Annotated in this window: 51 protein-coding genes (2 of these 51 running past the window's edge); 21 read left to right on the forward strand and 30 right to left on the reverse strand. The window is 52.9% G+C overall.

Annotated elements, in window-relative coordinates; translation table 11 throughout:
• Both Q4E93_RS07990 and ligD (Q4E93_RS07995) read right to left on the reverse strand, forming a co-directional pair.
• Nucleotides 1–2,899 carry the 5' portion of a SusC/RagA family TonB-linked outer membrane protein gene (locus Q4E93_RS07990; RefSeq protein WP_303584091.1) on the reverse strand. It extends 182 nt beyond the left edge of the window, so only the first 2,899 of its 3,081 coding nucleotides appear in the window; it begins with the start codon at nt 2,897–2,899; the stop codon falls past the left edge of the window.
• Nucleotides 2,900–3,089: 190 nt separating this feature from the next.
• Nucleotides 3,090–5,033, reverse strand: coding sequence for a DNA ligase D (ligD, locus tag Q4E93_RS07995; RefSeq protein WP_303584093.1), 1,944 nt, complete (start codon nt 5,031–5,033; stop codon nt 3,090–3,092).
• Between the two features lie 108 nt (nt 5,034–5,141).
• On the opposite strand from ligD (Q4E93_RS07995), the gene Q4E93_RS08000 reads away from it, so the two are divergent.
• Nucleotides 5,142–6,254, forward strand: a complete 1,113-nt coding sequence (locus Q4E93_RS08000; protein ID WP_303584095.1) for a mechanosensitive ion channel family protein — start codon at nt 5,142–5,144, stop codon at nt 6,252–6,254.
• Here Q4E93_RS08000 and Q4E93_RS08005 read toward each other — a convergent pair.
• The 5 genes from Q4E93_RS08005 to Q4E93_RS08025 all read right to left on the reverse strand — a co-directional run bounded on the left by Q4E93_RS08005 (nt 6,249) and on the right by Q4E93_RS08025 (nt 13,655).
• Nucleotides 6,249–6,695, reverse strand: coding sequence for a hypothetical protein (locus tag Q4E93_RS08005; RefSeq protein WP_303584097.1), 447 nt, complete (start codon nt 6,693–6,695; stop codon nt 6,249–6,251). The two genes, Q4E93_RS08000 and Q4E93_RS08005, sit on opposite strands and share 6 nt — an antisense overlap.
• Before the next feature lie 54 nt (nt 6,696–6,749).
• Entirely contained in the window at nt 6,750–9,395 is a 2,646-nt protein-coding gene (locus Q4E93_RS08010; RefSeq protein WP_303584099.1) for an ABC transporter permease, read from the reverse strand.
• Between the two features lie 340 nt (nt 9,396–9,735).
• A complete protein-coding gene (gene uxaC / locus Q4E93_RS08015; protein ID WP_303584101.1) occupies nt 9,736–11,166 on the reverse strand; it encodes a glucuronate isomerase in 1,431 nt (476 codons plus the stop codon).
• Nucleotides 11,167–11,281: 115 nt separating this feature from the next.
• Nucleotides 11,282–12,337, reverse strand: coding sequence for a Gfo/Idh/MocA family oxidoreductase (locus tag Q4E93_RS08020; RefSeq protein ID WP_303584103.1), 1,056 nt, complete (start codon nt 12,335–12,337; stop codon nt 11,282–11,284).
• Nucleotides 12,338–12,566: 229 nt separating this feature from the next.
• Nucleotides 12,567–13,655 carry an XdhC family protein gene (locus Q4E93_RS08025; protein ID WP_303584105.1) on the reverse strand — a complete coding sequence of 363 codons (1,089 nt, stop codon included), beginning with the start codon at nt 13,653–13,655 and terminating at the stop codon, nt 12,567–12,569.
• A gap of 64 nt (nt 13,656–13,719) precedes the next feature.
• Between Q4E93_RS08025 and Q4E93_RS08030 the strand changes: the two genes are divergently transcribed.
• The 3 genes from Q4E93_RS08030 (at nt 13,720) to glgX (ending at nt 17,608) form a co-directional block, all read left to right on the forward strand.
• On the forward strand, nt 13,720–13,971 hold the full coding sequence (locus Q4E93_RS08030) for a hypothetical protein (RefSeq protein ID WP_303584107.1): 252 nt from the start codon (nt 13,720–13,722) through the stop codon (nt 13,969–13,971).
• Nucleotides 13,972–14,216: 245 nt separating this feature from the next.
• Nucleotides 14,217–15,362: a sensor histidine kinase gene (locus Q4E93_RS08035; protein WP_303584109.1), complete on the forward strand. Its 1,146-nt coding sequence runs from the start codon at nt 14,217–14,219 to the stop codon at nt 15,360–15,362.
• 113 nt (nt 15,363–15,475) lie between these two features.
• Nucleotides 15,476–17,608, forward strand: a complete 2,133-nt coding sequence (glgX, locus tag Q4E93_RS08040; RefSeq protein WP_303584110.1) for a glycogen debranching protein GlgX — start codon at nt 15,476–15,478, stop codon at nt 17,606–17,608.
• Here the strand turns inward: glgX and treZ are convergent.
• Genes treZ through Q4E93_RS08060 form a run of 4 tightly spaced genes read right to left on the reverse strand, consistent with a single transcriptional unit; the run spans nt 17,539 to nt 21,954 of the window.
• Nucleotides 17,539–19,374, reverse strand: a complete 1,836-nt coding sequence (gene treZ / locus Q4E93_RS08045; protein WP_303584111.1) for a malto-oligosyltrehalose trehalohydrolase — start codon at nt 19,372–19,374, stop codon at nt 17,539–17,541. The two genes, glgX and treZ, sit on opposite strands and share 70 nt — an antisense overlap.
• A complete protein-coding gene (locus tag Q4E93_RS08050) occupies nt 19,365–20,981 on the reverse strand; it encodes an alpha-amylase family glycosyl hydrolase (RefSeq protein ID WP_303584112.1) in 1,617 nt (538 codons plus the stop codon). The genes treZ and Q4E93_RS08050 overlap by 10 nt, the downstream gene beginning before the upstream one ends.
• 20 nt (nt 20,982–21,001) lie before the next feature.
• Complete coding sequence (locus tag Q4E93_RS08055) at nt 21,002–21,220, reverse strand: hypothetical protein (protein ID WP_303584114.1); 219 nt, start codon at nt 21,218–21,220, stop codon at nt 21,002–21,004.
• 17 nt (nt 21,221–21,237) lie between these two features.
• Nucleotides 21,238–21,954: a hypothetical protein gene (locus Q4E93_RS08060; protein ID WP_303584116.1), complete on the reverse strand. Its 717-nt coding sequence runs from the start codon at nt 21,952–21,954 to the stop codon at nt 21,238–21,240.
• 123 nt (nt 21,955–22,077) lie between these two features.
• On the opposite strand from Q4E93_RS08060, the gene Q4E93_RS08065 reads away from it, so the two are divergent.
• From Q4E93_RS08065 to Q4E93_RS08085, 5 genes are all read left to right on the forward strand, one after another.
• On the forward strand, nt 22,078–22,974 hold the full coding sequence (locus Q4E93_RS08065; protein ID WP_303584118.1) for a KGG domain-containing protein: 897 nt from the start codon (nt 22,078–22,080) through the stop codon (nt 22,972–22,974).
• 90 nt (nt 22,975–23,064) lie between these two features.
• The gene (locus Q4E93_RS08070) at nt 23,065–23,937 is read left to right on the forward strand and encodes a ferritin-like domain-containing protein (protein WP_303584119.1); all 873 of its coding nucleotides are present in this window, start codon (nt 23,065–23,067) and stop codon (nt 23,935–23,937) included.
• Between the two features lie 5 nt (nt 23,938–23,942).
• Complete coding sequence (locus tag Q4E93_RS08075) at nt 23,943–24,299, forward strand: DUF3175 domain-containing protein (RefSeq protein WP_303584120.1); 357 nt, start codon at nt 23,943–23,945, stop codon at nt 24,297–24,299.
• On the forward strand, nt 24,296–25,150 hold the full coding sequence (locus Q4E93_RS08080) for an SDR family oxidoreductase (RefSeq protein ID WP_303584121.1): 855 nt from the start codon (nt 24,296–24,298) through the stop codon (nt 25,148–25,150). The genes Q4E93_RS08075 and Q4E93_RS08080 overlap by 4 nt, the downstream gene beginning before the upstream one ends.
• Before the next feature lie 12 nt (nt 25,151–25,162).
• Complete coding sequence (locus Q4E93_RS08085) at nt 25,163–25,507, forward strand: four-helix bundle copper-binding protein (RefSeq protein ID WP_303584122.1); 345 nt, start codon at nt 25,163–25,165, stop codon at nt 25,505–25,507.
• A gap of 10 nt (nt 25,508–25,517) precedes the next feature.
• Here the strand turns inward: Q4E93_RS08085 and Q4E93_RS08090 are convergent, their stop codons facing one another.
• Nucleotides 25,518–26,621 (reverse strand): class I SAM-dependent methyltransferase, encoded by a 1,104-nt coding sequence (locus Q4E93_RS08090; protein WP_303584123.1) that lies wholly within the window; start codon nt 26,619–26,621, stop codon nt 25,518–25,520.
• 74 nt (nt 26,622–26,695) lie between these two features.
• Here Q4E93_RS08090 and tkt point away from each other — a divergent pair, with 74 nt between their 5' ends.
• Nucleotides 26,696–28,717 carry a transketolase gene (gene tkt, locus Q4E93_RS08095; RefSeq protein WP_303584124.1) on the forward strand — a complete coding sequence of 674 codons (2,022 nt, stop codon included), beginning with the start codon at nt 26,696–26,698 and terminating at the stop codon, nt 28,715–28,717.
• On the opposite strand, the gene Q4E93_RS08100 is transcribed toward tkt, so the two are convergent.
• The 3 genes from Q4E93_RS08100 to Q4E93_RS08110 all read right to left on the reverse strand — a co-directional run bounded on the left by Q4E93_RS08100 (nt 28,706) and on the right by Q4E93_RS08110 (nt 30,827).
• Nucleotides 28,706–29,122, reverse strand: coding sequence for an SET domain-containing protein (locus tag Q4E93_RS08100; protein ID WP_303584125.1), 417 nt, complete (start codon nt 29,120–29,122; stop codon nt 28,706–28,708). The two genes, tkt and Q4E93_RS08100, sit on opposite strands and share 12 nt — an antisense overlap.
• 75 nt (nt 29,123–29,197) lie before the next feature.
• Nucleotides 29,198–30,421: a sensor histidine kinase gene (locus Q4E93_RS08105; protein WP_303584126.1), complete on the reverse strand. Its 1,224-nt coding sequence runs from the start codon at nt 30,419–30,421 to the stop codon at nt 29,198–29,200.
• A complete protein-coding gene (locus Q4E93_RS08110; RefSeq protein ID WP_303584127.1) occupies nt 30,414–30,827 on the reverse strand; it encodes a response regulator in 414 nt (137 codons plus the stop codon). Before Q4E93_RS08110 ends, Q4E93_RS08105 begins: the two co-directional genes overlap by 8 nt.
• 118 nt (nt 30,828–30,945) lie before the next feature.
• On the opposite strand from Q4E93_RS08110, the gene ligD (Q4E93_RS08115) reads away from it, so the two are divergent.
• Entirely contained in the window at nt 30,946–33,591 is a 2,646-nt protein-coding gene (gene ligD / locus Q4E93_RS08115) for a DNA ligase D (RefSeq protein WP_303584129.1), read from the forward strand.
• Here the strand turns inward: ligD (Q4E93_RS08115) and Q4E93_RS08120 are convergent.
• Both Q4E93_RS08120 and Q4E93_RS08125 read right to left on the reverse strand, forming a co-directional pair.
• Nucleotides 33,566–34,468, reverse strand: coding sequence for a cation diffusion facilitator family transporter (locus Q4E93_RS08120; RefSeq protein ID WP_303584131.1), 903 nt, complete (start codon nt 34,466–34,468; stop codon nt 33,566–33,568). The two genes, ligD (Q4E93_RS08115) and Q4E93_RS08120, sit on opposite strands and share 26 nt — an antisense overlap.
• A 39-nt stretch (nt 34,469–34,507) precedes the next feature.
• Nucleotides 34,508–34,996 (reverse strand): DUF421 domain-containing protein, encoded by a 489-nt coding sequence (locus Q4E93_RS08125; protein WP_303584133.1) that lies wholly within the window; start codon nt 34,994–34,996, stop codon nt 34,508–34,510.
• Between the two features lie 73 nt (nt 34,997–35,069).
• Between Q4E93_RS08125 and Q4E93_RS08130 the strand changes: the two genes are divergently transcribed.
• Nucleotides 35,070–35,549 carry an inorganic diphosphatase gene (locus tag Q4E93_RS08130; protein WP_303584134.1) on the forward strand — a complete coding sequence of 160 codons (480 nt, stop codon included), beginning with the start codon at nt 35,070–35,072 and terminating at the stop codon, nt 35,547–35,549.
• A gap of 11 nt (nt 35,550–35,560) precedes the next feature.
• The gene (locus Q4E93_RS08135; RefSeq protein WP_303584136.1) at nt 35,561–35,845 is read left to right on the forward strand and encodes a DUF6496 domain-containing protein; all 285 of its coding nucleotides are present in this window, start codon (nt 35,561–35,563) and stop codon (nt 35,843–35,845) included.
• A gap of 52 nt (nt 35,846–35,897) precedes the next feature.
• Here Q4E93_RS08135 and Q4E93_RS08140 read toward each other — a convergent pair whose 3' ends face one another.
• Nucleotides 35,898–37,595, reverse strand: coding sequence for an HAD-IIB family hydrolase (locus tag Q4E93_RS08140; RefSeq protein ID WP_303584137.1), 1,698 nt, complete (start codon nt 37,593–37,595; stop codon nt 35,898–35,900).
• Between the two features lie 336 nt (nt 37,596–37,931).
• On the opposite strand from Q4E93_RS08140, the gene Q4E93_RS08145 reads away from it, so the two are divergent.
• From Q4E93_RS08145 to Q4E93_RS08155, 3 genes are read left to right on the forward strand one after another with little or no spacing between them, the layout of a single operon-like run.
• On the forward strand, nt 37,932–39,359 hold the full coding sequence (locus tag Q4E93_RS08145) for a FecR family protein (protein WP_303584139.1): 1,428 nt from the start codon (nt 37,932–37,934) through the stop codon (nt 39,357–39,359).
• 13 nt (nt 39,360–39,372) lie between these two features.
• A complete protein-coding gene (locus Q4E93_RS08150) occupies nt 39,373–42,873 on the forward strand; it encodes a SusC/RagA family TonB-linked outer membrane protein (protein ID WP_303584141.1) in 3,501 nt (1,166 codons plus the stop codon).
• 9 nt (nt 42,874–42,882) lie between these two features.
• Entirely contained in the window at nt 42,883–44,256 is a 1,374-nt protein-coding gene (locus tag Q4E93_RS08155; protein WP_303584143.1) for a RagB/SusD family nutrient uptake outer membrane protein, read from the forward strand.
• Nucleotide 44,257: 1 nt separating this feature from the next.
• Here the strand turns inward: Q4E93_RS08155 and Q4E93_RS08160 are convergent, their stop codons facing one another.
• The 3 genes from Q4E93_RS08160 to Q4E93_RS08170 are packed head-to-tail and all read right to left on the reverse strand — an operon-like array spanning nt 44,258 to nt 45,402.
• Nucleotides 44,258–44,557, reverse strand: a complete 300-nt coding sequence (locus Q4E93_RS08160) for a hypothetical protein (protein ID WP_303584145.1) — start codon at nt 44,555–44,557, stop codon at nt 44,258–44,260.
• Nucleotides 44,547–44,981, reverse strand: a complete 435-nt coding sequence (locus Q4E93_RS08165) for a MauE/DoxX family redox-associated membrane protein (RefSeq protein ID WP_303584147.1) — start codon at nt 44,979–44,981, stop codon at nt 44,547–44,549. The genes Q4E93_RS08160 and Q4E93_RS08165 overlap by 11 nt, the downstream gene beginning before the upstream one ends.
• Nucleotides 44,982–44,997: 16 nt before the next feature.
• On the reverse strand, nt 44,998–45,402 hold the full coding sequence (locus tag Q4E93_RS08170) for a helix-turn-helix domain-containing protein (RefSeq protein ID WP_303584149.1): 405 nt from the start codon (nt 45,400–45,402) through the stop codon (nt 44,998–45,000).
• Nucleotides 45,403–45,688: 286 nt separating this feature from the next.
• Here Q4E93_RS08170 and Q4E93_RS08175 point away from each other — a divergent pair, with 286 nt between their 5' ends.
• The 4 genes from Q4E93_RS08175 to Q4E93_RS08190 are packed head-to-tail and all read left to right on the forward strand — an operon-like array spanning nt 45,689 to nt 48,815.
• A complete protein-coding gene (locus tag Q4E93_RS08175; RefSeq protein WP_303584151.1) occupies nt 45,689–46,021 on the forward strand; it encodes an ArsR/SmtB family transcription factor in 333 nt (110 codons plus the stop codon).
• Between the two features lie 53 nt (nt 46,022–46,074).
• The gene (locus Q4E93_RS08180; RefSeq protein ID WP_303584153.1) at nt 46,075–46,917 is read left to right on the forward strand and encodes an arsenite methyltransferase; all 843 of its coding nucleotides are present in this window, start codon (nt 46,075–46,077) and stop codon (nt 46,915–46,917) included.
• A 15-nt stretch (nt 46,918–46,932) separates the two neighbouring features.
• Nucleotides 46,933–48,006, forward strand: coding sequence for an ACR3 family arsenite efflux transporter (gene arsB, locus Q4E93_RS08185; RefSeq protein ID WP_303584154.1), 1,074 nt, complete (start codon nt 46,933–46,935; stop codon nt 48,004–48,006).
• Between the two features lie 35 nt (nt 48,007–48,041).
• Nucleotides 48,042–48,815 (forward strand): metallophosphoesterase family protein, encoded by a 774-nt coding sequence (locus Q4E93_RS08190; protein ID WP_303584155.1) that lies wholly within the window; start codon nt 48,042–48,044, stop codon nt 48,813–48,815.
• Between the two features lie 27 nt (nt 48,816–48,842).
• On the opposite strand, the gene Q4E93_RS08195 is transcribed toward Q4E93_RS08190, so the two are convergent.
• Entirely contained in the window at nt 48,843–50,831 is a 1,989-nt protein-coding gene (locus Q4E93_RS08195; RefSeq protein ID WP_303584156.1) for a copper-translocating P-type ATPase, read from the reverse strand.
• A 221-nt stretch (nt 50,832–51,052) separates the two neighbouring features.
• Here Q4E93_RS08195 and Q4E93_RS08200 point away from each other — a divergent pair, with 221 nt between their 5' ends.
• Nucleotides 51,053–51,445, forward strand: a complete 393-nt coding sequence (locus tag Q4E93_RS08200) for a response regulator (RefSeq protein ID WP_303584158.1) — start codon at nt 51,053–51,055, stop codon at nt 51,443–51,445.
• Between the two features lie 17 nt (nt 51,446–51,462).
• Here Q4E93_RS08200 and Q4E93_RS08205 read toward each other — a convergent pair whose 3' ends face one another.
• The 8 genes from Q4E93_RS08205 to nosZ form a co-directional block, all read right to left on the reverse strand.
• A complete protein-coding gene (locus Q4E93_RS08205; protein ID WP_303584160.1) occupies nt 51,463–52,281 on the reverse strand; it encodes a universal stress protein in 819 nt (272 codons plus the stop codon).
• 91 nt (nt 52,282–52,372) lie between these two features.
• A complete protein-coding gene (locus Q4E93_RS08210; RefSeq protein WP_303584161.1) occupies nt 52,373–53,065 on the reverse strand; it encodes a dienelactone hydrolase family protein in 693 nt (230 codons plus the stop codon).
• Between the two features lie 36 nt (nt 53,066–53,101).
• A complete protein-coding gene (locus Q4E93_RS08215; protein WP_303584163.1) occupies nt 53,102–53,476 on the reverse strand; it encodes a group III truncated hemoglobin in 375 nt (124 codons plus the stop codon).
• Between the two features lie 19 nt (nt 53,477–53,495).
• Nucleotides 53,496–54,263: an ABC transporter permease subunit gene (locus tag Q4E93_RS08220; protein WP_303584164.1), complete on the reverse strand. Its 768-nt coding sequence runs from the start codon at nt 54,261–54,263 to the stop codon at nt 53,496–53,498.
• Nucleotides 54,264–54,266: 3 nt separating this feature from the next.
• A complete protein-coding gene (locus Q4E93_RS08225) occupies nt 54,267–54,977 on the reverse strand; it encodes an ABC transporter ATP-binding protein (RefSeq protein WP_303584165.1) in 711 nt (236 codons plus the stop codon).
• The gene (locus Q4E93_RS08230; RefSeq protein ID WP_303584167.1) at nt 54,974–56,209 is read right to left on the reverse strand and encodes a nitrous oxide reductase family maturation protein NosD; all 1,236 of its coding nucleotides are present in this window, start codon (nt 56,207–56,209) and stop codon (nt 54,974–54,976) included. The genes Q4E93_RS08225 and Q4E93_RS08230 overlap by 4 nt, the downstream gene beginning before the upstream one ends.
• Nucleotides 56,188–57,210, reverse strand: a complete 1,023-nt coding sequence (locus Q4E93_RS08235; protein ID WP_303584168.1) for a nitrous oxide reductase accessory protein NosL — start codon at nt 57,208–57,210, stop codon at nt 56,188–56,190. The genes Q4E93_RS08230 and Q4E93_RS08235 overlap by 22 nt, the downstream gene beginning before the upstream one ends.
• Nucleotides 57,207–57,671 carry the 3' portion of a Sec-dependent nitrous-oxide reductase gene (gene nosZ, locus Q4E93_RS08240; protein ID WP_303584170.1) on the reverse strand. The gene runs 1,521 nt beyond the window's last position, so only the last 465 of its 1,986 coding nucleotides appear in the window; its start codon lies beyond the right edge, outside the window; it ends in the stop codon at nt 57,207–57,209. The genes Q4E93_RS08235 and nosZ overlap by 4 nt, the downstream gene beginning before the upstream one ends.

A 57,671-nucleotide genomic window follows, 5' to 3' on the forward strand; every position in this document is an offset into this window, starting at 1 on the left:
TTGCGGTGATCCGGTAGGCCAGCTGCACGTTGCGCAGGCGGATGTAATCACCCTTGAAAAGCAGGCGGTCGGAACCTGAAGAGGTGTTGGCCAGGCCGAAGACATACTTCGGGACATTGGTCTTGTCGCCGGGCTTTTGCCATCTTTCCAGGTTGAGGGTATACTTGCCGCGTGTGGCATAGGTACCGTCCAGGAAATACTGAGCGTAAGCCTCCTGGATATAATTGCCATAGTTATAATAGAAATCAAAGTTCAGGCTGATGCCTTTCACGGTCACGGTGCTGCCCACGCTGCCGTAGTATTTGGGATCGGCCTGCTTGCCCACGAAGAATAAAGGAGCCGTACCACGTGTCTTGGTGGTCGCCTTTCTGCTGCTGTCCGTGTACCACATGGCGGCCCCATCCGCGGGGTCGACGCCTGCCCAGCCCCTGGTATAGAACGAGTACATGGAGAGGCCTTTGCGCATGAAGAAGCTGGCGTTCTGCAGGTTCTGCTGGTCTCCGGCAGGGAGGCTGGTGACCTTGTTCCTGTTGTGCGTCAGATTTGCGTTGATCTCCCAGGTGACGTCCCTGGTCTGCACGGGAATGATGTTGAGCGTGATCTCGTATCCCTTGTTCTCCAGGTCGCCTACGTTGTTGATGAAGCTGGGAAAACCCGATGTGGGGGAAACATTCTGGGGCAGCAGTGCGTCCTTCGTAATCCTTTTGTAATAATCGAATGTGATATTAATGCGATTGCTTAAAAGACCGATGTCGACACCGATGTCCGTCTGCTTGTTCTTTTCCCAGGTGAGCTTTTCATTTCCTATCTGGTCAAACCGGCCGCCGGCCACGCCATTGTAGTTGTAGCCGAAGCTATACAGCTGCCGCCAGCCATAGTTGGGGATCTCTGCGTTACCATTGCTGCCATAGCTGGCGCGGATCTTCAACAGGGAAAGGGTGCGCGCCAACGGCTTCAGGAACTCCTCGTTGGAGAGGGTCCAGCTGGCGCCAACGGAAGCAAAATTACCCCAGCGATCACTGGTGCTGAACCGTGAGGAAGCGTCCCGGCGATAGCTGCCATACAGCGAATATTTATCGCTCAGGGACAGCGTCAGGTTGCTGTAATACCCTTCAAACGTATAGTTCGAGCCGGTCACCTTGCCATTGGTGGAAGTTGCGCCATTGGTGGACAGGTAGTAATCGAAGTTGGGGAAGTTGGTGACGTTGCCCACCTGCTGGAAGAAATCGTTCTTGATCCCTTCGTGTCCCAGCTTGGCGTCCAGGGAAAGCTTTTGGTCGCCCAGCACCGAGAAATCATGGTGATAATCGAACTGGTTGATCCAGTCATACAGGAAGTTGCGGGTGTAATAAGCAATACCCTGTCCCGCGGAGCCGGAGGCGTCTCCATGGTAGGGGTTGTTGAACTGGTATTCTTCGTTGGTGGTGTATTGGAGGCCCATGGTAGTGGTAAACTTCAGGCCTTCGATGATCCTGTATTCCAGGGATTGGTTGGCCATGCCCTGGAATGCTTTCAGCCAGCGTTTGTCATGGGCGGCAATATAGAGGGGGTTGTAGTGCGAGGGGAAACCTGTGTTAGCCGTGCTGACATTCAGCGTACCATCCTTATTGTAAGGCGTCTGGGTGGGGCGCAGGGTCAGCGCCACATACGTGGGGTTGCCGAAATAGCCGCCGCCGCCTGAAGTACCGCTGGAAGCCAGCGCCGAATTCTGGTTAACAGCACCCACCGTGATCTTCGTTGTGAGGGTAAGCCTGTTCGTGGCGGCGTAGGTGATCTTCGTATTGCCCGTCACTCTTTTCAGATCCGTACCAATGGTGGTGCCTTCCTGCTTGAAGTAACCGCCGGAAAGATAGTATTTGATCTTGCCTTCTCCGCCTGTGGCGCTGAGGTTATATTGCTGCTGCGTACCGTTGCGGGTGACCAGTCCCAGCCAGTCCGTGTCAAGGCCCGAGGTATCGCCATACTGGTGGAGGGAGGACGTGATACTGGCGTCCGTATAACCGCCGTTCACATAGCTTTCCCGCAGCATCATCAGCCAATCTTTCGCGCGGAGCGGACGTCCTTTGGCTGGAGGCAGGATGGCTTTGTTATTACCAATTTCCACATCCGCCCTGAACTGCGCCTTCCCCTGCTTGCCGCTCTTGGTCGTGATCAGGATAACTCCGTTGGCTCCACGCGAACCGTAGATCGAGGTGGCGGCGGCATCTTTCAGGACCGTTATGCTTTCGATATCGTTGGCGTTCATGGTCGCCAGCACGTTGGTGCTGGGATTGACGTTGAAAGTACCGGCATTGGAGGTGGAGACACCGTTGCCATTGCTCAGGTCGCCACCATTGATCTGCACGCCGTCCACTACATAGAGCGGTTGTGCGCCGCCGTAGGTGAAGCTGCCTACGCCCCGGATACGGATGGCCTGGTTGGCGCCGGGCTGGCCAGTGGAAGCCGATGATTGCAGGCCAGCCGAAGCGCCCTGTAGCATCTGGTCCACGGAAGTAAAGGGCTTGTTCTCCAGCTTGTCTCCTCCGACCTTTACGATAGATGCGGTGGAAGTAGCCTTACGTTGGGTGCCGTATCCAACCACGACTACTTCATCCAGGCTGGTGTTGCTGGATTCCAGCGTGAAATCGATCACCCCTTTGTTGCCAATGGACATTTCCAGCGGCTTGAAATTAATGGCTGAAACGACGAGGGTTTTGGCAGCGGGAGGAACAGATATCGAAAAGCTGCCATCTGTGGAAGTGGAAGTGCCCAAGGCTTTGCCGCCTCTGACGATCACCGTTGCATTAGGGATGGGGGCTCCCTTTTCATCTGTCACTTTACCTGTGACAATACGGTTTTGTGCAAATAACTGACTGACTGCCATGCAAAAGCATGCCAATAACAGCAGAAGTTTTCTCATGTTGATTCGTTTTAGTTTTGGTTTCTAAAAATTAAAAATCAATTAAAACTACAAACTATTAACATTCGATTAACGTGAAAAAATAGATTAGTTTCCTAGCAAATGTGTAAGTGCTAGAAAATCCAGCGTATGAATTGTAAAAAAACCTCGCGAGATAATTACATGTGAAAAAAGCCCATATAATTTTGCCTCACCCCATGCGCTCTATTTGCCGGATAGTTTTTTCCAGGTCGATGCCTTTACCCAGCACCCCCTTGAACAGATCGCCTTCATTCTTCAGCCTGTCCATGATATTCAGCATGGTGAAGCTGGCTGGCGTCAGCCCCTTCTTCAATTCTTCCCAATGCAGGGGTGTGGAAACGGTAGCGCCCGGACGGGGTCGCACTGAATAAGGAGCCGCCAGGGTCTGGATCTCCCTGTTCTGGAGAAAATCCAGGTAGATCTTTTTCTTTCTTTTGGCGGGTGTCCGTACCAGGCTGGTGAAGGGGGCGATGCGCTGGTCCTTATTCGCCATTTCCACGATGAGCCGTGCCAGCATGCGGGATTGGTCGTACGTATATTTTGCCTTGAGCGGAATATAGATATGCATACCCGTGGCGCCGGAGGTCTTACAAAAGGCGGGTAATTTCATTTCGTCCAGCAGTTCCTTTATCACCAGCGCGACCGTCACCACCTGGTCATAGGGATTGTTGTCAGGGTCCAGGTCGATGACACACCAGTCGGGGTGATGAGGGGCGGCGGTGCGGCTGTGCCAGGGGTTCATTTCGATGCATCCCAGCGAGGCCATGTACAGGAGGGAGGCTTCGCCGGTGCAGACCATAAAGTCGATGGGTCCCTGCGATTCGCTGTCAAAGCGGTAGGTGGAGATCCAGTCCGCGACTTTTCCCGCCGTATTCTTCTGGTAGAAATTCGATCCTGCGATGCCGTTGGGATGCCGGTTCAGTGACTGGGGTCTGTCGAGCATATACGGCAGGATATATGGGGTAATTTCGTGATAGTAGTTCAGCAGGTCCCGTTTGGTATACTTTTCCTTTGGCCAATAGATCTTATTGAGGTGCGTGAACTTCAGCTCCCGGCGATCTACCATCATGACCTGTTCATCCGCCGTACCGGCGGGCAGCAATGCCGTCCCCGACTTTTTGGCCGGCGCTTTTTTTGTGGCATTTTTGGGTGCGTTTACCATTTTTACATTTTTTTCGTTGGATGCATGCTTGTCCTCCCGTAATCCTGCAAAGATGGGATGGCGGAGGATCCTGTCTGTCGTCCATTCCGAGAATTTCACCTCGCATACCAGCTCGGGTCTCAGCCAGGTAGCAGGCTGGTTCGTGTGAGGGACGGTCGCGAAAGGGCATTTATCCGTGATCAGCGGCTGGAACTTTTTGGACATTTCCTTCAGGTCTTTGTCTGAAAAGCCGGAGCCGCTGTGCCCGATGTAGACCAATTTTTTTCTTTCGTACCTACCCAGGATGATGGCACCAAAGAACTTACGGCTGCGCCGGGGAAGGGTAAAGCCGGCAATAATGGCTTCCATCCTGTGATTGTTTTTCATTTTCAGCCAACTGCCACTGCGTGCGCCCACTTCATAGGTGCTGTCGATCTTTTTCGCCATGACGCCTTCCAGTCCGTGCCGGACGGCCGTTGCGAGGAAGTCGATCCCTTTTCCCACGATGTGGTCACTGTACCGGATGCGGTCGTCTTTGTTGGGGAAAATGTTTTTCAGGATCTCTTTCCTTTCCAGCAGCGGTAGTTGGGTAAGGTCTTTCCCTTCGTACCACAGTATGTCGAACACATAGTATACCAGGTGGGCGGTGGCCTTGTTCTTCAACACGTTCTGCAGCTGCTGGAAATTGGCGTACCCGTGCTCGTCCAGGGCTACGATCTCGCCATCCAGCACCGCCTTGATATTCCATTGTTCCAGTGCGCCCCGGATGACGTCAAATTTCTCGTTGAAAGAAAGGTTATTACGGCTGCGCATCTCCACTTTCCCCCTGTTGAGATAGCTGACGACCCTGTAGCCGTCCCATTTGATCTCATAGATCCAGTCCGGGCCATCGAAGGGCTGATCCACGAGGGTGGCCAGCATTGGCTTCACGTCCCTGGGGAACGGCGTCTTTTTAGCCTTTGACAGGTGCATATGCTGATCGTTATGGTGCTGTAAGTTAAAAATTCATGCCAGCCGGATAAAACAAGAACTTTGGAATGAAGCTTGTAACTTACACGAAATTGCCCAATTCCCCCGGATATGGATGATTTTTTAAGCAAGTTCGACCGTTTGCCCGACATAATATGGGACCTGATCTTAATTGCAGTGGCTATTGCCATTGGTCTCCTCGTGAAAACGCTGCTTTCCCTTTTCTTCAGGAGGAAACCGTCCGTGCAGCCGCATTATTCCATTACGCGCAGCATACTGGTCCGCATGGGCAAACCTTTCAGCTATCTGCTGCCTCTGCTGACCTTTAATTTCCTTCTTCCTTTAATGAAGATCAAGGCCGCGTTTTACCCGGCGCTGGACAGGACGGTGGGAATCCTGCTCACCCTGGCTTTCGCCTATGTGCTGATCGGCGTCGTAAAGATCTTTGAAGATTATGCCTACCATTCTTTCGACATAACGAAGGCGGATAACCTGAAAGAGCGTAAGATCCGCACGCAGCTGCAGTTCATCCGCAAGCTGGCCATTGGATTGATCGTCATTCTCACCGTTTGTATCATCCTGCTGAGCTTTAACAACCTGCGTAAGCTGGGCGCCAGCCTGCTGACCGGCGTGGGCGTAGGCGGGATCATCATCGGCTTTGCGGCCCAGAAGTCGTTGGGCAACCTGCTTGCCGGCTTCCAGATAGCCTTTACGCAGCCCTTACGCATCGACGATGTGCTGGTGGTGGAAGGAGAATGGGGAAGGGTCGAAGAGATCACCCTTACATATGTTGTGCTTAACATCTGGGATCAGCGCCGCCTGATCCTGCCCATCAATTATTTTATCGAGAAACCATTCCAGAACTGGACAAGGACGACGGCGGATATCCTGGGAACGGTGTTCCTCTACCTCGATTATACGGTGCCGTTGGACCCCCTCAGGAAGGAGCTCACCCGCCTGCTGGAGTCCAATCCCTTGTGGGACAAAAGAGTGAAAGTATTGCAGATCACCAATGCCACAGAAAAGACCATCGAGGTGCGGGCGCTTATGAGCGCCAGCAGCTCCGGCAATGCATTTGACCTTCGGTGCGACGTTCGCGAGGGTCTTATTAAATTCGTACAGGAGCACTTCCCCGACAGTCTTCCTCACGGCCGGACCATAGTGGAAGTTCCTTCGGGCGTGGCTCCTTTGGAAGCCGGTGTTTCCGACGGGGAAACATCATAGCTCGTTTTCTTCGTCGTTGTCGTCAAGGCTATATTCGTTGTTCTCTTCGTCCTCCTCTCCTATCTCTTCGTTGAGATCGTCATCTTCGGCTCCGGGCACGTCCAGGTCTTCGCCCGAGAGGTCGTCATCGTCTTCGTTCAGGGGATCGCCGTCACCGTCCGTGTTGTCCAGCTGGCCTTCTATGAGGGGCTGGTCCTCACTTTCCGCTTTGCGATAGTCGATGTCTTCCAGCACTTTTCTTTCCTCCGGGGTGACGTCGGCGTCTGTCGCTGAAGTAATGTCTTCGTCGCCATCGCGTGGTTCCAGCACGTCATCTCCTTCTTCATCGGCGGAAGAGGGCGTAGTGTCGGCCAGCTCGCCCAGCCGGGGGGGACGTACGTGTTCCTGACCGGGAATATCTTTTACTTCCGGGAGATCGAGCTTCGTTTGTTTGATTGCCATAAAGCTTTTTCAGGTGTGGATGCAAAAGGAATGCCCCTGACCTGCCCGCGGCGATCACCCCTCCGTTCGCAGGCTTTTGGCCGGATTGGCCAATGCAGCCTTTAAAGACTGCCAGGTCACCGTCCCCATGGCGATGATAAAGGACAGGCCTCCCGCAATGACGAAAACCCATGCGCCTATATCGGTGTGATAGGGAAAATCCCGCAGCCAGGCATGCATGACCCATCCGGCCAGGGGTGAGGCAATGATAAATGAGATGAAGACCAGGATCATGAACTCTTTTGTCAGCAGGGCTGTAAGTCCCGGTACGGAAGCGCCCAGCACTTTCCGGATACCGATCTCTTTTATCCGGTTTTCCGCCATGTAGGCTGCCAGCGCGAACAGGCCAAGACAGGAGATAAAAATGGTCAGCCCTGCAAAAATGAGCGCCATGACACCGAAATGCCTTTCGCCTTCGAATTGTGCCGCATAGGCATCTTCCACGGAATAATATTGAAAAGGATAATTGGGATTGTACTTGTTAAAGATCGCGCTGATCTTCGCCAGGACGCCTTTCGCCTTATCATTCAACCTGAAGGTGATGGTGCCAAAGCCGATGGTGGGTCCTTCTATAATGATGGGCGGCACGACGTCGAAAGGAGAACCTGGCACAAAATCGCGGATGACGCCCACGATATGCCGGCGGCCTTCGCGATTCTTTACGGTCTGACCGACGGGGTCTTTGAGTTTCATCGCCCGTACAGCAGATTCGTTCAGCAGGATAGCGGTGGAATCCGTCGGGAAGGCATGCACGTCAATATCCCTGCCGGCCACGAGCGTTAGTCCGATGGTCTTTACAAAATCTTTTTCCGTGGCGAACTTCGCGAAGTAGGACCGGGTACCCGGGTCTTTCCCGTTCCATTCATAGCTGTCATCACTGGTCCAGATATCGGTGACGGGTGAATTGGTCCGGGTGATGGAAGTGACGAGCCCCTTGCTCACCAATTCCTGTTTGATCAGGGGATAATTTTTGGCGATGTCTCCTTTTATATACACGAAGGAGAGCCTGTCCTTGTCGAACCCCGTGTCCCGGTGCTGCGCAAAGAGCAGCTGCCGGTAAACCACCAGCGTACAGATGATGAAGGCGATAGCCGTGGTGAACTGCACCACCACCAGGATCTTGCGGGGCGCCACCAGGGCCGTGACGACCTTGAAAGAGCCCTTTAGCACCTGAATGGGCCTGAAACCGGAAAGATAAAAGGCCGGATAGCTGCCTGCCAGCAGACCAGTGAAGCTTATGAACGCAGCCATGCTGATCCAGAATGTAGCGTCATTATACGGGATCGAGAGCGTCTGTTCCACCAGCGTGTTGAAAGAAGCCAGCACAGGCTGTACGATCAGCAAGGCAATGATGCCCGCCAGTACGGCCATCAACAACGACTCTCCTATAAACCTTCCTATCAGAGAGCCCCTGCCGGCGCCCACCACTTTGCGGATGCCTACTTCCCGGGCCCTTTTTTCACTCCGGGCGGTGCTGAGGTTCATATAATTGATACAAGCGATCAGGAGGATAAAGGCGGCAATGACGATGAACATCCGGACCTGCTCGATATACCCTCCCGTGTTCTTACCGTTCTCAAAACCCGAATACAGGCGCCATTTGCGCAGGGGATGGAGAAAGACCTCGTTCTTTACGTCGGGAGCGTGTGCCTGGACGATATGCTCAAAAAGTTTGTCGGCCTGTTGTTCGGTGACACCAGGTTTCAGCAGCACATAGGTCTGGATGGAATATTTTGCCCAGCTGGGCTCTTCCCACCGCACTTCCCGCATATAGCTCCAGGGCACCAGGTATTCCATCTTGTGGAAGCGTGTATTGGGAGGCATATCCTTCAGGACGCCTGTCACCATGAAGTCCGAGATGCTGTCCACTCTCAGGCTAGCACCCAAAACGTCGGTGGTGCCAAACAATTTTCGGGCAGACGACTCTGTAAGAACAATGGAATGCGGGTTGTTCAATGCGGTGTGTACGTCACCCTGCAGGAGGGGAAAGCTGAACATGTTTAAAAATCCGGTGTCGACGAGATATCCCTGTGTCAGCAGGTGTTTGTCCCCGTTGGAAAGGACAAAGGCCGCCACCCAGTTGGCGCGGACCACATCTTCCGCCTGCGGGTAGTCTTTTTTTAGCGCGGGGCCTAATACCATGGGCGTTGCCGGCCAGCATTGGATCTTCCCTTCGAATGTTCCCCGGCTGTAAAGCTGGTAGATGCGGTCCTTCTTTACGTGAAAGAGGTCATGGCTCATCTCATTCCTGATCCACAGCAGGATGAGCAAGGCGCTGGCCATGCCGATGGCAAGCCCTGTAACGTTGATGAAGGAAAAAGTCTTGTTGCGGAGAAGATTACGGCCGATGGTCTTTCTATAATTATGCAGGAGGCTGAAGGTTGCGAGAAGGGTCTTTTGCTTTGGCGGCTTATAGCGGCTGAGGGGTTCAGGTTTTTGAGGTCTGGCATTCAGCCTTGCCATGTGGAGATCGAAAGCACGCTCTGCGGCGGCAGGATCTTTTGGGGCGGCAGGCCCCCACAGGTCCGTCAACAGCTGCAGGGAAAAAGACTGGTCAGGGTGCGCCTTTAAGAGCTCCTGAAGCTCCTGCAGCTCATCTTCCGTCGCTTCGCCGGAGAGTTTTCCGGTGATCAATTTCCAAATCCGATCCTGCTCGTTCATATGGATAGCCTTATCAGGGTTCCCTTTTTACGGCTAATATAATGCCATCACCACAAATAACTGGAAATTAATTGTTTAATACTCGTTTCGACCCACCTGCTGTCCGCTTACGTTACAATGCCTGTTCGCATTTATTCAATGGAAAGGGGCTATAGCCCATATTATTAAATAAAAACAACATGTATTAGTTCCCATTTATTCAACAAAGAGGCCTAAACATTAAAAGTCAATCAATTCTCTATATATAATATCCTTTATATTTAGAACTTATTTAAATTCGCCTTTAGGATAAGGTCTAAATCAGAGTCGACTCATACCCGATATCTTCATATCGGGTTTTTTATTCCGCATAGGTCAGAGAACTGGCGGGCTGGAAGTTAAAATATTGTTTTGCATTGTAATAGCAGATATCTTTCACCACTTTGCCGATCCATTCCATATCATTGGGCAATTCTCCGTTGGTGATCTCCTCTCCGAAAAGGTTACAAAGTATGCGGCGGAAATATTCATGACGGGGGAAGGAAAGGAAGCTGCGGGAGTCCGTCAGCATACCTACGAATCGGCTGAGCAATCCCATATTGGAAAGCGCATTGATCTGGCGGATCATCCCATCTTTCTGGTCCATGAACCACCAGGCAGAGCCGTATTGCACTTTTCCGGCGATGGAGCCATCATTGAAATTACCGATCATGGTCGCCATCAGTTCGTTGTCGGCGGGATTGAGGTTGTAGACAATGGTCCTGGCCAGTTTGTCTTCTTTATCCAGCCTGTCCAGGAATTTCGCCAGGGCTCTTCCCTGGGAGAAATCGCCGATGGAATCCCAGCCTGTGTCTGCTCCCAGCCGTTGCATCATACGGCTGTTGTTATTGCGTAAGGCCCCGAGATGGTATTGCTGCACCCATTCCTTTTCCCAGTCCCATTCGGCGAAATGCACCAGCATGGCGGATTTGAACTTACGACGTTCGATCTCGCTGAGCCATTTGCCGGCCCTTACCTTGTTGAATACGGCCTCTACTTCCCAGGCAGTGAATTCTTCCGAATACATTTCTTCCAGGCCATGGTCGGAGACGGTGCAACCTACGGAAGCGAAATAGTCGTGCCGGTTCTCCAGGGCAAAAAGATAATCGTTGAAGCTGGAAATGGCTATATTGGTCGCGGCTTCCAGGCGGCGGATATATGCATTGAAATGATCCGGGTTGTCCACATTCATGGCGTTATCGGGCCGGAAGGCGGGCAGGATGGGGATCTCGAAGCCTTCCTGTTTCAGCAGGAGGTGATGTTCCAGTGAATCCACGGGGTCATCGGTGGTGCAAACGGCCCTGACATTCATCTTGCGGAGCAGATGTCGTACCGAATATTCCTTTGTCTGTAATTTTTCGGAGCAGGTGTCATAGATCTTTTTTGCCGTCCTGCTGCTGAGGACATCCTTTACGTCGAAATAACGTTGCAGCTCCAGGTGTGTCCAATGGTAGAGAGGATTGCGCAGCGTATAGGGAACAGTCTCGGCCCATTTGAGGAACTTTTCATAATCAGGCTGATCGCCCGTGCAGTAGCTTTCGTTGACACCGTTGGTGCGCATGGCCCTCCATTTATAGTGGTCGCCGTACAACCACGCCTGCGTAAGGTTGTTGAACTGGTGATCGGCCGCTATCTGCTGAGGAGGAAGATGGCAGTGATAGTCGATGATCGGCATTTCCCTGGCGTAGTCATGATACAATTGCTGCGCTGCCTTTGTATTCAGTAAAAAGTTCTCGTCCAAAAAATTTTTCATAACAATTTAATTTCTGTTGTAATCCGTCTTACAAGGTCGCTGGACAATGTTAGATAGTATTTTCAGATCAGCCGGCCCTGCCGTCTGATTTTTTTACGCAATCGTTACCGAAGGTTTATGATATGGGGACGACCCTTTTTTCTTCATTGCTTTTATAGGCTGCTGTGATCACCCGGATGATATCGATGCCTTCTTCGGGCGTCACCGGCACCGGCTTGTTATGACGGATGGCCTCGTACATGCCTTCGTAGAATGCTCCGTAATCTCCCTTCAGGGAAGGAATATATTCTCTGATCACTTTCCCGTCCTTCTCCGTATGCAGCAGTCCTTTCCCGCTGCCGGGCTCTACGCCCCAGTCCTTTTCGTCCGGCATGGCGCCTGCCAGCAGCCGTTGCTCCTGGGGGTCGGCCTTTGGCTTGAGGAAGGTGCCCAAAGTACCGTACAGCGCCGTGGCGGGGATGGGTTCACGGACGAGGTAGCTTGATTTGAGCCGCACCCGCAGATTGCGGTGGGCAGGATAATAGAGGAGCAGCTCCATATAATCGTCCACTTTGGAGATGGGCCGGATGATACCGATGTCCGCGAAAACAGCCGATGGCATACCGAAGAGCTGCAGCACCTGGTCCAGGAGGTGGGACCCCAGGTCATACAGCAGACCGCGGCCCGGACCGGGGGTTTCCTTATGTACCTTGGGGCTGAGCGCCGTCGTATAGCGATCGTAATGCAGCTCCGCTTCCACGATCTGTCCCAGCCAGCCTTCCTCCACCAGTTTTTTGATAGTCCTGGAGTCGCTGTCATAGCGGCGGCTCTGGTAAACCGAAACTTTTTTCCCTGACTCCACCGCGAGCGCCGCCAGTTCCAGCCCCTCCTCCACGGTGACCGTGAAAGGTTTCTCCACTACGGCGTGCTTACCTGCCTTCAGGACAGCCTTTGTAAATTCGAAATGCGTATAGTTGGGCGTATTGACCACCACCAGTTCGACGGCAGCGTCGTTCAGGATCTCTTCGAATGTGCGATAGATCCGGACATTGGGGTACAGGGCCTGTGAGAGGTTCTTATCCCTTTCCCAGATCGCATACAATTCAAATCCCGGATTGAGGTGCAGAAAAGGGGCGTGAAATACGCGCCCGGACATTCCGAATGAAAGTAAGGCCGTCTTGATGGGTGTCATGCTCTATGTTCGTTTTTTAATTTCCTGTGCATTCGCTCGGCGATCCCGGCTCCTTTAGCTGCTTTTAGCACCATATTCTCCAGATAAATATCTTTGATCTGCATCTCCGGCAGGCCGCGCACAAAGATACCTTCTTCGGCGCCATCACAAACAATATTGCTGATGTGAATGTCCAGGGGTAGCCGTAAGTCGGGTTTATTTACGCAATCGTTCCCGACGACGATCCCAACTACTGACGTTGATAGATGGCGCCCTGGCGCAGCCGTAAAGACGTGCCCGTTCTGCCGGCGAAATGGCTTCGGATCTCGGCCAGGATGGAAAGGGCGATCTCTTCAGGGGTAGCTGAGCCGATGTCCAGGCCGGCGGGAGAATAGACCCGTTGCCTATCCGCGTCGCTGACGGGATATCCGTCCGCCTCCAGGGCAGCATAGATCCTTTCCGTGCGTTTGCGGGGGCCGAGGATGCCAATGTAGGAAGCTTTTGTCTTCAGCGCCTGGGGCAGGCGACGAAGGTCCGTCTTATAATCATGGGTCATCAGGACGATGGCTGTGTAGGCGTCCCCTTCGGGGATCGTGTCAGTGGAGTGGTCATGGGTTGCCGTGGTCAAAGCCAGGAGCGCCTTATCCGCCCGAAGGATATTGGTGTAGAGCGAAGTGTCCCAGCCCAGCTCAAGTGCCATGCGCAGGAAAGGGTACAGGTCGTTGTTGCTGCCGAAGACGACGACATGGATGGGGGGAAGGATCATCTCGATGAACAGCGTGATATCCGTGGAATAGGTGTGGGTACGGGACTGTAGGGAGGCCAGGCAGTCGTGGATGTCAGGGAGCGCTTGTGCGGCCAGCCCGGGGAAAGGGAAAGTCCGGACAAAAGATTGCGGTTCAAAGAGGACGTTGAACCCCAGGCGGGGACCTTGCGTAACAGTGATGAGACAAACGGGTGTGCGGGTGTTGGAAAGGCTTGCCAGGACAGGTACGGGGTTATTTGCGTCATCAGGATCCAGGGGGGTAAAGAGCACGTCGATGATACCCTGGCATCCCAGGCCTACGCCTACCTGGTGGTCGTCATCCTGTGTCGTGTCGTAGGTAACAACGGATGCATGACGGAGGCCGATGGCTTTTTGCGCCCGTCGCAGGGCGTCGCCTTCCAGGCATCCCCCGCTGATGCCGCCCAGGTAGGTGCCGTTGTCAAGGACGAGCATCCGGGCGCCTGCCCTCCTGTAAGAGGAACCTTCTACCCGTACTACTGTGGCCAGCGCCGCGCGGGTAGTGGCGAAGTCGATGGACCGGTAAGCGTTGACGATGGACCTGATTTCCTTCATTCATTAAAATTACGAAGGGAGGGGGAATAATTTTTGCAGTTCACCCCTTAAAAATGCATTGCATATGAAAAATAAAACACACAGGCAAAACACGGATATACAGGAAGGAAATCCCAAAAGTAAGGCAACCTATCACCATGGATCGGCAACGCAGGGAGGATCGAATTTCGGACAAGGGTCATACCAACTGGGAAAACGGGCCAATCAGCAGGGCAGCGAATCCAGTAAAGGAGCGAACTACGACCAGGAACGCGGGTGGAACAACGAAGCCTTGCGGAGATCTGACCTGGATGTCGCTCCCAAGAGACATAAGTGAAATGATCTGTCGGGATCTTATGGGTACTCCTGCGCGGCAAAGGGAAGAGGCACTATGAAAGTAGCGCCTTTTCCCTTTTTGTCTTTATTGACACGTAAGTTAATATATCTAAATTCCATTAAAACCATACCTTTATCTTCTACTTCTGCAAGCCAAAGACCTGGTGTGCACACTGACCTATCCCAAGATGCTTAGTCCCCTATTTTTACTATTGTATTTATTGCAGACGAACTAAAGCAAAAAGGATGACCTCTTTTACAGACGACCAGTCGCGGTTAACCCGGCAACTTTTAGAAAGCGTATCCGACATTATTTATCTCCTGGACTTCGAAAACAAGAGAATAGAATTTCTCAGTCCCCGCGCGCATGAGATCCTGCGCCTGCCCGGCGGTGCTATGGAGAGCCTGGACGGGGTGATCCATCCGGGGGACAAAGAGAAGATGCAGGCACACCTGGATGCCTGTCAGCGGATGAACGACCATGAAGCAATGGAAATAGAATTGCGGTTGCAAGCGCCCGATGGGAGCTATCGTCTATTCCACATCAGGGACCTGGTATTCGACAGAAGGAAGGATGGCGCTGTCCGCCGCATTACGGGGATCATGCGTCCGGCGGAGGGCGCCAGGGCCGGCGAGGAGATGGCCCAGCTGCTGGCCTGGAAGAACAGGGAACTGCAGTTCGTGCATTCGGAACTGCAGACCTTCACCACGCTGGTGGCGCACGATTACCTGGAGAACCTGAAGCAGGTGTATATTTCGCTGGAGATGATCATCAGTGCGGAGGCGCACCGGTTTAGCGATCCCAGCAAGGCACATTTGCGGAAGGCACAGACGATGCTGCAGAAGCTCAGCCTGCTGACGGAAGATATCATTGCCTATGCCGCCCTCGATGTTTCCGAGGGCAGATCGGTCATTGTAAATCTTAAAGATATGGTGGAAAGGGTGTTGAAGGACCTCAGTGGTAAATTGGAAGCTGTCCATGCCATTGTCCGATGCGCGGACCTTCCTACCGTCAAGGGACATTCGCTGCTGTTGCCCGTATTATTCAATCATCTTATCTCCAATTCCATCAAATTCAGGCATTCTGCGCGGCCCCTGGTCATCGATATTTTTTCAAAGCTACTGGAAGCATCGACTATCCGGCATCCCGGAGCTTATCCCGGCAAGTCCTATTACATGGTGGAAGTGAAGGATAATGGTATTGGCTTTTTCCCTGTCGACCGGGAAAAGATATTTGAGATGTTCTACCGGGGGCATGAAAAAGCAAAATTCAAGGGATCCGGCATGGGGTTGGCCATTGTGCGAAAGATCATGGATATCCACGGAGGGTATGTGGCTGCGGACGGCGTGCCGGGGGAAGGGGCCAGCATCTGCTGCTATTTTCCCGTATAGGTTATCCGCCCGATGGCCACACCCGCGCCATCGGCCGCCAGCGGCAGCGGGGCACAATGTTTGAAGACCCTGACGGGAGCGTGCATTTGCCTCAATTGTAAAAAATCTCATACATGAATGTATTTCCGGGCGAACCATTCCCACTGGGCGCATACTGGGACGGTAAAGGTGTCAATTTTGCCCTCTATACCCGGCATGCCGAGGGAGTGGAGTTGTGTTTATTCCGCCAGGCCAAAGGAGAGAAAGAGTACCAGCGGATCCGGCTGACGGAAAGGTCCCATGATATCTGGCATATTTATATTGAAGGCCTCGGGCCCGGGCAGCTATATGGATACAGGGTCTATGGACCTTATGAACCGGAAAACGGGCATCGTTTCAACCCCAACAAGCTGTTGCTGGACCCGTATGCAAAGTCCACCTGCAGCGTAATGGAATGGGACGACAGTCTTTTCGGATACGAGATGGGCAAGGACGACCTGTCTTTCAGCGAGCTGGATAATGCAGCCCTGGCGCCCAAAGCCGTCGTCATCGATCATCATTTCGACTGGGAAGGCGACGAAGCGCCCAGAACAGCGTATCATAACAGCATCATTTACGAGACGCATATAAAGGATCTTACCAGGCTGATGCCCGGCATCCCGGATGAGATAAGAGGTACTTTCTCCGCCCTGGCTCACCCCGTGCTGATCGACCATTTGAAAAAGCTGGGCATCACGGCGGTCGAGCTGATGCCCGTGCAGCAATCCATATCCGAACGTCATCTGGAGGAAAAAGGGCTTACCAACTATTGGGGATATCACACGATCGGATTTTTTTCACCCGATATCCGCTTTTACAATGGTAAGGAAATAGGGGGACAGGTACGGGAATTCAAGAATGCCGTGAAGGAACTGCACAAGGCAGGCATCGAGGTGATCCTGGATGTGGTGTATAATCACACCGGGGAAGGCAATCAACTGGGGCCTACCCTTTCCTTCAAGGGCATAGACAACGCGGAATACTACCGGCTGGCCGAGGACAAAAGATTCTACTTCGATTATACCGGCACAGGCAATACGCTGAACACGCGGCTGCCGAACGTGCTGCAGCTGGTGATGGACAGTCTGCGCTATTGGGTGCTGGAGATGCATGTGGATGGATTCCGGTTCGACCTGGCGGCGGCGCTGGCCAGGGAGCTCCACGATGTCAACCGGCTGAGCGCTTTTTTCAGCATTATCTACCAGGACCCTGTGCTCTCGCAGGTGAAGCTGATCGCCGAGCCCTGGGATGTGGGTGAAGGCGGATACCAGATCGGCCAGTTCCCCCCGGGCTGGGCGGAATGGAACGGACTATACAGGGACAGCATGCGAAATTACTGGCGGGGCGCGGACAGCATGCTGGCGGAATTCGCGGAAAGGTTCACCGGGAGCTCCGACCTGTACAAGAATGACAACCGCAATCCCACGGCCAGCATTAATTTTATCACTTCGCATGATGGTTTCAACCTGACTGACCTTGTCTCTTATGAACGACGGCATAACGAGGCGAATGGAGAGAACAACCAGGATGGACACCAGGACAATCTTTCCTGGAACTGCGGCGTGGAGGGTCCCACGGAGGATCCGGGCATCAATGCTTTGCGCCGGCGCCAGAAGCTGAACTTCCTGACCACGCTGCTGTTGTCCCAGGGCGTGCCCATGCTGCTGTGCGGAGATGAGGCCGGCCACACGAAACAAGGTAATAACAATACGTATTGCCAGGACAACGAGCTGTCCTGGATCGACTGGGAAAAAGCCGACCGGGAGCTGATGGAGCTGACTTCGAGACTGATCCATTTCCGGAGAGTGCACCCTGTTTTTTCCAGGAAGAACTGGTTCATGGGGAAACCGATCCGCCGGAGGGGTCTGACGGATATCGCGTGGTTCCTTCCTGACGGGGCGGAAATGGAGGAGGAACACTGGAAAACGGGATTTGCGAAGTCGCTGGCCATCTTCCTGAACGGGAAAGGCATCAGCTCCGTGGACGAGCGGAATGAACCCATCGTGGACGACAGCTTTTATATCATTTTCAACGCGCATTTCGAGTCGCTCGATTTCCGGCTGCCGGATCAGAAGTTCGGCAAGTGCTGGAAAAAGATCTGGGATACGGCGGATATGGCCGCCTGCACCGCTGGCGAGGAAGGCGTCAAAGAGGATTGTCAGCCCGCGGAGAGCTCATTGAAGGTAGCCGAGCGGAGTGTCGTCGTGCTGGTCTCGCCCAGGTCATAGACCGTCACCGACCAGGGGGGAAGGCGAAGAACGGGAATGTTTCGCCTCGCGACGGGATCGTGGGAACTGAGAATGCAGGTCCACTCACCCGGGTAGGCGAAACTATAATCCAGTTGTTCCTCTGAGAAATTAAAAAGGCAAAGGAGCTGGCGGGAATTGTCCCCGTTGTGGCGGTGAACGGCCAGGCCGGATGTCCCGAAGAGGTCCGCCCTGATCCTTTGACGTGAAAGGTCCGTGAGCAAAGGATGCCGTTTACGCAATGCGATGAGGGAGCGATGCCACTCCAATATCTCCTTGTAATGGCCTTCCTGTCTTTTGTGCCATTGGAGCTTCGACTGCATGAAGACGGCTTCATCCAGGGGGTCGGCGGGTTCCTCGCCCCAATCGAATGCTTCAAACTCTTTTTTCCGTCCTTCCTTCAATTCTTTTCGCAGCCGCGGGTCTTCATAATCTGAAAAGAAATAAAATGGGATATCCTCTCCGTATTCCTCTCCCATGAAGAGCATGGGAAGATAAGGAGCAAGCAACAGTGCAGCTGCCGCCAGCCTTAGCCTTGGCAGGTCAACGAGCATGGACAAACGTTGTCCACCGGGCCGGTTGCCCGGGATATCGTGATTCTGATTGAAGACGACGAACTGGTGACCGGGCAGCCCTGCGGATGAAGCGCCATGCCGCCTTTTGCGAAAGTCCACCCATTCGCCACTGTGCACAAATCCCTCCGTATATGCTTTGGCAAACTGGTCGAGGCGGCCGAAGTCCCTGTAATGTTTGATGCCTTCTTTGTCCAGCAGTACATAAAGCGCATGGTGGAAGTCGTCCAGCCATTGTGCGTGGAAGCCATGGCCTCCCTGGCTCACGGGGGTGACTACGCGTGGGCTGTTGAGATCGCTTTCCGCGATGAGGCAGAGTGAACGTCCTGACGCCTGCCGCCATTCTTCCACTGCGTCGTGCAGCACGTCCCAGATGCGGACGGCATTCCTGTCGAAGATCTCATGGACGGCGTCCAGGCGCAGCCCATCGATGTGATAGTGCTCCGCCCAATGCAGTACATTGTCGACGATGAACTTCCGGACACCGTCCGACCAGGCGCCGTCATAGTTGAAGGCTTTGCCCCAGGGCGTATGGTACTTATCGGAGAAATAAGGGCCGAAGAAAGGCAGGTAATCGCCTTCCGGACCTACGTGATTATACACCACGTCGAGAAAGACCGCGATGCCTTTCTGGTGGCAAGCGTCGACGAATTTCTTCAACCCTTCCGGACCGCCATAATTGTTTTGCACGGAATAGAGGAAGGCGCCGTCATAGCCCCAGTTGCGGCTGCCCGGGAACTGGCACACGGGCATCAGCTCGATTGCGTTGACACCCGTTGCCACCAGGTCATCCAGCAGAGAGACAGCTGCCATGAAAGTGCCTTCGGCCGTGAAGGCGCCGACGTGGAGCTCATAGAAGATAAGCGTCTCCAGGGGCAGACCTTTCCAGTCATTGTCGTTCCATTGGTAGCCGACATGGTCCACCACTTCGGAAGGACCATGGATCCCCTGGGGCTGATAGTGGCTGGCCGGATCGGGATAATCTTTATCTTTTTCAGGCCGATAGTAATAGCGGGCGCCGGGAGGGCAATTGTCAACCTTGCAATGAAAATAGCCCGCATTGTCCTTATGCATAGGGATGATACGCCCGTCTGCCGTCAGGCGAAGATCCATTTCCTGCTTTTCGGGCGCCCACACTGTGAAGGTGCAACTGTTGTTTTTGATCGTTACTGCCATTGCTCCAGTTTGATCACCATTGCTTCGTCGCCGCCCAGGTCGATGGTATTTTCCACTTGCAGCGACTCCTGTTCGGGGAAGGTATCGATCACCACCCGGCCTTTAAATTTGATATTGACGGGTCTGAAATAACAGGGGCGGTGCGTAAGGTTCAGCAGGATGAGGAACCCGGCATACCCTTCCGACTGTCGGAGATAGGCGATCACTTGGTGATCGGAATACACGGGTCTGTAAGCGCCCGTCATCAGCGACGGTTCCTGTTGCCGAAGCCTGATCAGGCGTTGGTAGAGACAGAGCGTGGAAAATTTATCCTGCTTTTGCTGCTGCACGTTGACACGCATCCAGGTCCTGTCCAGGCGCAGCCATGGCTTACCGCCGGTGAAGCCGGCATTCCCGCTGTTGTCCCATTGCATGGGTGTCCGTTCCGGGTCGCGGCTGAGATTCTTTTCAGGCATGTTCAGTCCCTGGGGATCCTGCACCTCGTCCTGGGGTATAGGCACGTCACGCATACCGATCTCGTCGCCATAATACAGGGTTGGCGTGCCTCTCAGCGTCAGCAGGAGCACTGCCGCCACCCTTGCCTGTTGCTGTCCGATGCGGCTGGTGATCCGGGGCTGGTCATGGTTGCCCATTACCCAGTTGGGCCAGCCATCGTCCGGCAGGGCCGCCTCATACTCGTCGATGGCCGTCGCCACCGTCTTTGGCTCCCAGGGGAGGCTGATCAGCATAAAGTTAAAGGGGAGGTGCGCTTCCCGCTGATGAGGCGCGCCGTAATAGGCCACCAGCCTGTTGACGGGGAGATAGATCTCGGCAATCATCAATCGTTCGGGATATTCATCCAGCAGCCGCCGCATGCGGCTGACGATGGCATGCATTTCCGGCTGGTCCGTGGAATAAACAGGTAAAAGCTGGTTGTAAGTCGCCATCGTCGGCTCATAATCGGGGTTCTGCGGGTTGTCCCGCAGCTGCTCATCCTTTATCATATGCCACATGGCATCTATCCGGAAACCATCCACGCCTTTATCCAGCCAAAAGCGGATGATGTCCAACATGGCTTTCTCCACTTCCGGGTTGCGCCAGTTCAGGTCCGGCTGTTTGGTTAAGAAGGCGTGATAATAATATTGCTTTGTCTGCTCATCCCATTCCCAGGCGCTGCCGCCAAAGCAGGCCAGCCAGTTGTTGGGGGGGCTGCCGTCCGGCCTGGGATCTTTCCAGATATACCAGTCCCGTTTGGGATTGTCGCGCGAGCTGCGGGATTCCACGAACCACGGATGTTCGTCGGAGCTATGGTTGGGCACCAGGTCCAGTATCAGCTTCATACCGGCGGCATGAACCTGCCTGAGCAGCTCGTCGAAATCCTCCATCGTGCCGAACCCAGGCCAGATGCCCTTGTAATCCGAGATGTCATATCCAAAGTCAGCCATAGGAGAAGGGTAGATGGGAGAGATCCATATCGCCTTTATTCCCAGCTCCCTGAGATAATCCAGCCGCCGAAGGATGCCCTTCAGATCCCCTATCCCGTCGTCGTTGCTATCCTGGAAGCTGCGGGGGTAGATCTGGTAAATAATACCGTCCTGCCACCACAGATGTTGTTGATGTTGCTTCATATGCCTCTTTATAAATTTTGTCAGACGGTCTTCTTACCGGGTGTGACCAGTAATACAATGCCGGCCACGGCCAGGATGCCGCCGGCGTATGGCGGCCAGTTCACCGTCTTTTTCTTGTCTGCGGAAATTTGTATGGGACCAGCGTCCACTACTTTTTCTTTCCTGGTGTAACTGAATCCCGTCCAGATAAGCATGACGGCTCCAAGGACGAGCAATACGGCTCCGAGGGTTCTTTTCATTTTTATTGTTTATAGGTTTATTCAAACCATTCCATGATCTGTCCGCCTATGGCATCGACGAGCTTTTGATCTTCGATCAGGTCCATTTTCCAGCCAGTCTTCCCATACCGAATGATCCCGATGCTGTCATTGTTGAGCCATACTTCCAGCTCATAGCATACGCCGTCCTCGCAGGTCTGGGCAATGGGGATAGCCTCCCCTTTAAAGGTCTTCTCCTTATATTGGAATGCCAGCGGGATGGGCTTTTTTTCCAGCTGGGCGATGAATTCCTTCAGGAACCTGACCAGGTGCTTACGCTGCGTGGGGCCGGAGGCGGACCATTTCCCCTTATCGGCCCGTTTGTGCGCCAGCTTGAATTTCAGGCCTGTCATTTTTGTATCGTAGTCATTCGCATTCAGTTTTTTAGCCGACTGGTGGGCCAGGATATACCAGTGGTATTCGGTGCCGGTGGGAACGCCGGAGTATTCGGGGGCATGTCCTACCCTTCTCTTGGTGACTGCGTAAGAAATTTCCCAGAGATCGGGCGTGATCTTCGTCTCTTTCCAATCGCCTTTATCATAGGTCCAGTGATGTCCTCTACCGATCTGGACACCTGTGTAGAGCTTGCCATTAAAGTTCTTGAATTTATTGAAGCTTGCGGAAAGATCCCCGGATGCTTTGCTGGGAGCTTTGATCTTTCGGGACGGCTTCTTTGCCGCAGTGGCCGGCTTATGCGCAAGTGATGCAGAAGGCATATAAATGTTTACCGAACGGGATATAAATCTTGTGCCAGGGGTCTGGCATAGTTTTTTTGCGTTGTCCAGCGAAGCGCTTCACTTCACTAAATAAGATCTATTTAATCACAAAAACTTAAAGGTATGGCTACGAGAAATTCAGGAAGACGTGGTTTTGCGTCCATGGATCCCGAGGAAAGAAGGCGGATAGCCCGCAGGGGCGGCCAGGCTTCTCATGGAGGCCGTGATTACCAGCAAGAGGATTATGACGAAGATTACGATGAGGAGGACGATGAATATGATGAGGAGGATCGGCCATCTTCCCGGTACCAGGAGTACGACGAAGACGAGGATTACGACGAGGATTATGACGAGGACGAAGAAGATTACCACCGGCCTTATTCACGGTATGAAGAGGAGGAAGATGAGGAGGACGAATATGATGGGCGCCGTTACAACCGCGGACGGTATGAGGAGGATGATCGCCGGTATTCGGACAGCAGTCGTTCAGGGCGTCCCTCCAGCAGCGACCGGGGATATTCCGGCTCTTCCGGCCGCGGATCTTCGGGAGGAAGAGGTTTTGCGGGTATGGACCCGGAACGCCGCCGGGAGGTTGCCCGCAGGGGCGGTGAACATTCCCATGAGGGAAGGTCTTCTTCCGGGCGCGGGGGGTCATCTTCCAGGAGCCGCAGCGGCTCTTCCGGCAGAGGCTTCCATTCCGGTGAATCCCGTAACAGCAGCGGTCAGTTCACCAGTCGCAGCGGTCGCAGCGGATATGGCAGCCGTTCCGGCGGCAGTGGCGGTTCCAGCCGGAGCGGATCCGGCCGGGGCAGCTCCGGGGAAAGCCGTAATTCCAGCGGTCAGTTCACCAATCGTGGACGCAGCGGCAGCAGTGGCCGTTCATCCACCAGTGGCCGATCAGGCAGCAGTGGACGTTCAGGCAGCAGTAGTCGTTCATCCGCCAGTGGCCGATCGGGCGCCAGTGGCCGTTCAGGCAGCAGTGGTCGTTCATCCACCAGCAGTCGTTCCCGCGGTAGATAAACCTGACGATCCTTTCCATAAAAACAAACAAATAGGGCCTGTCAAGACTCTATTTGTTTGTCTTATACACAATTTTAAAATCACCATGCCATGAAACAAGCATCTACTGCCCGCCGCACCAGCGGACAAAAATCCAAGAATACGACCCAAAAGAAACAAAGCAATGCCGGCAGCCGCCAGGCCAACAGCGGCCGGTCGGGAGACGGCAATAGCCGGTCCGGCAGCAGCCGTATTGAAGCAAGAATGCAGCATGAAAGAACCGCCAATATGCGACCCACTTCGGGCACAATGGAAAGAAGCGCATCGGCTTCCCGTTCGGGCAGGCCTGCTGCCAACCGATTCCAACCCGGGAACGGCCAGTACCTCGAAAATTTCTTTTTAGATCAGCTGAAGGATATTTATTACGCCGAACAGAAGATCGTCCAGTCTCTTCCGAAAATGATCGAGGCCACTACTACGGACGAGCTGAGGGAGGCATTCGAGGATCATTTACATCAGACACAGCGGCATGTACGCCGGCTGGAAAAAGTTTTTGAGGCGCTGGGGCAAAAGGCGGAAGGCAAGAAATGCGAAGCCATCGAGGGTATCGTACGAGAGGCGGAACAGATCATAAAAGAGACGGAGCAAAACACGATGACCCGGGACGCTGCGCTGATCATGGCGGCCCAGAAGGTGGAGCATTACGAGATAGCCAGCTACGGCGGACTGGTACAGCTGGCTATCACTATGGGACAATATGAGGCGGCAGAGATCCTGGACAAGACGCTGATGGAAGAAGAGGATACAGACCTGCTGCTGACTGAAATAGCGGAATGCGAGATCAATGTGATGGCGGAGTTCGAGGGTAGCAATGCCGGAGAAGAAGGCGGTGAAAGTGAAGAAGAGGAAGAAGGTTCCTGGGATGAGGACGAAGATAAGGGAGCGCGGCGGATGCAGAAAAATGACACACCGGAGGAGGGGTAAATCATATGCCAACGATTAAAAAAAACCATGCACGGCCTAAAAAAGCCGCTGCAAAGAAAAGTGCAAAGAAAAAGTCCTCCGGCGGCCGCAAATGGTCCGCCGGAGTGACTCAGCACAGCAATGCGCTGGACCTGGAAAAAGGCGTTTTTACTTCCGGCAGTCCGGAAAAAATAGCCAACTCGCTGGAGCGATCTGCGAAGAACAGCCGGCGGAAGAAAGGCAGCGCTTATCAGTCCGCCATGTCCATGCTGAATTTTTATATCAACAGGGCCGGGAAAAACCTGCCTGCGAAAAAGAAAGAGGTCCTGACGCAAGCGAAGGACAAACTGAAAGCAAAACACAAAAAGGAGGACGAGACATGAGCACACTAACCAAGCCCGCCAAACCGCGGGCACAGCATACGAATACCGAGGAGAACATGCACCCGAAGCCTGTGTATGAGCGGGATTATGACCGGCTGGGAAAGAAACTTTCCGGAAAGGTGGCGTTGATCACCGGTGGTGACAGCGGCATCGGCAGGGCCGTGGCCGTCCATTTTGCCCGTGAAGGGGCTGATGTGGCTATTGTTTACCATCGTGAGGACGAAGATGCACAGACTACGCGCGAGCTGGTGGAAGAGAAAGGGAAAAGGGCCATCCTTATCAAGGCCGATATAAAGGACGAGGATGATTGCCGGAGCGCAGTGGAAGCTGCGTTAAAAGAATTCGGACATATCGATGTCGTTGTCAACAATGCAGCGATCCAGCACCCCCAGGACAGCATCGAGAAGATCACGGCCAAACAACTGGAGGATACGTTCCGGACGAATATCTTTTCGCAGTTCTTCATCGTGAAGGCGGCCCTCCCCCATCTGAAGAAGGGATCGGCTATTATCAATACGGCTTCTGTCACTGCGTACAGGGGCAGTCAGCAATTGCTGGACTACTCCTCCACCAAGGGGGCCATTGTCGCTTTTACCCGGAGCCTGGCCCAGTCCCTCGCAGAAAAAGGGATCAGGGTGAATGCCGTAGCGCCCGGCCCCATCTGGACGCCGTTGATCACCTCCACTTTCCCGGACGAAAAGATCGAAACGTTTGGGAAGGACACGTTGCTGAAGAGACCGGGGCAGCCCGCGGAAGTAGCGCCGTGTTATGTATTCCTGGCTTCGGAGGATGGCAGCTATGTCACCGGGCAGGTGCTGCATCCCAATGGCGGAAGTATCGTAAACACATAAAAAAAGTACAGTATGTCTTATGTAAAATATCAGGCCTGCATCGACGCCTGCGTCTATTGCGCCAGCATGTGCAACCAATGCGCGACGTCCTGCCTGGAGGAGAAAGAGGTGGAAAAACTAAGAGAATGCATCAAGCTGGACCTGGAATGTGCCGCAGTCTGCCGTGCCACTGCTGAGATCATGGAGATGGATGGAAAATATGTAGATGCCTTCTGCCAGCTATGTGCAGATATTTGCACCACCTGCGCTGAAGAGTGTGATAAGCATGCCGCCATGGGCATGGAACACTGCCGTGTCTGCGCCGAAGCCTGCCGGCAGTGCGCGGAAGAATGCATCCATATGTCGGCCCTGGCCTGATCCTACGTAATCACAATGGTTGCGGGAATCGCATGCCGGAGAGCAGCGGTTTCCGCAGCCCTTTATATTGGATCAGCACATTGAACTTCTGGCCCATGTCCATGAGCAAGGTCTTTATGAGCGACAGCTTTTCATCCGGCGTCCATTGGTCCATCTGTCCTTTTTCCTCCATGTTCCTCAGATGCGCCGCAAGACCGAGGCCTTGTAAAAAATAGGCCTGGGTGGTAAACCCGCTTATTTCAAGACCGTTGTGCAGGCCGAAGTGGCTGAGGGCGGAAAAGTTGATATGGGTGGTGATGTCCTGCTCTCCGATGTTCGTATACGGACTATAATTCACCCTATGCCTGTGATAGCATACCAGTGTGCCTTTATTGCGATGCTGGTCATATAAATGCCGGGAGGGGAACCCGTAATCGATGGTGAGCACGAAGCCTTTTTTCAACGTACCGGATATGCGCGTAATCCAGTCGATCGCCTCCAGGTTGATCTCCGTGCGGAACCCCTTGGGCAGCGTGACCTGCAGTTCCCTGAAGTACTCATTGAGCGGCTGGGCTGCAGGCCGCAGACATTCGGAGAAATTTCCTTTATGATCCACGAAGACCTCCATGAGCTGATCTTCCATCACCACCTGGTGGACGGCAAAATTGTCGATCAGCTCATTGGATAGTATGCAGCCTGTAATGGGCGGGATCTCCGTTATGTCGTTGTGCCAGCTGACCTTCGGGGCATCGGGCAGGATCCGGCGGGTCATTTCCCGCATGGCCGCGCTCTTTTCGATGATGTGGTAGTGAAGGCCCGCATACAGCTCCTGGTTCCTTTGCAGGCTTTGCAGGATATCCCGGCAGAGCAATCCCGTACCCACCCCATATTCCACCACCGAGAAAGGCGGCTTGCCCAGCCAGCACCACATCTCTTCCAGCTGCCGCGCGATCATTTCCCCAAAGAGGGATGACACGCAGGGACTGGTGTAGAAATCCCCACCCTTCCCGATCTTATCCCTTGTTGTGGAATAATATCCATACTCCGGATGATATAAGGATAGTTCCATAAAGTCGTGAAAAGAGATGGGGCCTACTTTCCCGATCTTTTCAGCGATGATACCGGCTAACGACATGCAATAATTTTTTCAACTATCTCAACAGCTGTGCCATGGGAGTCATGGCATGATTTTTTTGCCCTTTTCCAGTTATGCTCACCATCACCAAGAACATCGAACAGCTGTGCATCGACACAGTTAGGGTACTGTCCGTCGACGCCGTGCAAAAAGCCAACTCCGGACATCCCGGCATGCCCATGGGCGCCGCGCCGATGGGTCATGCGCTTTGGTCAACATTCATGCGTTATGATCCGAAAGATCCTCAATGGCCTAACAGGGACAGGTTTGTCCTTTCCGCCGGACATGGCTGCATGCTGCAATACAGCTTCCTCTACCTCACCGGGTACAATGTGACCCTGGACGATCTGAAAAGCTTCCGGCAGCTGCACAGCAAGACTGCAGGGCATCCCGAATATGGGCTTATCGATGGTGTGGATGTCACTACGGGCCCGTTGGGACAGGGATTTGCCAATGGAGTAGGTTTTGCGATCGCACAGCGACACCTGGCGGCAAGGTTTAACAAACCTGGCTTCGAGCTTTTCAACTACAGGGTATTCGCCATCTGCAGCGACGGGGATATGATGGAAGGCGTCACATCGGAGGCGGCCTCGCTGGCCGGGCATTTAGGGTTAGGCAATATTATCTATCTGTATGATGACAACCATATCTCCATCGAAGGGGATACGGCCCTGGCATTCACAGAGGATGTGGCCAGGCGGTTTGAAGCCTATGGCTGGCATGTGCAGGAAGTGAAGGATGGGAATGACGTGGCAGCGATCTCAAAGGCCCTATCAAACGCCATTGAAGAGCAGCATCGGCCTTCGCTGATCAAAGTGCGAACGCACATCGCCTATGGCAGTCCCAATAAAGTGGATACGGCCGGAGCCCATGGCTCTCCGCTGGGAGAGGACGAAGTGCGGCTCGTAAAGGAATTCTTTGGTTTTGATCCTTCGGAGTCTTTTGTCGTACCGGGAAAGGCATTGGAATTCTACAGGGCGGCGGGCGAGAAGGGGGTACAAACGCACAATGAATGGACTGTTCTGTATGCGGCGTACAAGAAGAAATATCCCGAGCTGGCGTTGGCGTACGAACAGGCGCTGCGGGAGGAGCTGCCTTCGGGATGGGAGGACAAGCTTCCCCTTTTCAAACCCGGCGATGCAAAAGGGGGTAAAATGGCTACCCGCCAGGCCTCCGGCAAGGCGCTGAACAGCCTGGCTGAAAGCATTCCTGCCCTTATCGGCGGAGCGGCGGACCTGTCTCCCTCCACGGAGACGTACATGAAGGCCTACGCATCCTTTACGGCAGAGAACCCGGGTGGACGCAACTTCCATTTCGGGATCCGCGAGCATGCGATGGGCGCCATCCTGAACGGCATGGCGCTGACCAAAGGGATCATTCCTTTTGGCGCTACTTTTCTTATCTTCTCCGAATATATGCGGCCGCCGATCCGACTGGCCGCCATCATGAAAATCAAGCCCATCTTTATCTACACGCATGACAGCATCGGCCTTGGAGAGGACGGCACCACGCATCAGCCCGTAGAACAGCTGATCTCTCTCCGGAGCATTCCCAATATCACGTTGATCCGTCCGGCGGACGCCAATGAAACGGCACAGGCGTGGAAGGTCGCTTTGCAGCACAAGGGTGGACCTGTGGTGCTGGTACTCACACGACAGGGACTTCCTATCCTCGATCCGGACAAATATGGGCTGGGTGCGGGGGTGGAAAAAGGGGCCTATGTACTTTCCGACCCTGACGACCTGCAGCCCGAGCTGATCCTGATCGCCACCGGTTCGGAAGTGGAGCTGGCGTTAAAGGCACAGGAGATGCTGCTGAAGGAAGCGATCCCCGTCCGCGTGGTGAGCATGCCTTCCTGGGAACTGTTCGAGCGGCAGCCTGACGCATATAAAGAGGAGGTTTTTCCCAAGGGCATGAAAAAAAGGCTGGCCATCGAGGCAGGCTCTCCCCTGGGGTGGCATAAGTACGTGACGGATGAAGGGGATGTGCTGGGGATGACCACTTTTGGTGAATCGGCGCCGGCGGGTGATCTGTACAAGGAATTCGGCTTTACACCAGAGCGGGTAGTACAGAAAGCAAAAGCGTTACTTGGCTGAGGCGATATTATCCATGATAATGTCCCAGTATTCCTTTCCATAGGCGACGAGGATCTCGCTGCCGGCAGGGATGTTCTTCACAGCATAGATATACACCTTTAATCCTTCATTATCGTATTTACTGTTGTTATGCATGCCCGGGGTGCGAATAGGCCCCATTGCATCGTTGGCATAACGGGCGAGCGCCGCTTTATAGGTCCAGGCGTCGATGACATGGTTCCTGTTGACATAATAAATATAGCCGTTGAGCCCATTGCGATCGTCCACTTCTTTCCACGTAGAGATCCTGCCTTTGTATTCCACGATCTTTGTCCCTTTTGCGATGGGCTTTCTGGTGAATAATCCCATTCCTGCTCCTTTCAATTTACTGCGCCTGACATATAACTGCTTTTCCAATAATGCCATGTTAGATATAAATAAATATGATTGGTAAAAATAGGTAAAAAACAACTCACTGCCGTAGAGTAAGAGGGGAATCGATCAAGCGGGCAAAAAGACGTTGAATGTGGCGCCTTTGCCGGGTTCGCTTGTCGCCGTAATGGCGCCATCATGATTTTCCACGATCTTTTTACATAAGGCAAGGCCGATGCCGCTGCCGCTGTAGGCGTCCTGGCTATTGAGGCGCTGGAAGATCCCGAAGACCATACCCGCATGCTGCTGTTCGAAGCCGATGCCATTGTCCTGGAAGCTGATGCGAAAAAATTTCGATGTCCCGTTTCGTGGAAGGGTGTCCGGAAGCTCAGCTGGCGTAGCTTTTTCCGCCCGGACCGAAATGCGGGGCTCCTGTTGAGAAAATTTAAGGGAATTGCCGACCAGGTTGCGAAAAAGCTGACGGAACTGGGATCCTATCCCGTTGATAACGGGCAACGGGCCAACGGATATGATGGCTTTCTTTTCGGCTACCGAGAGATCGAACTCCATCAGCACCTCTTTAATGATCTCGTTGAGATCCACGGGGGCAATGACCAGCTCAGCACGCGACAGCCTGGAATATTCCAGGACATCTTTTATCAGCCGGGACATGCGGAGAGAAGCGTTTTTGATCCTATGGAGGTATTTGGCCAGGGATGCGGCGTCTGCGCCGCTGTTGAGGCCTTCCTCCAGCAGCTCGGAAAAAACATGGATCTTTCTCAGCGGCTCCTGCAGGTCGTGACTGGCTATGTAGGCAAATTGTTCCAGTTCGTGGTTGGATTTGGTAAGGCGGTGATTCATCTCGGCCAGCTCGCGGGTCCTTTCCCGCACGGTGTCTTCCAGCTCCTGCCGGAACCTTTCCTTTCCTTCATTGATAATACGTTCGGCCTCTTTCTGACCGGTGATGTTCCGTGCGATCTTACTGGCGCCAATGATCTGTCCTTTACTGTCCCTGATGGGGGAGATGGAAAGCGAGATATCCAGGATGACCCCGTACTTGGTAACTCGTTTGGTCTCGAAATGATCAACCCGCTCGCCTCTTTTTAATCGTTCCAATATTGCCGGTTCTTCGCCCAGTCTGTCAGGGGGGATCAACCGAAGGATGGGTTGTCCGATCATTTCGGCCGCCTCGTAACCGAAGATTCGCCGGGCGCCTTCATTCCAGCTGCTGACAATACCGTCCAGGGTCTTGCTGATAATGGCATCATCGGAAGAATGGATGATGGCGGCCAGCCAGGTTTGGGCCGCTCCCTCCAGCTCGCTGGCATTTATATCCTGGAAAAGATCATTCATGGGTGGGAGATCGGGGGTTATATTTTTGCAAGACCTGAGCCAGGTGCTTTTTAATAGTTTGAATTTCATTACCCTTGACGATGTAATCCGTGGCGCCGGCCGCGCGGCTTGCGGAAATGTCAACCGGGTTGGAGGAAGTCGAAAGGACGATCACGGGACGCCGGGTCAGGCGTTCGATCCGCCTGATCTCCCGAAGACATTCCAACCCATTCATCCTGGGCATATTGAGGTCCAGGAAAATAAGATCCGGGGTATAGCCATCCCTTTTCAGCTTATCCAGTGCTTCGTAACCGTCAATCGCGTCGTCCGTTTCTGAAAAAGGGTGTATACTTTTCATTACCAGCGAAAAAATCTCCCGGTCGTCCGAATCGTCATCGATCAGAAGAATTTTTAAAGGTTGATCCATCTATTCTATAATGGGAGGTTTGTTTAAGCGATCTTCCCGAAATTACACTAAAACATATACAAACGGTGGACCAAACTATAGTAAGAAGGATGGCAAAGGTTTTGAAGGAATCTCTTTTATGGCATTAAAAGAATACAAGAAGAAACGTCGGTTTACCGCGACGCCGGAGCCCCAGGGAGGTAAGCCCTCCGGAAAGGCCCTTCAGTTCGTCGTACAGAAGCATGCCGCGTCGCGCCTGCACTATGATTTCCGGCTGGAAATGGAGGGGGTGCTGAAAAGCTGGGCGATACCCAAGGGCCCTTCATTGAACCCGGCGGACAAGCGGCTGGCGATGATGGTGGAGGACCATCCCTGGGATTACAAGGATTTTGAAGGCATTATTCCCGAGGGTAATTATGGGGCCGGTACCGTCATCGTATGGGATGAAGGCACTTATGAACCACTGGCGCCGACGAACGGCAGCAAGGAGGCCCAGGACAAGGAGCTCCGTAAGGAGCTGCATGCAGGGTCCCTTAAATTCAGGATGAAAGGGAAAAAGCTGAAAGGTGAGTTTGCATTGGTGCGGACCCGGGGCAGAGGGGAGAACTCCTGGCTGCTGATCAAGCACCGGGATAAGTATGCATCGGAGGAGCCGGTGACGGAAAAGGAAAAATCGGTCCTCTCGAAAAAAACACTGGAGCAGGTGGCGGCAAATCCCCGCTCGTTGCAGTGGATCAGCAACCAGGCTGTCAGTGTTTCGAAGAAAGGATCTTCCCCGCCGGCAAAAAAAAAAGCGCCCGCCGGCCGTAGATCCCCCATCCTGAAGAACGTATCCCCCATGCTGGCCACGCTGGTGGACAAACCTTTTGATGAAGCAGGATGGTCATACGAGGTCAAATGGGACGGCTACCGGGCTATTGCCTACCTGCGTAAAGGAGAAGTGGAGGTGCGCAGCCGGAATAATAAGACATTTAATGAGAAGTTCTATCCCATCCACCAGGCATTGAAAGAGTGGAAGGTCGATGCCGTAGTGGACGGAGAGATCGTGGTCCTGAATGAAAAAGGACTTTCCAATTTCAGCCAACTGCAGGAATGGCGCAGCGAGGCGGACGGCCAGCTCTTTTATTATCTTTTCGATATACTGTGGCTGGATGGCCAGGACCTGACGAAACTCCCGTTGAGCGAAAGAAGGCAATGGCTGGCGTCCATAGCGCCGAAGAACGATATTTTACGCGTCAGTGAGTACTATGAGGCCAGCGGTACTGAATTCTTTGAAGCGGCCAGTAAAATGGGGCTGGAGGGCATCATCGCCAAAAAGGACGAGAGCGTTTATGCTCCGGGGATCCGTACGCGAGACTGGCTGAAAATAAAGACGGCCAGCCGGCAGGAGGTCGTCATCGGAGGGTATACGCTTAATAAAGGCAGCAGCAAACCTTTCAGCTCGTTGCTGGTGGGTGTATTCGAAAAAGGGAAATTACAATATACAGGGAAGATAGGCACCGGGTTTAGCCAGGCGTTGCAAAAAGAGCTGTTACAACGATTCAGGCCCCTGGTTCGCAAAACCTGTCCATTTGCCGTGGTACCGGATATCAACAAGCCGTCAAGGTTCAGGCCGGATCCCCCGGAGGCCAAAGCAGTCTGGCTGAAGCCGGAGCTGCTGTGCGAGGTTTCATTCCGGGAAATGACGGATGACGGCGTCATGCGGCATCCTTCTTTCGAAGGTATGCGGGAGGATAAAAGCGCAAAGGAAGTGGGCAGGGAAAAAGCGGAGCCAGTGGAAAAAGTGGTGAAGCGGAAGCTGGATACGACAAAGATACTGGCCCCCGGAAAGGACAGGGGAAGAAGAACTTTACTGAATCCCGGGGATGCGTCGCAGGTGCGATCGGTGAACGGGCATGAGCTGAGCTTTTCCAATCTTGGCAAGATCTTCTGGCCGAAGGAAAAATACACGAAGCGGGACCTGTTGAACTACTATTACCAGGCAGCGCCGTATATCCTTCCTTATCTGAAAGACCGCCCGCAGTCGCTGAACCGCTACCCCAATGGCATTGCCGGCAAGAGCTTTTACCAGAAAGACGTTACGGCTACGGCACCCGGGTGGGTAAAACAATTTCCCTATCATACGTCCAAGGGAGAAGATAAGAATTTTCTCGTCGTCGAGGATGAGGCAAGCCTGCTATGGATGGCCAACCTGGGCGCTATCGAGATGAACCCCTGGAACAGCACTATCCTGAAGCCGGATCACCCCGACTGGTGTATCATCGACCTGGACCCTACGGAAAAGAACCCTTTCGAGCAGGTGATCCAGACCGCGCAGGTGACAAAGGCTATACTGGATGACCTGGATGTGCCGGGCTATTGCAAGACTTCGGGATCAACGGGCATTCATATTTATATACCTATGGGCGCTAAATATACGTATGACGAGTGCCAGCTATTCGGTAAGCTCATCGCCATCCGTGTTCATGCCGAGCTTCCGGCCTTCACCAGCATTGAAAGGATGACCGATAAGCGAAAAGGGAAAATATATGTAGACTATTTGCAGAACAGGCCCAAGGCCACGCTGGCGGCGCCTTATTCGGTGCGACCCAAGCCTGGCGCGACCGTCTCCATGCCCCTGCATTGGGAGGAAGTGAAAAAAGGCCTGAAGATGGCGCAGTTCACACTGGTCAATGCAATGGACAGGATCAAGGCCGTGGGAGATCTGTTCAAGCCCGTGTTAGGCAAGGGCGTCAACATGGAAAAGATCCTGAAGAAGCTCAACCGCCCTCTTCCGGCTGAATAACGATATAAGCGATCTTGGGCCATTGCTCGCGGATATTTCTTTTGATGTCGTCGATATGATCGTTGAGCTCTCCCACCGTCAGCTTGGGCTTGAAGTTCAGGAGTATGACCAGGAGCACTTCCTCCGGTGACTGGTAAAGGGAAAATATCCGGGGAGTGGAGACGACGCTGCGATCTCTTTTTATCAGGTCGATGATCGCTTTTTCCGTCTTTGCTGAAATGCCTTCGCCGATGAGCAGGCTGCGGCTTTCCCTGGCCAGGAGGGCAGAGGCGGCGGTGAGGATCAATCCCACCAGCAGCGACGCGATCCCATCAAAATAAGGGTTGTGGGTGATATCCCCGATGAAAAGGCAGGCCAGCACCAGCACCAGGCCCGTCACGGCTGCGCCATCCTCGAAAAGCACCATGAATGATGCCGGATCCTTACTGCGAATAACGGCGTCCAGCAATGACCCTTCCGTATTCGCACTTCGGAACTGCCGGAATGCAATGATTAAAGAAATACCCTCGAAGAGCAGTGAAAAGATGAGCACGATGTAGTTCCAAAACAGGGAGCCCGTGATGGCCGGCTGTTTCAGGTGGGCAACCCCCTGGTAGAAGGAGACGCCGGCGCCCAATGCGAAAATGAGGATGGAAACAATGAAAGACCAGAAATATAATTCCCTCCCATACCCGAAAGGGTGATATTGATCCCTTTCTTTATTGCTGCTGTAAATACCGTACAACAGCAGCAGCTCGTTCACCGAGTCCACGATAGAGTGGACCCCTTCGGCGATCATGGCGGCACTGCCCGTGACACCGCCCGCAATAAATTTCACTGCTGCGATGGCGATGTTGGCTCCCAGGGCTGCATAGATGGATATCTTTGATCTTTTCATTGTAGAACACTTACGACAGTGGGCATTATTTTCCCCATCTTATTTTTTCTTAATTACGCTGATCTCCCCGTTCCTTTCGATATAGATCGCCTCCACGTGGTCGATGGATTCTTCATTGATAGCAAGGCGCAGCCCTTCTTTTATATCCTTATCGCTGACGCGTGCCTTGCGCATATTTTTTTCGTTGAATGAACCGTTAGCATATAGACAGGCTTTTTCTCCTTTTACGAATTTTCCAATGAGGTCGCTGTAAAGGCTTAGCCAGGCCAACCCACGATGTACCAGGACAAACGCAAGACAGCCTGTCACCGTGGCCATGAACGGCGATGCGCCCGCCACAGCGCGGCTTAGGATGGATCCCAGCATAATGATGACGACGTTGTCCATCGCGGATCTTTTTCCGAACGTCCTGATCCCTGCAATACGGATCAGCGCGAGGGTAATGAAGAAGACCACCACGGCGCGGCTGGTCATCTGCAGTGCGTTGAGGTCTTTTCCTTCACCAAAGACCAGTTGAATCCAATCCATGGCCAATTTGTGTTTATGTACGAGCGAACAAATATTGGCCCGTTTTTTTAACGATAAGATAATAAAGAAAAGTATGAGCTGTGTAAACGTAGTAATAGAAACCCCCAAGGGCAGTGCTCAAAAATATGATTATGATGAGGAGAGCCATTTTTTCAAGTTGAAGAAGATCCTGCCTTCGGGCATGGTTTTTCCGTACGATTTTGGGTTCATCCCCGATACCAAAGGCGAGGATGGCGATCCGCTGGACGTCATTGTCATTTCGGAATTCAACAGCTTTCCCGGCTGTATGATGAAATGCCGGATCATTGGCGGCCTCATGGCCGAACAGTCAAAGGAGAAAGGAAAAAAGCAATTGATCCGCAACGACCGATTTCTGGCCATTCCGGACTGCTCCAACATTTTTGAAAAAGTAAGGACCCTTTCGGACCTTCCGGAGGAGATCACCAGCCAGCTGGAGGATTTTTTTATCAATTACAATAAAATAGAGGGGAAGGAATTCAAGGCGTTGAAGAAAATGGAAGCAAAGGAGGCAAAAAAATGTATCGCTAACTAAAATTAAATTCTATGGCAAAGTATTCCAAAAAAGCGGGCAACAAAGTGGAAAAGGCTATGCATGAAAAGAAAAGGGGCCAGCTGAAAAGCGGGCGAAGCGGCAAGACGGTGAAGAGCCGGAAGCAGGCCATCGCCATCGGGCTATCCGAAGCACGTAAGGAAGGAGCGAAGGTGCCGAAGAAGAAGAGCGCCGCAAAGAAAAAGGCGGCCCCTAAAAAGAAATCAGCGCCGAAGAAAAAATCGGCTGCACGGAAGAGATCGACCACACGGAAAAAGTCCCCGGCCAAAAAGAAATAATCCCTATAACAACCCAGTGGCCGTCGGCGAAAGCCGGCGGCTTTTTATTATTCTATGCCGTGTATTTTGTCGAGATATAGGACAATATGTGTTTTTTGGATGCCTCGGTGTCGCTGATCCCTTCCGCCTCCTCTCCCACTTTGGACAGTTCTTCATCATGCACGGTATCTCTGAACCAGCGGGAAAAATCTTTTCGGTGGAGGTGAAACAGCCATGTTTCCGCGTCGATGCCTTCGGCGATATGAGCAAAGAGCATCAGATTGTTGGCTTTCAGATGCATTTTATTCTCTGGCCCCGTAAAGATGAAGCTGTTGTAGCCCATGTCGCCTTGCGCGTATTTCTTCTTATGCCGCTGTTGCAGCTGCACCGGTAGATGGAACCGCGCTTTGTAGACAGGCTTGCCGTCCTCTTCCCTGTTCCAGATCGCTATCTCATTTTCAGACAGGTCGGGAATAGGCGCCGGCATGGGTAGCTGCAGCTTTTCGGAGAATTGCCGGAAAGGATATGCCGCGTCTCTCCCGATGGCAATCACGGTGCCTACCCTGGAAAGAGAGGTTGTGCTTAACTGATGAGGAGAGGTGCTGATGATAATGAAGTTATTAAACTCTTCCGGCAGCTTGTCCGCGAGTGTCTCCGCCTGGCCCGGCACCAGGTGATGGGCTTCGTCCAGCAGGAGCCAGTGTGGATGTCCGAATTCCTTCCGGAGGTCCAGGAAGACGGTGAGGAATTTTGCGAAGAACGCCGGCCTGTCTGCCAGGGGTATGGCCAGGGTACAGATAACCACATTCTGAGCCGGCTCGATCAGCAGATGACGGATCTCCTCCATTGGCGGAAGCACCTTGTCGTTGCCGATGACCACGGCGCCCGGCAGCTGCAGATAGTCCCCTTCCGGATCGATGAGGCAGAACTGGTAGTCTTGTTTGATCATGGTTTCCACGATGGACAGCGTGAAAGTAGTTTTTCCGCTGCCGGAAGCGCCGGCCAGCAGGACCCCTTTGCAATAGGGACTGATCAGAAAAGGCGATCCATCCTCCAGCTCGCCCAGGTGGAGATAATGCCTGGTCAGCCGGCGGTCCCATTCTTTGAGATCCGTGGCCAGCATGTCATGGATCAGCTCAACCACTCCCAGTCCGTGGCCTGCCTCCGTCACCCTGTCCGCCAGGGATTTCAACCCGGGCAGCGCATTGGAAACCGCTGCGGCGAACTCGGCCACCTGCAGCAGCGCCCCGTCATTTTCAGCATCGCCTATGGCTACCACATTATGAACCGAGAGGTGTAAGGAGTGCAACAGCTTTTGCAGGCCGGTGGCTTTGTTGACGCCCGGAGGAAGGATCATCACCGCGCCTTTGTTGAAGATGACCTGTCTTTCGCTGCCCGAGGCTTTTATCACTTCCAGCACTGTCTTTTCGTGCGGTTCCCAGGTGGCGATGATCACTTTCCCCACAGATAGGGGGTGCACGCCCCGTTCCTGCAGGGCCTGGACAAACGATGGGTCGGGGGGAGGTCCCAACAACTGCTCTTTTCCCGTGGCTGGCTCGTGCAGGAGGGCGCCATTCTCCGCGACAATGTAATCGATGATCTTATAGTCGGGGAATACTTCCACCAGGTCCTTCATTTCCCGGCCTGTCACCAGGATGAGGCGACGGCCCGCCGCCTTAAAAGCCTGAAGCTCATTCAGTATATTTTCTGATACGCACCCCTGGTCGGCGAGGGTACCGTCATAATCCGTTGCCAGTACGAGATATCGCATGGACCAGGGAGATAAAAAACTGTGCCGTGGCAGTGAGCGGATAAACGCAATGACTTCAAGACTAAGTGTTTACTTTGGCTCCATGAAAAAGCCTGCCTGGCAGTCGTAGCTTTTTTTCTACATAATCAAAATTATTGTACTTTTAACCCGAGCCTTAACAACTGCAATTGAGACCAGATTACCCAAATAAAATCTTTTCCGACCGCCGGAATAGGTATTTTCTCCTCATGGAGACCTTGGCAGAGCTTTCATTGCTCTAACGCTACTGTTTAGTGCATTTTTTCCTCATTAACCCAATGCGGCCTGCCCTTCCGCCGCCTGTCCAATGCTATTTAAATGAAACAACCATCGTTTATCCGCCGTAGCCAAAGAAGCGACAACGACATCAACTGGTTTGTGCTTTTTACAGAAGGTCACCGGGATGCATTCGCCCATTACTTCGAGGCTATGTATCCGGGGCTGTATCATTGCGCCTGCAAAGCGGTGGCTGATCCGGCCATAGCAGAAAGCATCATCCTGGCAGGCTTTGTCGACGCCTGGAAGGTGCGGGAGGGGCTATTCACGCAGGATGAATTGCGGCGGTTGGTCATGGATAAGGTGAGAGAAGGATGCACCAGCCACCGGCTTTCGCTGGTGAGGGATCATAAGCATGACAATGCAGGGGGAACGGATGAATCCTTCTTCCCTGAGGATAGTCCGGATGGATTGACGGCGGGCGCCTCCCGGACAATGCCGGCTATGGATGTGGCAAGTGCGCTTTCCCGGGCGTTGTTGATCATAGGCGGTGGAGAAAAGAAGCCTTTTTATAAGAAGCAGGGCTGGCAAGCCTTGGCGCTTTGTCTTGCCCTGGTTGCAGCAGGAGGCGGCGTGAGGTTCGCCCTTCGACATCAGGAAAATGCCCCGGACATTCAAAAGGACCAGCTCCGGAGTGCTGTCCCCGGCACTGCGGCCGACCTATATGGCGGCGGTAATAAAGCGACGCTGACCCTTGCAGGCGGACAGCAGCTTAAGCTGCAATATCTCCCGCGGGGAAATGTAGCCCTGCAATACGGCGCCAGGCTGATAAAAACAGACAGCGCCCTCATCTATGTTCCTGCGACTTCAGCCATCCGGGAAGGGATGGAAGGGCCTCAGTTCAACACATTATCCACTCCCCGTGCCGGGCAGTATTCGCTGGTATTGCCGGATGGGACCAGGGTCTGGCTGAACAGCGCCTCCACCCTATCCTATCCCACCTGCTTCAACGGGCGAAGCAGGGAAGTGACGCTCACCGGCGAAGCATATTTTGAAGTGGTTAAGAACGCCGCGCAGCCTTTTCATGTCAATGTACATAATGTCACCATCCGGGTGCTGGGGACAGGCTTCACCGTCAGGGCCTACCACGATGAAGGACGCGTAACCGCCACGCTATTGAAAGGAAAGATCGCCGTTCATGATGGGCATCGTGAAAAAATGTTGATGCCGAATGAGCAGGTGAACATCGACCGGCAAAAGAACTGGCAAATACAGCAGTCCGTCGATCCGGAATCTGTCCTGGCCTGGAAGAACCACATTTTCTACTTTATTCATGCAGACATTCCGACCGTCATGCATGAGCTGTCCTTGTGGTATGGGATAGACGTGGAAATAAAAGTACCCGCTGCGCAATCTATTTATGACGGCGAGTATTCCCGGGATGCAAGCCTTTCGGCCATCCTGAATTACCTGACCAACGAGGATGTGCATTTTGTGCGGGAAGGGAACAAAGTGACCGTAACACCATAAACACTGCTATTCCATGCGTATCTATGCTGCCATTATTATGGTTTTTCTCATGCATGTCAGCTCCTCCGCAGATGCCCAGGCGACTTTCGATTGCCATGAAAAAAATATAACAGTCCGGAAAATCATCGATATCATCCGGCAGCAGACAGGGTACTTTTGCTTTTTCCAAAACGAATCCAGGCTCATGGAGAGGAAAGTAACGGTGGATATACACCAAATGACCGTGGAAAATTTCCTGAAGATCTATTTTGGGGTGGGCCCCGGAGATTATACGCTGGAAGGGAAAACTTATGTGATCAAAAGGAAGAATCGCACAGCATCCGGGTTCTTCAGGAATGTTGCTTCGGATACACTGATTGGTCTGCGGGGGAGGATCACGGATATGAAGGGCGATCCCCTCGCCGGCGTCACCATTGTTGTCGAAGGGACAAAGGAAATGACATTGACGGATTCCACCGGAGATTTTGGGCTCCGGGTTGATCCGGATGCGGTGCTGTTGTGCCGCCATGTCAGCATGGACCCGTTGCGCGTTGAGACAGCGGGCAGGAGCTCCCTTCACCTGCGGATGAAAGAAAAGCCCGCGGAGCTGCAGCATTACAATGTAGTTGCTCCCGTTAGCAATGGCTATCAACGGATACCGAAAGAACGGGCCACCGGCTCTTTTGGCTATATCGACCGGCAACTGCTAAACCGGACCGTATCCACCGGCGTGACGGACCGGATAGAGAACCTCCTGCCCGGCATGTTGTCCAATCATGGGCAATCCTCCGATGGAACGCCCATCCGCGAAAAGTTCCTGGTCAGGGGACGCAGCACGCTTTATGCGAATGCGGCCCCGCTGATCGTGCTGGATAATTTTCCGTATGATGGCGACCTGGATAATATCAACCCTAGCGACATCGAAAGTATCTCGGTATTAAAAGATGGCGCCGCCGCATCTATCTGGGGCGTCCGGGCCAGCAACGGGGTCATTGTGGTCAACACCCGCAGGGGAAAGGTCGATGACAGCGCCGGTTCTTTCAGGACGCCCCGACCCGTGTTCAGCTATACCAGCTCGGTCACGTTGCAGTCGAAGCCCGACCTGTACAATGTATCTAATATTTCCAGCGCCGACTTTATAGAATGGGAGAAAGACCTTTATGGACGGGGATATTTTACTCCAGACAATACTACCCCGTTCACCCCCGTGGTGGAAAAGCTCTCACAAGGGCAGCAGGATGGTATCGAAGCCATGAAGGGACAGGATATCCGCAGGGACCTCCGTAAATATCTCTATCGCGGCGGCGTCAGCCAGCAGCATTTCATCCAGGCCTCGGCCAGCACGGAAAATGCAGGCTATTATCTTTCGGCCGGCTGGGACCACAATGCTTTGAACCTGACGGGATCCTCCTTTGACCGGGTGTCCCTGCGCCTGCAAAATATCCTAAGGGTCAGCGCTCCCTTGTATTTAGACGCGGGTGTAAACTTTATCCATACTACCAGCCGGCACGACGGTAATCCCGGATATAACTACCGGAGCACGCATGCAAACAGAGGTTTTTATCCCTATGCCCAATTGGCCGACGCGCAAGGCCATCCCCTTCCATTGTCCTTGGACTATGGACCCGATTATCTCCAGGCAGCGTCCCAGCTGGGTTTCCCGGATTGGAGCTATGTACCCCTGAAAGACCGGCAGGCATCTGAACACACTAATAAGCTCCATGACCTCCTCATCAACCTGGGCGCTCACTATACATTTAGTCCTTCACTGAACCTGGAGCTGAAATATCAATATCAGAATGGAGGTGCAGCGGGAAGCAACCTGTATGGCGGTGATTCTTATTACAGCAGGGACCTGATCAACAGCTATGTCCAGGTGGACCCTGTCACGCATGGCCTGACTTACCCGATCCGGCAAGGCGGGATCCTGGATCTCAGCAACCAGGAGACGAATGCTCATCAGGGAAGGCTGCAGGTGAATTACAATCATACCTGGTCCCGTCGCAATACGCTGACGGCCATTGCCGGCTATGAGATCAGGAGCCTGGTGACCACAGGGCGTTCGGACAGGCAATATGGATACAATCCCGAGAATGGCTCCTATTATTCCTCCATCGACTACGACTCCAGCTACACCGGCTGGCAAATGTTCAGCCCGGCCCCTATCCCCGGCCATGCACCGTCCACGAAGCTGGTGGATCATTTCATCAGCTATTACGCAAATGCCTCTTATACTTTCCATAATCTATATACGCTGTCGGCCAGCGCGAGGGAAGATGTAGCCAACCTTTTCGGCGTGAAGACCAACCAGAAAGGAGTGCCCCTTTGGTCGGCAGGCGTCGCCTGGCAGATCAACAACGAATCATTTTATCATCTGGCGGCATTGTCCTACCTGAGACTGCGGGCTACTTATGGCCGCAGCGGCAATATATCGCGGCTGGCTTCCGCCTATACCACCGCCACCTATGCACAGGGAGGGATCACCGGCACGCCGTATACCATCGGGTATATACAGGGACTCCCCAACCCCCATCTCCGATGGGAACAGGTGGGCGCCATGAGCGTTGGATTGGATTTTGCCGGCAGGAAGCGACTCATCTCGGGCAGTGTGGAATACTACCGGAAGAAGGCCGCAGATCTGATGGCGCCTGCCGCCGGCGATCCGACGCTGGGGCTCATCCAAAACCCCGGCGTGCCGGGTTTCTACTATGGCAATACCGCCTCCATGCAGGGAACGGGCATCGATCTGCAATTGGAGACGCACAATCTGAACGGAATATTGAAATGGACGACGAATTTTATTTTCAGCAGGGCTGTGTCGAATGTAAAAAGATACCTGCTGCCTGTCGCTGCCGGTAAGAAATACCTGGATCCGAACGTCATCAGTCCACGTGAAGGCCAGCCTTTATATGCCATCTACAGCTTCAGATGGATGGGGCTTGACCCGGCCACCGGCGACCCCCTGGGCTATTATAATGGAAAGGCCAGCAAGGATTGGGCGTCGATCTATAATAATACGAACATCGATAGCATGATCTATCATGGTCCCTCCCAGCCCTCCATTTTCGGGGCGATGAGAAATACGTTCCGCTGGCGGTCCTTCACGGCTTCGTGTAACATCAGCTATAAGCTGGGTTATTATTTCAGGCGGCCTTCCATTAGCTACACGGGCCTTTTCAACACCTGGGTAGGCCATGGCGATTATGCGCGCCGCTGGCAGCATCCGGGGGACGAGCGCACTACCTACGTGCCGTCCACAGGATATCCCGGCAGCAACTTCAGGGACCTTTTCTATGGCAACTCAAGCACCCTGGTGGAAAGGGCCGATCATATCCGGCTGGAGGATATCCAGCTCAGCTATGACTTTGACAAAACGCAGCATGCGTGGCTGCCATTTGGCAATCTCCGGCTTTACGGCTATGTCTCCAACCTGGGCTTGCTGTGGAGGGCCAATCATTCGGGGATCGATCCCTATTATATCAATATACCGAAGGAAGGGCGCCGGTGTTCGGTGGGTGTAAATGTTAATTTTTAATTTCTTATCATGGATCCACGTCAGCTGTTGCGTTTGGTTGTCCTGCAGGCCCTCCTCTGTGGCGCCTGTAAGAAAGGGGCCTTCCTGGACACGCATCCGGATCAGTCTATCGCCGTGCCGTCCACCATTGCCGACTGCCAGGCGCTGCTGGACAACGATGTGGTGATGAACGGGTATGGCGGGCTGGGTTATCCTAGCCTGGGAGAGACGGGTTCCGACGACTATTATGTGACGGGGCCGCAGTATGGACAATACAAGACAATCGACCAGCGGGCCGTCGTCTGGGCCACCGACATCTATACGGATGAAGAGGTAAATGACTGGGACCTTCCTTACAGGACCGTCCTTTATGCCAATGTGGCATTGGAAGGACTGAAAGCCATCCATCCCTCACCCGACGCACAGGCGGCCTGGAATAATGTCCAGGGGAGCGCCTTGTTCTTCCGGGCCTTTGCCTATTACCAGCTGGCACAGGTGTTCTCGCCCGTCTATGACAGCGGCACAGCAATGCAGGCCCTGGGACTTCCCCTGAGAAAATCTACGGATGTGAACGAAAAATTCACCCGGGCTTCCGTACAGGAAACCTATGACCAGGTGATCAATGACCTGGTTGCGGCGTCCACCTTATTGCCGGACACGACCCGGTACGCTACCCGGCCTTCCAGGCTGGCCGTCTATGCGTTGCTGGCCAGGGTCTACCTCAGCGCAGGCGCCTGGACCAAGGCGCTGCAGTATGCCGGCTCGTGCCTGGAAATACGGCCTGTCTTACAGGATTATAATACTTTGGACGCCCATAATCCGCTGCCTTTTACCCGAAGCAACCCGGAAGTGATCTTCGGCGCGACCTATACTTCCAGCGGTCCTTCCGTCGCCGGGCGAAGCTTGACGGACAGCGTTCTCTTCGCCAGTTATGGGGCCAATGACCTGCGGAAAGCCCTCTTCTTCGAGAGCGGCCGTTACTTCTTCGGGTGGTATGACGAGAGCGCCTATGCTTTTTGCGGCCTTGCCACCGATGAAGTGTATCTCACCCGGGCAGAATGCTTTGCAAGGACCGGGGATGTGCCTTCCGCCATGGCGGACCTCAACCATCTCCTGGAGACACGATGGATGAGCGGTACATTTGTACCGCATACGGCCGTCGATGCTGCAGATGCGCTTCAACAGGTGCTGCAGGAAAGAAGAAAGGAGCTGCTTTACCGCGGTCTCCGGTGGACGGACCTGCGCCGGCTGAACAAGGACACAGCCATGGCCATCACCCTCACCCGTACTGTGAACGGCACGGCCTATACGCTTCCGCCTAATGATCCACGCTACGTCTATGCCATTCCCCGCAAGGTGCTGGACCTTAATCCGCAGATGCAGCAGAACATCCGAATCCGATAGTTCATAGCAGATAATAATGCATGGTCACCAGGTAGCCGGCTGCATGGTACCCATATTCATCATGTGTATAGGACGTATAAGCGCCTACGCAATAAGCGCCCAGTCCGATGAAGCTGCACCAGTACGGATCATTCGACTGGTAGATCAGATGAGACATTGTCTGCGGTTCGCCGCCGGCATCCAGCTGGAACCAGTAGTAGGTGCCGAACTTTGCATCCTTCTTCGTTTCGACATGCGTGGTGTAGGCAGAGAGAGAGAGGGCCAGGACGACCACTACCAGGCCAAGGATTCTAGGTTTCATAAAACTTTATTTTAGGTGGTGAGTAAACTAATCCGGCGATGGTGATGCCGATGAAAGCCAGGTTGAATACCAGGTGCTGCCGCCACGTCATCCATCCAACGACGCCACCGCAGGAGCAAGGCAGGTGTTTTCCGGATCCCAGCATCAACGAGATATACGAAGTGAAGAGCACCATCAGCGCGAGCGAGACATAAAATCCTATTCTTCTTACCGGTCTTGCCAGCAGCAAGCCCGCCGCCGCCAGCTCCAGGGCGGGCACTGCCCAAACCAGGGTCGTGGCAACGTGCTGAATCCAGGGAAACCTATCCAACTGGAACTGGAAGAGGTTGAATTGGAAAAGTTTCGCGGTAGCCGTATAGACGAACAAGAAAACAAGGCTGTATGCGCAGACATCCGCGATCCATTTTCGACACGTAGGTTGCATCGGTTTAAGATTTCGATCAAAAAGTTACGTCACAGCACAACCGTATTCCAAATCCGCCGGTGTAACTTTCGGCAGCATAAGTGTTACTTTTGACCGCACCCTTCCTGTAGGTGGCCGGGGAAAGCTGCCGCCAGCCCTTAAATGCCTTATTGAAGCTGCGGACTTTCTTATAGCCGCATTCCACGGCCACGAACTTCACCGGATGGTCTGTTTCGCGCAGGAGGGCCTCCGCTTTTTCCATGCGGCTTTGCAAGAGGAAAGCGTGCAGCGGCAGGCCGCTGTATTCGCGGAAGTTCTTTTGCAGTGAAGTCTTGTTGGTGTTGAATTCCCGGCAGAGCGCGGCAACGGGAAGCTTACGATGGAGATTGCTGTCAATGTAGGCTCTTACCTGCAATAGCAGGGCGGCATCCTTGCGGTGCATAAGAGAAGGTTTAATGATTAATAACGCGATCTTTTTATGACAAGGGAACGTCAACGTAGTCTCAGAAGAGGTGATCTTGCAGGGGATATATAGACCATACGAATTGCGTATGCAGGGAATCCTTTACAAAAGTTAAGGTTTATATTTTATTCCCTACCGGGTAAATGGGGGTCTATACGTATTTTCATGTATGGGCTGCCTAAAGGGAAGGACTAAAGAGAAAATTTTTCAGGGTTATTGGTTTATTCAGCACATTTATCGTAATATTGCAATGAAACAATGAAACATGGGACTGACCAAATCGGAAATATTCAGTGATAAGCAGAACAGGCTGGCCGGCATGATGAAGGCGCTGGCGCATCCGGCCAGGCTCGCTATCATTCAGCATCTGATCAAGACCAATGCCTGCATCTGCGGCGATCTGGTGGATGAACTGGGTCTGGCGCAGCCGACCATATCCCAGCATTTGAAGGAATTGAAGAACGCCGGATTGATCCAGGGTACTATTGAAGGCACCAGCGTTTGCTATTGCATCGAACCGAAGGCCTGGAATTATTATCAGAAAGAGATCGGGGCGCTTTTTGCCGCTTATAAAGGCGGTGACAGCTGCTGCGGGTAATTTTTTTGCATGAATTCATCGCAATATAGCAATATTAAATTAAAACATTTACCATGGCAACGAATGAAGAATTGAAGGATCTCGTCCGCCAAAAGTATAGCGAGATCGCCTTACAGGATAAAGAGACGAACCAGGCTTCCTGCTGCGGCTCAGGCTGCTGCTCAACCGAGGTCTACAATATCATGAGCGACGATTATGGCGCCCTGGAAGGTTACAATCCGGATGCGGACCTTGGTCTTGGTTGTGGTCTGCCCACTCAATTCGCGCAGATCAAAAAGGGCGATGTGGTCATCGACCTGGGGTCGGGCGCCGGCAATGACTGTTTTATCGCAAGGGTGGAGACAGGGGAAGCTGGCAAAGTGATCGGGATCGACTTTACACCCGCCATGATCGACAAGGCTCGTCAAAATGCGGAAAGGCTGGGTTTCCATAATGTGGAGTTCCGGCAGGGTGATATTGAAAAAGTGCCGGTGACATCCAACATCGCCGATGTGGTCGTCAGCAATTGTGTATTGAACCTGGTGCCCGACAAGGACCAGGCCTTCAGGGAAATCAGCCGGATCCTGAAGCCGGGCGGGCATTTTAGCATCTCGGATGTGGTGTTGGCGGGTGATCTCCCCGGAACTATCCGCAACGCGGCCGAAATGTATGCCGGCTGTGTGGCGGGCGCCTTGCAAAAAAAGGTTTACCTGGAGATCATTGCATCGAATGGATTCGTCAACATAACGCTGCAAAAAGAGAAGCCCATCATCATTCCCGATGATATTTTGTCCAATTACCTGGGCGCCGAAGAGATAGCGCAGTTCAAGGTCTCCGGTGCGGGCATATACAGCATCACGGTATACGGAGAAAAACCGGCGGACGGGGCTTGCTGCGCCCCCGGCTGCTGCAGCTAGTATAAATAATTCAATATGAGCGCAACTAATTGCAATCCTGCCCAAAGAAAGAAACTTAGTTTTTTAGATCGTTACCTGACCTTATGGATCTTTCTTGCCATGGCATCAGGCGTGGGCGTGGGATATTTCCGGCCGGACGCAGCCAACTTTATTCAATCATTCCAGTCCGGAACGACGAATGTGCCCATTGCCATCGGCCTTATCTTAATGATGTACCCGCCATTGGCCAAAGTAAAATATGAAGAGCTGGGCCGGGTCTTTACGAATACAAAGGTAGTAACGCTCTCCCTGGTCATGAATTGGATCATCGGTCCTGTGCTGATGTTCACCTTGGCGATCACTTTTTTGAGGGACAAGCCGGAGTATATGGTGGGTCTGATCATGATCGGTCTGGCCCGCTGCATAGCCATGGTCATCGTGTGGAATGAGCTGGCGGAAGGCAACCGCGAATATGCGGCCGGGTTGGTGGCCCTGAACAGTATTTTCCAGGTCTTGTTTTACAGTGTATTCGCCTGGCTGTTCATAACGGTGTTGCCACCCTATTTCGGTTTGAAGGGGCTGGCTATCCATATCAGCATCGGGCAGATAGCGCAAAGTGTCATGATCTATCTGGGCCTTCCCTTCTTCGCCGGGTTCATCAGCCGGAGCATCCTGATCAGGATCAAAGGAAAGGAATGGTATGAGCAACAATTCATTCCCCGCATCAGTCCTATTACCCTCGTTGCCCTGCTCTTCACCATTGTCGTCATGTTCAGCTTAAAAGGACAGCTCATCGTCGCCATCCCCTTCGACGTCGTAAGGATCGCGATCCCATTGGTCATTTATTTTGCGCTGATGTTCACCGTCACGTTCTTCTTTGGCAAGTCCCTGGGAGCTGATTATGCAGAAAGCGCGGCCCTGTCCTTTACTGCAGCAGGCAATAACTTCGAGTTGGCGATAGCCGTTGCGATCGGTGTATTTGGCATCAATTCGGGACAGGCTTTTGCAGGGGTCATTGGTCCATTGGTCGAAGTTCCAGCCCTGATCGCCCTGGTAAACCTGGCCTTTTGGCTGCGATCCAAATGGTTTGGGAAAACAGTGAGCGCTTAGTCATGTAAAAAATCCTTACAGCTAATATTTCGTTTATGAAGATTGCTTTATTCAGCGACATACACGCCAACCTCCCTGCCCTTGAAGCTTTTTTTGCCGACGTCGAAAAACAAAAGCCCGATGCGATCTATTGCCTGGGCGACCTGGTGGGCTACAATATCTGGCCCAACGAGGTGATCAACGAGGTCCGTAGACGGGGGATCCCCACTATTGCCGGAAACTATGATTTCGGCATCGGCCGTTCCAGCGACGATTGCGGTTGCGCCTATAAGACAGATGTCGAGAAGGCCAATGGAGCTGTATCCATTTCGTTCACCAATCAGCGGGTGAAAGAGGAAGAAAGAAAGTACCTGCGTACCCTGCCGGCGCATATCAGAGTGGAATTTCAGTTGAACCAGGATAAGCTGAACCTTCTGCTGGTGCATGGCAGCCCCCGTAAGATCAATGAATACCTTTTCGAGGACCGCGATGAAAAGAGCCTACTGCGGATCATGGAGCAGGCAGAAGCAGATGTAATGTGCTTTGGCCATACACATAAGCCCTATCATCGCGTATTAAACGCAGCGATCGATGGACGGGAGCATTTCCGGCACGCGATCAACATCGGGTCTATCGGTAAGCCTAAGGATGGGGATCCCAGGGGTGGCTACGTACTACTGCATATACAGGAAGATAGCAGTGTCACCCATTCAGAGACTATCCGGGCGGAGTTTATCCGTTTTGCCTACGATGTGGAGAAGGCTGCCAGGGCAGTAGAGGACAGCCCGTTGCCGAATGCTTACGCAGAAAGCCTCCGAAAAGGGCTTTGATATACCTGCTCCGCAACCCATATGAGGTCATTTTTTAACTTTTAATAATCCTGCGTTGATGGCTACCACGATAGTGCTCAGGCTCATCAAAACGGCGCCTGCGGCAGGGCTTAACAATATACCCTGTTTATATAAAACCCCGGCCGCCAATGGCAGGGCTATGACGTTGTAGCCAGTGGCCCAGAGGAGATTCTGGATCATTTTACGATAGGTGGCTTTGCCGAAGAGAATAAGGCTGACGATATCTTTTGGATTGCTGTTCACCAGCACGATGCCCGCAGTTTCAGCGGCTATATCACTACCGCTGCCAACGGCAATGCCGACGTCGGCCTGCGCCAGGGCGGGCGCGTCGTTCACACCGTCCCCGGTCATGGCCACGAACTCGCCCTGGCCTTGCAACTCTTTAATTTTTTCCAGCTTTTGGTGAGGCAATACTTCGGCGAAGAAGTTGTCCATTCCCAGGTCTTTGGCCACACCTTCGGCGACGACCTTGTTGTCGCCGGTGAGCAAGGTGGTTTTAATCTGGTTTTGATGGAGGGTCCTGATGGCGTCCCGGGATTCGGGGCGTACCTGATCGGCCAGGGCTATAAAGCCGGCAACCTGGTCGTTCACTACAACATATACCAGTGTTTCACCTGCATTGATCTTTTGCAGATGATCTTTGCCCGCAGACAGCCCGGTGACGGATTGCGGGCTGACAACGGCTACTTTTTTCCCATCCACGACGCCTGTGATCCCTTCGCCGGATAAGGCTTGCACATCCGCCGCATTGCCCGGCGCGATATCCAGGTCTTTTACTTTTTTGAGTATGCCGGTGGCGATGGGATGTTCGGATCCCTTTTCAAGAGCGGCGGCTAATCGCATTATATCTTCGGGAGTGAATGCTGCGAGGGTGGACTGGTAACGGACGACCTCGAATTTTCCGATGGTCAGCGTACCTGTCTTATCGAATACCAGGGTAGTGATCCGGCGTGCATTTTCAAAGGCCGTCCGGTTCCTGATGAGCAACCCGTTCTGAGCAGAGAGCGCGGTGGATTTTGCAACAACCAGTGGGACGGCAAGGCCCAGCGCATGGGGACAGCAAATGACGATGACGGTCACCATTCTTTCGATGGCGAAAGCCAGCCCTTTACCATCGATGAACCACCAGGTGAAAGTGACCATCCCTGCCAGGAGCGCAATGATGGTTAGCCACCGGGCTGCGGTGTCCGCCAGCAACTGGGTCCTGGACCTGGCCTTCTGGGCATCTTTCACCAGCTGGACGACCCGGGAGAGATAAGAATCGGCCGGACTGTGTGTTACGGATACTTTCAGGACACCGTTGCCATTGATGGCTGCCGCAATGACCTTGTCCCCTTTGGTCTTATGTACCGGCCGGGATTCCCCGGTGAGCATGGATTCATTCAGGAAGCTTTCCCCTTCGGCGATTACGCCGTCTGCGGCGATCTTTTCGCCAGGCTTGACGAGGATCCTGTCACCCGCCGCCAGCGTGCTGGCCCTGACCTCCTTCACCTGCCCATTGTCCTGTATGAAATGCGCATCCGAGGGCATGAGCCGGACAAGCAATTCAAGCTCCCTGGAAGCGCCGGCAACAGACTTCATTTCTATCCAATGGCCCAGCAACATGATGAGTATGAGGGTGTCAAGTTCCCAGAAGAAGTCCATGCCCTTCAGGCCGGCGACAGTGGCGGCACTGTATACATAGGCTACGGTGATGGCAAAGCCGATAAGGGTCATCATGCCGGGGTTACGGTCTTTCATTTCATCCCACCAGCCGGAAAGAAAGGGGCGGCCTCCGTACAGGAAGACGAAGGTGGACAACAGCAGGAGGAGGTAGTCGGACCCCGGGAAAGTAAAAGGGATGTGCATCCAGTGAAGGATCATCGGGGAAAGGAACAGAATAGGCGGGGTGAGCGCCAAAACGGTGTAGAATCGCTTGCGAAAATCCCGGATCATCATGGCGTGATGATCATGGCTTGCCGGGGAATGATGATCCTGCATCTCACTATGGTTCATAGTATATCGTTTTCACGGCTAAGTTAGTGGATCATCTTCCCTACCCGTTATATAATTCCGTTGAAAGATTATATCATATTGCGGATGTCCCTGTATACCCGGATATTATCTGGATCATATAATATAAGAAAAAAAAGGCAAAAAATAAAAAAAAAGACTATTATGCTCATCTCTATTTTTGTTCTGTGTAATTGTTTTATTAATTTATAAAACAGAGGCATATGAAAAAACATATACTGCTGATCGACGACGATCAGGACGAACTAACACTTTTCGTAGAGGCGTTAAACAAGGTCAATATCCCTTACAAATGCACCTGGGCAAAGGATGGCGAGCAAGCGCTCCAACAACTTACTTATCTGACACCGGATATTATTTTCCTCGATATAAATCTGCCAGGCATGAGCGGCTTTGAATGCCTGGCTGCTATAAAACAACGGGCGCGACTACAGGTCTGTCCGGTCATTCTTCATTCCACTAACATGACGGCGGACTGCCGGGATAAGGGTATAAAATTAGGCGCGGCGGCCTGCCTTGCAAAATCCGATACGCCTTCGGAGCTTGCAGGGATATTGGAAGAGCTTATACCGGATGACCTGATGACCTTGTTATAAAGCATTCGCTGTCTGTTCTATTCATGGGTGGTGAATAACGATGCTGCTGTCTTCTCCAGGATGGCATTTGCCAGGCTTTGCCGGAAGAACCGGGAGACGGCGGTCCTTCCATAGGAACCCATTACGACGATCATATTGTCGGTGTACCGGTTTATAAAACCAGGCAATTCTTCCGATGCCCGGCCCTGCATTATCTCCACTTCAACATGGTCGAAATGGCGTGGCAGCCAGCTCCTGATATACTGCTGGTGCTCGAGTTCATTATCCCCGCTGGCTTGAATGGTCACCAGGTAAGCCGGCAGCGAACGCCATATGGGGAAAAGATAGCTGAAATGCTTCATCGCATAGATGCTGGAATCACTGCCATCGTAAGCCAGCACTATTCTTTCCACCTGGCTGATATCTTCCCGGAGCAACAACACGGGACAATGCGCATCGGCCAGGAGATCTTTAAAGGTAATACGCAGGGGAAAGTAAAGCAGGTCCGAGAACATGATCCGGGCATCTGCCAGGATCAGGTCTGCAAAAGCGCTGTTTTGCAATATTTCTTCCAGGGGGACATCCCCTTGTTCTACGTCGTAATTTACTTTGGACATGGAAAATGTGTGTTGGATCAGCTGCAGGTTGTCTTCCAGCAACTGCCTATCCTCTTCCTGTTGTGTCTCTACCAGCGGAAGGTCGGTGGTCAGCGGATAGGATAAATTGGCTAAAATATACGACCGGTGTAAAAGAATAATATGCACAAATGAATGATCCGTCTTCACTATGCTGAGGATGGAAGTTAAAATGCGGGAGGGTTCATGTAATCCATCCAGCAGGAGCAGGATCCTTTTCATGGCCTTTCATTTACTTTTATTATTCATTGTCCAGGCAGGGGTAATACAGTTTTTTCCACAGTGTGGAGAATAATTCCTACCCGGACGCCGTTCACAGATCATCGTTTATGGAAGTTCCTGCGCTTACCAGCCCCCCTTGTCGCAGTGTATTCATTATCAAATGCTTTTCAAACCACTCCGTTGTAAGGTGCGCTATCTTATAGGCTTTGCCGGCCGCCTCAAGCGAACCCACGGCGCCTTCCAGCACAACTATCTCTTTTTCACAATTCAGCCATTCATAAGCCTGTTTGTTCCATTCATTTATGTATACATTTTCCGAGGCAGTGATCAATAATAAAGCGGGCCTGACCAAGGGCAATTCATATTTTATCAGGTCCGGCCGGCCACAGCGGCTTACGATCGCTTTAATTCTGCTGCCTGCTTTGATGGAAGCCTTCAATGCTGCCGCGGCAGCTACGTTCACCGCAAAATAACCCGCGGGTAAAGCCCGTAAAGCCGGCTGCTGAAACGCCCATTTTGTAACTTTTAACAGGCTTTCACTCATTCTATTAATATCGAAAGGATTATCAAATTCCTGTTCATCCGCGGAATCCAGTAAATAAGTGAACAGGGTGGCAAAGCGATGCCTGTTCAACATCCTGAAAAGGTATTCGTTCTGGACTTTTAAGGTCGGACAATCCTTTCCGACCGCGACGATCACCAGGCCCCGGGGTTGGTGGGGTATCTTTAAGGTGGCTGTTAAGCAAATATCCCGGAAAGTGATATGGATTTCATCTGGTCGCATACAAAAACCGGCACAATTCCCGTGCCACCGGGCTGGTCAATGGGCAGGCAGCCGGACCTGCATGAGCCGAGCAATGGACATAGCCCGTTGTCTGGCAATCTCTGCGTTCCTGCCCTCGAAAAGCTCGTCTACCGTCCGGGTAAAGAGCCGGATCCACTGATCGAAATGCACCCCGGAGAGGGGATGCCGCTGATGCAGCTGCATATGGGTCACCATCGGGTTGCCCGTATATCCACCTGTTTGAAACAATACGTTTTCCCAAAAATCATACATGACGGGCAGATGATGCTTCCAGTCTACTTTTACCACGTCATTGAAGATCGGGCCAATGACGACATCGTTGCGGACCTTCTCATAAAAAGCATCGATCAATTCACGGATATCTTCTTTATTTTCAATATCTCTCTTCATACGACCCGTGGTTTAATTGTCACCAATCCTTTCTGTTGAATTTCCGGACAGCCAGCCACAAAGGCACGAATATCCACATCAGCATGATCAGGCATGCGTACAGGCTGCCCCCTGTACCACCGAAGAACTCCCTGAATACGGCCCCTGTATAGCCCATCATGGCGGAAATATCCATTTTAAGAAGCACAACGATCCTGCCCAGGTCGATGGGGTTAAGCGAGCCGAGAACGATGCTTATCTTTTCCAGCGGGTAGTCGCTGAATTGAAACAGGATGAACAGAACGATGCCATCATAGATAAGAGAAAAATAAAACCAAAGCAGGATGGCAAGCCCGATGCCTTTCGCCTTGTCCCGGGTGATCATCGATCCCAGCAGGGCAAGGGCAACGAAGATGATGGTCAATCCCATGCCGGTGGCCATCAGGACCAGTCCTGCCTGCGAGCCGCTGTAGAAAAGGATGGGCAACCCCGCCCCCACCAGGAATGCCAGTAATAATGATACTGTCAGGCCTATGAAAATGCTCAGCACGAGCCTTTTCCGTTGCAATGGCTGAGAGAGCAGCAGCTCGATGAACTCCGTCGAGTTGTATACGTAGATCGTTGAAAAGATAATGCTAACCAGAGGCAATACGATCAGGACGATGTTCAACAAACTCAGCATGCCTTTGCCGGCGGTGTCTTCCAGGTTGAATACGCTCAGAGAGATGGCCAGCAGAAATACGGTATACGCCAATACGATCCTGTTCCGTAAAATATCCAGGATGACATATTTAATGATCTTATTCATTCTTTATTTATTTGCTTGCATGATGCGGGCAATGGCCCTCACCAGCTTTTCTTCCCCTGTGTCCTTCTTCAGTTGATCGAGGCTCTTATGGAACAGTAGCTTACCCTCCTGCAGGTAGATCACTTCGCTGACCATATCGTCCAATTCGCTCAGGATATGGGAGGTGATCAGGATCAGCTTACCTTTCTGTTTTTCCTTTCGGATCTTGTCTTTCAGCATTTCAGAAGAGACGGGATCCAGGCCTGCTGTCGGTTCGTCCAGTATGAGGACATCGGGGTTGAACAGGAAGGCCAGGGCTGCGCTGACTTTCTGCCGGGTACCGCCGGACAAGGTCCGCATGCGCTTATCCATTATCCTGTTCAGCTGAAAAGCGGTAGCCAGGTCTTCGTCGAACGTGGCAGTGTCTTCCCTGCGAATGTCCTTCATCATGTCAAACACCTGTGCAATGGTCATATTATCCGGGAACCTGCCCGTCTGCGGCATATAACCGATATGCCGCCTGTATTTCCAGTCATGAATGATATTCCTGTCGTTGAAGGTGATAAAGCCGCTGTCCGGAACTACCATACCCAACAGGCATTTAATAATAGTGGTCTTCCCGCTGCCATTGGGGCCGATCAATGAGATGGTTTGCCCCTTATTGCAGGTGAAGCTGACATTGTCCAGGGCCTTCAGCTTACCGAATCTTTTATTAACGTTGGTCGCGAAGATCATAGTCTCAGCGGTTTCATGGAAGGTTTGTCATCCTTTAAAGTTGCCGGTGTAATACTGGGTATCACCTTTTCGGTCCTGTCCATCAAGCTCACCATAAAGCTGTGGAAGAGCATCATAACGGCAGGATTCTTTTCGGCGATCATGGCATACATGCTTACAGGGTGATAGGGTACATCTCCGATGCCGTCCCGGTTTAGATCATACCCTTCATACTTATCCCAGTAATTATTGTCGAAGTTATTCAGCACCAGCGTTCCGTTGGTAGCCACATCGAAAGTATTGCCCCTGAAATTATTCCTGGTGATGGTGTTGTCGGCGCAGCTGGCCTGGATCTTCAGCGCCCATCCATTACCGGTGAATGCATTCCCGGTCACGACGACCCGGGTGGTTCCTTCCATGTAGATGCCGCTGGTGTTATGGTTGAAAACATTATGATCCACCCTGCTGTCTGTGATCTCTTTCATCAGGATGCCGTACCACCCTCCCCCTCCATTTTCTGAAAAGGTATTGTCCAGCATGCTTACACCATGAGAAAACATCACCGATACGCCCGCTTCATTGTGCCGGAAAAGGTTGCCCTTGTAAATATCATGATGAGAGAACATGAAGTGCAAGCCATACCGTATGTTGTCCATACTTTGGTTGCCACGGATAAGGGAGTTGGTCACGAATTCAAAATAAATGCCGTCCCGGTGATGGCTGATGACGTTGTCGACTATCTGCATCCCGTCACACTTCCAGCAATGGATGCCATTACCGGACTGTACCTCGACGCCTGCGCGGCTCCGAAGTGTATTGCCTGCAATGATACAGCTGTCGGCATGCTGGCTATAGATGCCGAAGAAAGTATCGTCCAGGACATTATTCCGGATGATGACATGCTTTGCGCCATAGATCCTGACACCGGCGATATCATTCCAGTCAGAGACGCCGGAATGTTGGAGCAGGAATCCTTCCACTGTCACACCATCGGCTTTTATGGATATGATCTCATATTTCTTTTCTCCATCCAGGATGGGCTGCCCTATGCCTTTCAGGCAAAGCCGCCTGTCAATCACCAGGCCCTTTTCCAGGTAGATCCCTTTCCTGACCAGGACGGTATCTCCCGGTGCGGCCCGGCCCACCGCCTGCCGGATGGAGGCGCAGGGTTCCCCCGGCCCCACATACCAGGTCCTGGCGGCCGACAGGAGCGGCAGTATCAGTAGCGCTGCTATTTGTATAATTCTTTCCATGTCACCGGAGTTCCGTGCAGTTCAATTGCATACTTATTCATAGTGTCAGCATCTTTGAAGGCCGCTATATTACCATTCATGGGGCTGTGCAGGGATTCGCTCTTCAGGAGATGGCCTTCATCCGCCTTTATCCACTGCTGATTGCCTGAGAAATCAAGGAAATACACGTCTGCGATCTCATTTGCCGGCAGCAATTTCGAATCAAGGAATTGAAGGAGGCAATGGAAGTCGTCAAACTTATAGATCTTTCTCTTGTTGGTCAGGATCTCTGCGCCGAACCGCCTGTCGGCGATGCCCATTTTGCAGAAGTCGCAGACGTCCTGTCCATAGCGGATGGGTTGCGGTCCACCACCGGTGCAGCTTGTCATGAAAAGGATCCCCGGCGCCAGGATCGCCGCCACCGTCCGTGAGGAGACTGGATTTCGCCTGTCTTGTTTTTTCCATTCCAGGATACCTGCGGTCACCAGCAATAAACCCACCGCTGCAAAGATCCAGCCTCCACTGTCGGGAATAGAATAGGCGCCGAAATTGAGCAGCTGTTTATAGCCGATCAGCGGTGGCTGATAGGCCATACCTGGCACCCGGATAGGTGCGCCTTCGTCCAGGTTGTGCCCGTAGTTGTATTCCCACCGGTAGAAATCGATCATCGATGTGAAAGCGATCAGCAGGAACAGCAGCACCCACCCGTAGAACAGGCCCCTGCGGTTGATCAGGGCGACCAGCAGGCCGACGGCCAAAAACCCGCCGATGATATAGGGAAGGGCGATGAACTCCACGAAATCCCTGGTATGCAAGGTACGCATGCCTATGTAATGATTCAGGCCATTGACCACGTCCACATCCCCCCCGATGGCATTGGCATATATTTTCAACACCAGGCCTTCCGGGTACTGAGGCGCTGACAGCTCTATCCTCCAGATAGGAAGGAATAATACCGCCACCATCGCTGCGGATGCCAGCAAAGTTATTACTCTGGTGACCGGGGAAATCTTGCGCTTCATTTTGCAAGAGTTGAATCCGGTTCCGCCTTATTGGTGCTAAAGGTCAGCGCAACGCTGCTGCCGACAGGTGAAACCCGCACATAGCCCTGCATTTCCTGGTGCAGCGCGCTGCAAAAGTCCGTGCAATACATGGGATAGACACCTGCTTCCCCCGGTACCCATTTCAGCGTGCAGGTCTCTCCGGGCATGATGAGGATCTCGGCATTCGCCGCTCCCTTTACGGCAAATCCGTGAGGGATATCCCAGTCCTGCTCGAGATTGGTCACGTGGAAATAGACTTCATCCCCCACCCTGACACCTTCAATATTGTCCGGCACAAAATGGGATCTGATAGCCGTGATATATACGTGCACCTTGTTACCTTCCCGTATTACCTTGGCTTCTTTCTCGCCCTTGGACGCATAGGGGTGGGCATTTCCCTCGATCCTGAAGAATTTAGTGGATCCTTTCGAGATCAGGTC

This window comes from Flavitalea plasmicola (genome assembly GCF_030546645.1).
Classification (GTDB): domain Bacteria; phylum Bacteroidota; class Bacteroidia; order Chitinophagales; family Chitinophagaceae; genus Puia.

Coding starts and splice junctions, on each gene's coding strand:
- Q4E93_RS08140 (WP_303584137.1), bottom strand. CDS start 37,595: ATGCGATATCTCGTACTGGCAACGGATTATGACGGTACCCTCGCCGAC.
- Q4E93_RS08020 (WP_303584103.1), bottom strand. CDS start 12,337: ATGACACCCATCAAGACGGCCTTACTTTCATTCGGAATGTCCGGGCGC.
- treZ (WP_303584111.1), bottom strand. CDS start 19,374: ATGGCAGTAACGATCAAAAACAACAGTTGCACCTTCACAGTGTGGGCG.
- Q4E93_RS08060 (WP_303584116.1), bottom strand. CDS start 21,954: ATGCCTTCTGCATCACTTGCGCATAAGCCGGCCACTGCGGCAAAGAAG.
- Q4E93_RS08175 (WP_303584151.1), top strand. CDS start 45,689: ATGGGACTGACCAAATCGGAAATATTCAGTGATAAGCAGAACAGGCTG.
- Q4E93_RS08005 (WP_303584097.1), bottom strand. CDS start 6,695: ATGGCAATCAAACAAACGAAGCTCGATCTCCCGGAAGTAAAAGATATT.
- Q4E93_RS08225 (WP_303584165.1), bottom strand. CDS start 54,977: ATGATCTTCGCGACCAACGTTAATAAAAGATTCGGTAAGCTGAAGGCC.
- Q4E93_RS08050 (WP_303584112.1), bottom strand. CDS start 20,981: ATGAAGCAACATCAACAACATCTGTGGTGGCAGGACGGTATTATTTAC.
- Q4E93_RS08190 (WP_303584155.1), top strand. CDS start 48,042: ATGAAGATTGCTTTATTCAGCGACATACACGCCAACCTCCCTGCCCTT.
- Q4E93_RS08195 (WP_303584156.1), bottom strand. CDS start 50,831: ATGAACCATAGTGAGATGCAGGATCATCATTCCCCGGCAAGCCATGAT.
- Q4E93_RS08010 (WP_303584099.1), bottom strand. CDS start 9,395: ATGAACGAGCAGGATCGGATTTGGAAATTGATCACCGGAAAACTCTCC.
- Q4E93_RS08055 (WP_303584114.1), bottom strand. CDS start 21,220: ATGAAAAGAACCCTCGGAGCCGTATTGCTCGTCCTTGGAGCCGTCATG.
- Q4E93_RS08215 (WP_303584163.1), bottom strand. CDS start 53,476: ATGAAGAGAGATATTGAAAATAAAGAAGATATCCGTGAATTGATCGAT.
- Q4E93_RS08120 (WP_303584131.1), bottom strand. CDS start 34,468: ATGAAAAGATCAAAGATATCCATCTATGCAGCCCTGGGAGCCAACATC.
- Q4E93_RS08105 (WP_303584126.1), bottom strand. CDS start 30,421: ATGAATGATCTTTTCCAGGATATAAATGCCAGCGAGCTGGAGGGAGCG.
- Q4E93_RS08065 (WP_303584118.1), top strand. CDS start 22,078: ATGGCTACGAGAAATTCAGGAAGACGTGGTTTTGCGTCCATGGATCCC.
- Q4E93_RS08145 (WP_303584139.1), top strand. CDS start 37,932: ATGAAACAACCATCGTTTATCCGCCGTAGCCAAAGAAGCGACAACGAC.
- arsB (WP_303584154.1), top strand. CDS start 46,933: ATGAGCGCAACTAATTGCAATCCTGCCCAAAGAAAGAAACTTAGTTTT.
- Q4E93_RS08000 (WP_303584095.1), top strand. CDS start 5,142: ATGGATGATTTTTTAAGCAAGTTCGACCGTTTGCCCGACATAATATGG.
- glgX (WP_303584110.1), top strand. CDS start 15,476: ATGAATGTATTTCCGGGCGAACCATTCCCACTGGGCGCATACTGGGAC.
- uxaC (WP_303584101.1), bottom strand. CDS start 11,166: ATGAAAAATTTTTTGGACGAGAACTTTTTACTGAATACAAAGGCAGCG.
- Q4E93_RS08155 (WP_303584143.1), top strand. CDS start 42,883: ATGGATCCACGTCAGCTGTTGCGTTTGGTTGTCCTGCAGGCCCTCCTC.
- Q4E93_RS08205 (WP_303584160.1), bottom strand. CDS start 52,281: ATGAAAAGGATCCTGCTCCTGCTGGATGGATTACATGAACCCTCCCGC.
- Q4E93_RS08150 (WP_303584141.1), top strand. CDS start 39,373: ATGCGTATCTATGCTGCCATTATTATGGTTTTTCTCATGCATGTCAGC.
- Q4E93_RS08180 (WP_303584153.1), top strand. CDS start 46,075: ATGGCAACGAATGAAGAATTGAAGGATCTCGTCCGCCAAAAGTATAGC.
- tkt (WP_303584124.1), top strand. CDS start 26,696: ATGCTCACCATCACCAAGAACATCGAACAGCTGTGCATCGACACAGTT.
- Q4E93_RS08210 (WP_303584161.1), bottom strand. CDS start 53,065: ATGCGACCAGATGAAATCCATATCACTTTCCGGGATATTTGCTTAACA.
- Q4E93_RS08085 (WP_303584122.1), top strand. CDS start 25,163: ATGTCTTATGTAAAATATCAGGCCTGCATCGACGCCTGCGTCTATTGC.
- Q4E93_RS08220 (WP_303584164.1), bottom strand. CDS start 54,263: ATGAATAAGATCATTAAATATGTCATCCTGGATATTTTACGGAACAGG.
- Q4E93_RS08235 (WP_303584168.1), bottom strand. CDS start 57,210: ATGAAGCGCAAGATTTCCCCGGTCACCAGAGTAATAACTTTGCTGGCA.
- Q4E93_RS08125 (WP_303584133.1), bottom strand. CDS start 34,996: ATGGATTGGATTCAACTGGTCTTTGGTGAAGGAAAAGACCTCAACGCA.
- Q4E93_RS08160 (WP_303584145.1), bottom strand. CDS start 44,557: ATGAAACCTAGAATCCTTGGCCTGGTAGTGGTCGTCCTGGCCCTCTCT.
- Q4E93_RS08070 (WP_303584119.1), top strand. CDS start 23,065: ATGAAACAAGCATCTACTGCCCGCCGCACCAGCGGACAAAAATCCAAG.
- Q4E93_RS08170 (WP_303584149.1), bottom strand. CDS start 45,402: ATGCACCGCAAGGATGCCGCCCTGCTATTGCAGGTAAGAGCCTACATT.
- Q4E93_RS08090 (WP_303584123.1), bottom strand. CDS start 26,621: ATGTCGTTAGCCGGTATCATCGCTGAAAAGATCGGGAAAGTAGGCCCC.
- Q4E93_RS08080 (WP_303584121.1), top strand. CDS start 24,296: ATGAGCACACTAACCAAGCCCGCCAAACCGCGGGCACAGCATACGAAT.
- Q4E93_RS08135 (WP_303584136.1), top strand. CDS start 35,561: ATGGCAAAGTATTCCAAAAAAGCGGGCAACAAAGTGGAAAAGGCTATG.
- Q4E93_RS08035 (WP_303584109.1), top strand. CDS start 14,217: ATGACCTCTTTTACAGACGACCAGTCGCGGTTAACCCGGCAACTTTTA.
- Q4E93_RS08100 (WP_303584125.1), bottom strand. CDS start 29,122: ATGGCATTATTGGAAAAGCAGTTATATGTCAGGCGCAGTAAATTGAAA.
- Q4E93_RS08200 (WP_303584158.1), top strand. CDS start 51,053: ATGAAAAAACATATACTGCTGATCGACGACGATCAGGACGAACTAACA.
- ligD (WP_303584129.1), top strand. CDS start 30,946: ATGGCATTAAAAGAATACAAGAAGAAACGTCGGTTTACCGCGACGCCG.
- Q4E93_RS08130 (WP_303584134.1), top strand. CDS start 35,070: ATGAGCTGTGTAAACGTAGTAATAGAAACCCCCAAGGGCAGTGCTCAA.
- Q4E93_RS08110 (WP_303584127.1), bottom strand. CDS start 30,827: ATGGATCAACCTTTAAAAATTCTTCTGATCGATGACGATTCGGACGAC.
- Q4E93_RS08030 (WP_303584107.1), top strand. CDS start 13,720: ATGAAAAATAAAACACACAGGCAAAACACGGATATACAGGAAGGAAAT.
- Q4E93_RS08025 (WP_303584105.1), bottom strand. CDS start 13,655: ATGAAGGAAATCAGGTCCATCGTCAACGCTTACCGGTCCATCGACTTC.
- Q4E93_RS08230 (WP_303584167.1), bottom strand. CDS start 56,209: ATGGAAAGAATTATACAAATAGCAGCGCTACTGATACTGCCGCTCCTG.
- ligD (WP_303584093.1), bottom strand. CDS start 5,033: ATGCACCTGTCAAAGGCTAAAAAGACGCCGTTCCCCAGGGACGTGAAG.
- Q4E93_RS08165 (WP_303584147.1), bottom strand. CDS start 44,981: ATGCAACCTACGTGTCGAAAATGGATCGCGGATGTCTGCGCATACAGC.
- Q4E93_RS08075 (WP_303584120.1), top strand. CDS start 23,943: ATGCCAACGATTAAAAAAAACCATGCACGGCCTAAAAAAGCCGCTGCA.